The organism is Arthrobacter sp. SDTb3-6, from assembly GCF_013376095.1.
In the GTDB taxonomy this organism is placed as follows: Bacteria; Actinomycetota; Actinomycetes; order Actinomycetales; family Micrococcaceae; genus Specibacter.
In genome coordinates this window covers 1-55,052 of sequence record NZ_JAAMFN010000026.1, presented here as the reverse complement: position 1 = coordinate 55,052, position 55,052 = coordinate 1, and the positions used below count along the sequence as shown (strand labels likewise).

Here is a 55,052-nt window from a genome sequence, read left to right as displayed (position 1 = left end):
GACAGGGCGGGTCAGGGCGTCGCGGAAGCTGCCGCCTTCGCCGCGGCCGGGAGGGCCTCGAAGATGCGGTTCATGGCCGCGTCGTCGTGCGCCGCGGAAAGGAACCAGGCCTCGAACACGCTCGGCGGCAGGTACACGCCGGATTCCAGCATGGAGTGGAAGAACGGGGCGTACCGGAACACCTCCTGGCCCTGTGCGTCGTCGTAGTTGTGCACGCCGTGGGCGGAGGTGCCGAAGGCCAGGGAGAACAGGCTGCCGGCGCGCTGGACGGAGTGGTCAACGCCCTCGGCGGACAGTGCGGTGGAGACGGCGGCGGACAGTTCCAGCGAGCGGGCATCCACCGTGGCGTACACCTCGGCCGTCGCGGCGCCCAGCGTGGCCACGCCGGCGGCCATGGCCACCGGGTTCCCGGACAATGTCCCGGCCTGGTACACGGGCCCGAGGGGGGCCAGGTAGTCCATGACCTCCGCGCGGCCCCCGAGCGCCGCCGTCGGCAGCCCGCCGCCAATGACCTTGCCAAAGGTGAACAGGTCCGGCGTCCAGCCTTCCGCGGAGCCGGTTAGGCCCCAGTAGCCGGCCGCGCCAACGCGGAAGCCGGTCAGGACCTCGTCCAGGACCAGCAGCGCGCCGTGTTCGGCGGTGATGCGGGACAGCCCGGCGTTGAAGCCCTCGCCCGGGGTCACGACGCCCATGTTGGCCGGCGCGGCCTCGGTGATGACGGCGGCGATCCGGTCCCCGTGCGCGGCAAAGGCGGCCTCGACGGCAGCCAGGTCGTTGTAGGGCAGCACCAGGGTTTCGGCGGCCGTGGCGGCCGTGACCCCCGCGGAGCCGGGCAAGGCCAGGGTGGCCAGGCCGGAGCCGGCGGCGGCCAGCAGCGAGTCCAGGTGGCCGTGGTAGCAGCCGGCGAACTTGATGATGAGCTCCCGGCCCGTGAAGCCGCGGGCCAGGCGCACGGCGGTCATGGTCGCCTCGGTGCCGGTGGAGACCATGCGCAGGCGTTCGACGCCGGACACGCGTCCCTGCACCAGGGCGGCCAGTTCGCTTTCGGCCGGGGTGGAGGCGCCAAAGCTGAGGCCGTGGTCGACGGCGGCGTGCACGGCGGCAAGCACGGCCGGGTGAGAGTGGCCCAGCAGTGCCGGGCCCCAGGAGCAGACCAGGTCCACGTAGTCGCGGCCGTCGGCGTCGGTCAGGTAGGCGCCCTGGGCGTTGACCATGAAGCGCGGCGTGCCGCCCACGGAGCCGAACGCGCGCACGGGCGAGTTCACCCCGCCCGGCATGAGGGTCTTGGCGCGGTCGAAGAGTTCCTGTGAACTGGTCATCGGTAGGTCCTTGCTTGGGGAGGGAGGGGTCAGTTGCTGCGGAGCCAGCCGGCCAGCTCAGCCGCCCAGTAGGTCAGGATCATGGTGGCCCCGGCCCGCTTGATGCTGAGCACCGACTCCTCAATGGCGGCGCGGCGGTTGATCCACCCGTTCGCCGCGGCGGCCTCAATCATCGCGTATTCGCCGGAGATTTGGTATGCGGCCACGGGCACGGGGCTCATTTCGGCCACATCGGCCAGGATGTCCAGGTAGCTCATGGCCGGCTTCACCATGACGATGTCGGCGCCTTCGGCCAGGTCCAGCTCCACCTCGTGCAGGGCTTCGCGGCGGTTGCCGGCGTCCATTTGGTAGGTGTGGCGGTCGCCTTCGAGCTGCGAGTCAACGGCCTCGCGGAAGGGGCCGTAGAAGGCGGAGGCGTACTTCGCGGCGTAGGCGAGGACCGCAACGTCGGTGAAGCCGGCGGCGTCGAGGGCCTCCCGGATGACACCCACCTGGCCGTCCATCATGCCCGACGGCGCCACCACGTGTGCGCCGGCCTTGGCCTGCGCCACGGCCATCTGCGCGTAGATGGCCAGCGTGGCGTCGTTGTCCACCACGCCGTGGGCGTCCAGCACGCCGCAGTGGCCGTGGTCGGTGAATTCGTCCAGGCAGAGGTCGCTCATGACCACCAGGTCGTCGCCCACGGCGGCGCGGACGTCCGTGATGGCCTTGTTCAGCACGCCGTGGGGGTCCAGGGAGGCCGTGCCGGCGGCGTCGCGGACGGCGGGGATGCCGAACAGCATGATGCCGCCGAGCCCCAGCTCCACGGCCTCGCGGGCGGCGGCCACGAGCGATTCGGTGGTGTGCTGCACCACGCCGGGCATCGAGGTGATGGGTGCGGGTTCGCTGAGGTCCTCGCGGATGAAGGCCGGCAGGATCAGCTCGGCCGGCGCCAGCCGGCGCTCGGCGACCAGCCGGCGCATGGCCGTGGTGGTGCGGAGCCGGCGGGGGCGGTGGTGGGGGAAGCTCACTTGGTCTCTCCTGTGTTGCTGGGGTTGGATGATTCCGCGGCTGCGGCCAGGGCGGCCACGATCCCGTCGGGGGTTGGGCGCGCGGCCGTGGCGGCGACGCGCAGGCCGAGCCGCTCAGCCTCCGCCCGGGTGGGCTGGCCGATGGCGATGACCAGGCACCGCTGCGGCAGCGGTCCCATGGTGTGTGCCACCCTGCGGGCTGCGCTGCCCGAGGCCAGGACGACGGCGTTGAGCGCCCCTGCGCGCACCTCCCCCGCCGCCTGGGCCGGGGTGAGCAGCGGGTAGCCGCCGTGGCCGGCCCGTGGCCCCGGCCGGCCGGGATTGTCCAAATCGGGGGAACTGTGTTCCAGCGTCGCGGTCAGCCGCAGCTCCGGCGCGGCCGGATAGTCGACCGTCCGGTAGGCCGTGACCGCCTCCGCCTGCCAGCCCTTGGCGGCCAGGCCGTCGGCCAGGGTCGGCTCCGCCAGGTTCGACTGGGGCAGCAGCACGCGCGCCTTCGCGCCGTCGTCCGCCGTGGTGGCGGGCCACAACGCGACAAGCCCCGCGGCGGACTGCACGTCAACGGGTGCCAGGTCCGCCGTGATGCCCTCGGCCGCCAGGACGGCCACCGAGGTGGGGCCGATCGTGGCGACGCGCGTCCCGGCCGGAATGAGTCCGGCCAGGGTTGTCCCCGCGGATTCGCACCACTGCTTGAGCGCCCGCACCGTGGTGATGGAGCTGATGGCCAGCCAGCCGTACTCCCCCGCGGCGAGGCAGCGGAGGGCCGCGCCCAGGAGGCCGGGGTCGGCCATCTCAAAATCAATGACGGGGACCAAAACCGGTTCCGCACCGGCGGCCGCCAACGCATCGGCCAGCGCCCCGGCGCGGTCGGCGCTGCGGGTCACGGCAACGCGCAGGCCTGCCAGAGCCGCCGGGAACATGCCGGCCCCGTCCCCCGTCCGGTCCTGGTGCACCCCTGGGGCCTTGCCGGAAATCACTTGCCCGAGCCGGCCAGGTCTGCCAGGTCCGCGGCGCCGCCGGCCAGGAGTTCCTCGGCCAGTTCGATCCCCAGGAGCGTGGCGCCGACGTTGGTGAGGCCGTCGGTGGCCTTTTTCAGGCGCAGGGACCGCGTTCCGTCAAGGGAGCAGACCACTGCCTCCAGGTAGAGCATGGAACCCTTGCGGTGGGCCAGGGCTCCGACGGGTGCGGCGCAGCCGGCCTCGAGGCGGGCCAGCAGTGCCCTCTCGGCCGTGACGGACAGTCGCGTGTCGGCGTCGTCCACGGCGGCCAGCGCCCGGCCCAGTTCCCCGGCCGGGTCGGTGTCCGCGGTGCGGCATTCCAGCGCCAGGGCGCCCTGGCCGGGTGCCGGCAGCATGACGTCCGCTTCCAGGAACTCGGTGACGGCGTTGAGGCGGCCAATGCGCGAAAGGCCGGCGGCGGCCAGCACCACGGCGTCAAGGTCGCCGGTCCTGCCGGGCACCACGCCGGCGGGGGCGTTGCCGGGCAGCCCCGCCACCCGTCCCAGCCGGGTGTCGACGTTGCCGCGGATGTCCACGATGGACAGGTCGGGGCGGGCGGCGAGCAGCTGGGCGGCCCGGCGCGGGGAGCCGGTGCCCACGGTGGCGCCGGCCGGCAGCCCGGCCAGCCTCACGCCGTCGCGCGAGCACAGGGCGTCGCGGGAATCGGCGCGGACGGGCACGGCGGCCAGGGCCAGGCCCGGCACGGCGGCCGTGGGCAGGTCCTTGAGCGAGTGCACGGCCACGTCCACGCGGCCGTCCAGCACGGCCGCGCGCAGGGCGGCGGCAAACACGCCGGTGCCGCCCATCTGGGACAGCGGGCCGGTCAGGACATCGCCGTCGGTCCGGACGGTGACAATCTCGGCGGCAAAGCCGCCCACGGCCGTCAGGACGTCGGTGACCTGCCCGGTCTGGCCCAGGGCCAGCCTGCTTCCGCGGGTGCCGACCTTCACGGTGGCGGACCTTTCCGACGTGGCCATCAGGAACCCGCCCCGGCGGCGGACAGGCCAACGGTGCTGCCGGCCTCCGCAATGACCGGCTTCGTGCCGCGGAAGTTGGCGCAGCAGCCCGGGCGGCAGACGTCGTACCAGGGGCCCAGTTCCGTCATGGCCGGGCGGTCGGCAATGGTGTCCGCCGCGGTCCGTTCGCAGATCAGGTCCACGATGCCGCGGACAAACTTTTGGTGTGTCCCCGGGGTCGGTGCGCGGTCAAAGGCCAGGCCCAGTCCGGCACAGGTTTCGGCTGCTTCGGTGTCCAGGTCCCATAGGACTTCCATGTGGTCGCTGACAAAGCCGAGCGGGACCACTGCCACACCGCGGATGCCCTTTGCGGCCGCTTCAGCCAGGGCGTCGTTGATGTCCGGTTCCAGCCACGGCACGTGCGGGGCGCCGGACCGGGACTGGTACACGAGGGACCATTCCTGCTCCGGGGCAACGCGTTTCATGATGGTGTCCGCGACGGCCAGGTGCTGCGCCACATAGGCGGAGTTTTCGGCAAACCGGCGCGGTTCCCCGGAGGAACGTCCGGAGGCCTCGGCGTCGCGGGTGGGGATGGAGTGGGTGGAGAACATGACGCGCACGGGCGCGTCGGGCGTTCCGGCTGCGGCCAGCTCCGCCTTGACCTTGGCCAGCGAGGCGGCCGTCCCCTCAATGAAGGGTTCCACGAAGCCGGGGTGGTCAAAGTACTGGCGCACCTTGTCCACGGCCAGCTTGCCGTCCAGGCCGCTTTCCGTCAGGGCCACGCCAATGTCCTCACGGTATTGGCGGCAGCTGGAGTAGGAAGAATAGGCGCTGGTGGTGACCATCAGGAGCCGGCGGTGGCCGGCGTCGTACGCGTCCTGGAGGGTCTGCGGGATGTAGGGGGCCCAATTGCGGTTGCCCCACAGCACGGGCAGGTCAATGCCCCGGGCCGCCAGCTCCGCCTCCAGCGCGGCCTTCAGGGCGCGGTTTTGGGCGTTGATGGGGCTGATGCCGCCGTTCTTGCGGTAGTGGTGGCTGACCTCTTCCAGGCGTTCGTCCGGGATGCCGCGGCCGCGGGTGACGTTGCGCAGGAACGGGATGACGTCGTCCTGGCCCTCGGGCCCGCCGAAGGAGGCCAGCAGGATGGCGTCGTAGTCGGCCGGGGCCGGCCGGCCCGATTCCGTCACCGGGTTCACGGCGGTGGAGGCGGCCGCGGCCGCGGCCGCCTCCTGCTGTCCGGCACTCAACGCAGCACCTCGGCGACCTCGCCGGCGTTGATCCGGCGGCCGGTGTAGAAGGGAATTTCCTCGCGCACGTGCAGGCGGGCGTCGGTGGAGCGCAGGTGGCGCATCATGTCCACCAGGTCGGTGAGGTTGTCCGCCTCCAGGCCCAGCAGCCACTCCCAGTCGCCCAGGGCGAACGCGGAGACGGTGTTGGAGAGCACCTCGGGGAAGTCGCGGCCCAGCATGCCGTGGTCGCGGAGCATGCGGCTGCGGTCCTCGGCGGGCAGGATGTACCAGTCGTAGGAACGCACGAACGGGTAGACGCAGACCCAACCCTTGGGTGCGTTGGGCCCCATGTAGGACGGGGCGTGGGACTTGGCAAACTCCGCCTCGCGGTGCACGCCCATGGCGGACCAGGAAATCTCGCTGTCGGCAAACAGCTCCAGGCGGCGGATGCTGCGCACGGCCCGCTGCAGGCCCTCGGGCCTGGGTCCGACGAGCCAGACCATGATGTCGGCGTCGCTGCGCATGGCGGAGACGTCGTAGGCCCCGCGCAGCGTGATGTTTTCCACCGCCAGGGAGGCGGTGAATGCTTCAAATGCTGCCACCGCGTCGGCGCCGCCGGCGAAGGAGCCGGTGCGCTTGAAGACGGTCCACAGCGTGAACGGGGTGGCCTCGGCGTCAGCCGGCTCGGAAGTTTTAGTGACAGATTCGGCAGAAGTGTGGCTCATGGGTTCAAGTTTGCACCCAAGGGCATGGAAACAGGAAACCCAAGTTCTCTACAAGCTGTAGAAAGTGGGCAAGGTCACATGTCCCGGCCGTTGGCGGCAGCGGTCTCCGGAACGGCATCCGGCCCGGCATCCAGCACGGCGCGGACCTGCCGGCGCGTCCCGGCGACCACGGCCGCCAGCCCGTTGCCGGACATCCAGCCGCCCGTCAGCACGAGCCCGTGGTGCGCCTGCGCCAGGGCGTGGATCTGCGCCATCTTGGCCTGGTGCCCGACGGCGGCAAACGGCAGCGCGCCCTTCCAGCGGACAACGTCCGCGCCCAGGACGTCGTCGCCGGTGACGGGCACGCCGAGCAGCGTGCTGGCGTCGGCGAGCGCCGTGGCGACCAGTTCGCCGTCGTCCACGGGGCGGGCCGTGAGGCGGACGGCATCCGCGGCAGCCACGCCGGCGCGGCCATAGGAAAGCCTCAGGACGTGGGTGCCGGGCCCGGTGGCGTCCGCCAGCCACGGCCACTTGGCCGTGGCGTGGGTGAGCGCCTTGGCCTTGATGCCTTCGGCCTGCGGGGCCACCAGGATGCCGGTGCCGCGCGGCTTGGAGTCCAGCTCGGGCACGTCCACCACCAGGGTGACCAGGCGGATGTCCGGGCCGGGGGCGGGGGCGAACGGCAACAGCCCGGGCAGTTCGGGGGCCAGCAGCCGCACGGCGGTGGGGCCGTCGGTGGCGACCACCAGCAGGTCCACGGTTTCGCTCCCGGTGTCCGGACCCGCCGTCCAGTCAAGGGTCCAGCGGGACGGTGCGCCGGCGCCGTGCAGGGCGCCGGCGTGCCCGAACGGACCCCGCCTGCCGAGGGCTGCGGGCGTGCGGCGGATGGCGGTGACGGCGTGCCCGGAGTGCAGGGCCGCGCCCGTTGCCCGCAACCTGTCCACGAGCGCCGCGACCAGGGTGTGCATGCCGCCGGAGAGCCCGGCCACGGCGGATCCGGGCTTGCTGCCGGACTGGCCGGCTGCGGAGCGCTGCGCCGCCACGGCGGCCGCGAGCGAGCCGTGTTCGCGGATGCCGGCGCGCAGGCCGGGGGCCACCATGTCCACGTCCAGGAGTTCGGGATCGGCGGAATGCACGCCGGCCACCACGGGGGCCACGAGCCGCTCCAGGACGCGGCGGCCCATGCGCGCACGGACCAGTTCGGCCACGCTGCACAGGGCCTCGGTGGTGCCAACACTCGCGGGCATTTTCGCATCCAAAGCGGCGCGCAGGACGCCGGAGGCACCCAGCGCCTCGCGCACCTCGGGCGCCTGGAGGTCCGAGGGGATGCCCAGGATCCCGGTGCGCGGCAGCGGCACGGGGCCATCCGGCAGCCAGACCCAGGCACCCGCCGGGTCCGGGCGCACAATCCGCTCGGCGAGGCCCAGCTCCGCGGCGAGGTCCGCCACGGCGGTGCTGCGCGTGGCGAACGATTCCGCCCCGCTGTCCAGCTCCACCCCGGCCACCTCATGGACTCCCACACAGCCGCCCCAGGCGGGGGCGGCGTCGTACACGCCCACCTGCCAGCCGGCGGCCTGGAGGTCCATGGCGGCCAACAGGCCGGAGACGCCCCCGCCCACCACGGCCGCACGCCTGCCGGCTGTGGCGCGGCCGGCCCGCGGTGTGTGCTTGTTCTGCTCCATGGCTCTCCCTGGCCCTCCTTGCCGGTGTTACGGTTCGATCGAGTGGATCAATTCAACCACGCGGGTCAGCACGGCCGGATCGGTCTCCGGGGGGACCCCGTGGCCCAGGTTCAGCACGTGCGCGGGGGCGGATGCGCCCGCGGCAATGACGTCGCGGACGTGTGCCTCCAGCACCGGCCAGGGGGCGTTCAGCAGCGCCGGGTCAATGTTGCCCTGCAGCGGCACGCGCCCGCCCAGGCGGCGGTTGGCCTCGTCCAGCGGCAGCCGGTAATCCACGCCCATGACGTCCACGCCCACGTTGAGCATGGCGCCGAGCAGTTCCGAGGTGCCGGTGCCGAAGTGGATCAGCGGCACCTCCAGGTCCCGGACGTGGTCCAGGGCCCGGGCCGACGCCGGGGCCACGTGTTCGGTGTAGTCGTCCAGGCCCAGTGACCCGGCCCAGGAGTCGAAGAGCTGTGCGGCGCTGGCGCCCGCCTCGACCTGGGCGCGCAGGAACTTCCCGGACGCGTCGGCGGCCCAGTTCATCAAGGCTGCCCAGACCTCGGGGTCGGCGTGCATCATGGTGCGCGGGCCCAGGTGGTCGCGGGAGGGCCGGCCCTCCACCATGTAGGCGGCCACCGTGAACGGGGCCCCTGCGAAGCCGATGAGCGGGGTGCTGCCCAGTTCCTTGACGGTCAGCGCCACGGCCTCCCGGATCGGGTCCAGGGATTCATCGGTGAGCACCGGCAGCGCGGCAACGTCCGCGGCCGTGCGGATGGGATGGTCCAGCACGGGGCCCACGCCGGGCACGATGTCCACGCCGACGCCGGCCAGTTTCAGCGGGATGACGATGTCGGAGAAGAAGATGGCGGCGTCCACACCGTGGCGGCGCACGGGCTGGAGGGTGATTTCGGCGGCCATGGCCGGCTTGAGGCAGGATTCGAGCATGGTGGTCCCCACGCGCAGCTCACGGTATTCCGGCAGCGAGCGCCCGGCCTGGCGCATGAACCAGACGGGGCGGCGGCTCGGCTTGCCGCCGCGGTAGGCGGTGATCAACGGGGAGTTGGCGGTGCGGCCGTCCACCAGCGGGTGGCTCGGGCTCAGGGTGCTTTGGCTCAGGGTCATGGCACCACCCTACAGAGCAAAACTTCAAGGGGAACATGAGCGGACGGCCGCAGTAGGGAGGCCCGTCCCCCGGCCCGCGGTAAGGAGCATCACACGCCTTTGGTGACGGATTAGGCAAAGCTGTCCCTAAAGAGGGACGTTTAGGGTCTACCATTGAGGAATTGTGGTTCTCTTTTCCTTAGTTGCCTCGCACTCAAACCTTGACCTCGAAACCGTGGCCCGCCTCAGCGCCGGTGCGGCCGGGGTCAGTGCCGACGTCGTGGCCGGAGACAATGACGTGGTGGGCATGGTCACCCTTGCCACCTGCAACCGCTACGAGCTGTACGCCCAGGCCCGCACCGTGGACGACGTTGAATCCGCACGCGCCAGCATCGTTGCCGCCGTCAGCGCCCGCACGGGCCTGACCGAGCCGCAGGTCTCCAACGCCCTGGCCACCCAGCAGGGCCCGGCCGTCCCCCGCCACCTCTTCGCCGTCAGCACCGGCCTGGAATCTGCCGTGGTGGGCGAACGCGAAATTGCCGGGCAGGTGCGCCGCGCCCTGAGTTCCGCCCAGGAAGCCGGCGTCAGCACCCCGGCCCTGGTCCGCCTGTTCCAGGCCGCATCCAAGACCGCCAAGGACGTCGGCGCCCAGACCGCCCTTGGCCGGCGCGGCATGTCGATCGTCTCCGTGGCGCTGGACCTGGCCGCCGAACTGCAGGATGCCCCGTCCCTGGCCGGCAAGACGGCCGTGCTGTTTGGCACCGGCGCCTATGCCGGTGCGGCCATGGCCCAGCTGGTGCAGCGCGGCTGCACGGACGTCCGCGTCCACTCCGGCTCGGGCCGCGCCGAAACGTTCGTCGCCTCCCGCGGCGGAACGGCCCTCAGCGAGGAAACCCTGCCGGAGGCACTGGCCGCGGCACAGCTGCTGCTGGGCTGCAGCGGCTCGGACGGCCAGGTGGCCGCCGCCGACATCGCCCCGCTGCGCCACGCCGGCTCCCCCCAGTTGACGGTCATTGACCTGGCCCTGACGCACGACTTCGCCGCGGACATCGCCGATCTTCCCGGCGTGGACCTGCTGACCCTGGAAACCGTCCGGCAGGCCGCGCCCGCCGAGCAATCGGCCACGCTGGCGGAGGCCGCCACGCTGGTGGCCGACGCCGCCGCCAACTTTGAACAGGCCCAAAACGCCCGCTCCCTGGACCACGCCATCGTCGCCCTGCGCCGGCACACCATGGCCGTGCTGGACGACGAGATCGCCAAGGTCCGCCAGCAGCACGGCTGCACGGCCGCCACCGAAGAGGTGGAATTCGCCATGCGCCGCATGGTCAAGCAGCTTCTGCACGTCCCCACCGTGCGGGCCAAGGAGCTGGCCGCGGCCGGCGATGCCGAGAGCTACCTGGCCGCCCTGGACGCCCTGTACGGGCTGAAGGTGGAACCTGCCGCCCTGGGCGCCGCTGCCGACTCACGGCTGCGCGCCATGGACCCCGCCGTGCCGGACGCAGGCCGGGAAGCCACCGCCTAGACCAGCCCTCCCGGGCAGGCCGGCACCGGCGCCGCAGCGGCTGAATTACGCCCCGTGGCCCATGCCACGGTTCCAGGCGTCGATCCCGCCCTCAAGGTGCACGACGTCGCCATAGCCCGCCGCCTTCAGGCTCGCCAACGCCTGGGCCGAGCGGGCCCCCGACTTGCAGTGGAGCACCAGCGGCACGTTCCGCGGAATCTGCGCCAGCGCGGTGCCGTCCTTGATGCCGCCCACCGGGATGAGCACGGAGCCGGGGATCCGGGAGATTTCAAATTCCACCGGTTCACGTACGTCCACGAGCACAAAGTCCTCCGCGCCGCGCTCCCGGTTCGCCAGCCGGGCGGCGAGCTGGGTCACGGTGATGAGTCCGGCGTCGTGCGCGGGATCGGCGGGCGGGAGGATGCCGCAGAAGAAGTCGTAGTCGATCAGCCCGGTGATGGGCGCCGCATCCGGGTCCTTGGCAATGCGGATCTCGCGCCAGCGCGAGGACAGCGCGTCAAAGATCAGCAGCCGGCCCAGCAGGGTCTGCCCGATCCCCGTGATGAGCTTGACCGCCTCGGTGACCATCATGGCCCCGATGGACGCACACAGCATGCCGAAGACGCCGCCCTCGGCGCAGGACGGGACGGTGCCGGGGGCGGGCGGTTCGGGGTAGAGGTCGCGGTAGTTGGGGCCGTATTTGTCCCAAAAGACGCTGACCTGGCCGTCGAAGCGCAGGATGGAGCCCCACACATAGGGCTTGCCGAGCATGGCGGCCGCATCGTTGACCAGGTAGCGGGTGGAGAAGTTGTCCGCGCCGTCCAGGATCACGTCATAGCCGCTGAACAGGTCCAGGGCATTGGAGGAGTCGAGGCGGAGCTGGTGCAGCACCACCTTGACGCCGGGGTTGATGGCCGCGATGGAATCCCGGGCAGACTCCAGCTTCGTGCGGCCGATGTCCGCGACCCCGTGGATGACCTGCCGCTGGAGGTTGCTCAGTTCCACGGTGTCGTCGTCGATGACGCCCAGGGTGCCCACGCCCGCGGCCGCCAGGTAAAGCAGGGCCGGGGAACCCAGCCCGCCCGCGCCAATGACCAGCACCTTGGCGTTGCGCAGCCGCCGCTGGCCCTCCAGCCCGATCTCGGGGATGAGGGCATGGCGGGAATACCGTTCCAGTTCCTCGGCGTCCATCGGCGGGCCCGGCTCCACCAACGGTGGCAACGGCTGCTGGCGCTGGGCATTGGGGGCAGTGATCAGGGAAACCATGGTTAACAATTTAGTCCCGAACGGTGCCATGTGGGCTATTACCGGCCGGTACAATGGCCGTAGCCGCAGTCATGCAGCACCAATGGCCGGGGCTTGAAGAAAGGGACGCACCATGACAACCGAAGCCCGCGCAGGGGAAGGGGCTCCGCGGCGTGTCCACCTCGCCCGGCTGCCCCGCGACGAACGTCGAGCGCAACTGCTGCAAGCGGCCCTTGAAGTGTTTGTGAACAACGGTTACCACGGCGCTGCCATGGACGAGATTGCCGAGGCGGCAAAGGTCAGCAAGCCGGTGCTTTACCAGCACTTCCCCAGCAAGCGTGAGCTGTATGTGGCGCTGCTGGAAAACCACCTGGCCACGCTGAAGCAGATGCTGTTGGAGGCCTTGAATTCCACCACGGACAACAAGCTGCGCGTCCAGGCCACCATGAAAGCCTACTTCCAGTTTGTGGCCAACGACGACCAGGCCTACCGGCTGATCTTTGAATCAGACCTGGTCAACGACCACGACGTGGCCCTGCGGCTGGAGCAGTTCAATGCCGAGCTGGCAGACGCGCTGGCCGCCGTCATCGCCGAAGACACCCTGCTGGGTCAGCTGGAGGCCATTCTGCTGGGCCGCGCCCTGGCCGGCATGGCCCAGGTCAGCGCCCGCTATTGGCTGGAGGCAAACGGGGACCTGGACCTCGAGGTGGCCAGCGATCTTGTGTACCGTTTAGCTTGGCGCGGAATTAGCCGGTTCCCGAAGGAACCACAGGGCCCCGCCGCATAGAGTTGGCCGTACGTATATTTTTTGCACGCATGCATCGAGGAGACACCTGTGGAAATCAAGATCGGCATCCAAAACATCGCCCGTGAGATCGTCTTTGACTCCGAGCAGTCCGCGGACGAGGTCGCCGCACAGGTCTCCGAAGCCCTGGCCAAGGGAACCGAGCTGCGCCTGAAGGATGAAAAGGGCCGCATCGTCATTGTGCCCGGCAACGCCCTGGGCTACGTCGAGGTTGGCGCCGAAGAGGCCCGCCGGGTGGGTTTCGGCGCACTGTAGCCGGCCGGGCCCCGCACAACTGACACCGCCGTCGCACCGCTGACGGCCACCGGGAACGAGGAAGCATCATGGTTGCACTGGTCATTATTGCCCTGACGGCAGGCGGCTTTGGCGCCATCGCCTGGGGCGTGGATAAGTACCGTGCCACTTTCGGGGCGCTGCTTCCGGCCGGGGCCGCCGTGGTTGCGGCAGAGGTCATCTGGATGGTCACCATGGCCGTGGGCCTGGGCAACTCCGCCGCCACCGCGTGGATTCCGTGGATCCTGTCCATGGCCGTGGGCGGCGCGGTGGCCTGGGCCGTGGCCGGCTTCGTGGGCCGCACCCGCCATGCCCGCCAGCTGGAACGGGCCAACCAGATCCTGGCCATGCACTAGCGGCAGCTCCACGCAGGCCGGCGTCCGGCGCCGGCCCGCAGGCGGGTCAGGCGTCCCGGCCTTCTTCCGTGCAGATGCACAGCCGGTTGCCCTGCGCGTCGGTGGCGATGACAAAGGCGGGCGCGTTGGCATGGTCCAGTGTGGCGCCTGCCGCCTCCACGGCCGCAAGCACGCCCTGCGCCTCGCTGGCCGGCACATGGATGTCGAGGTGGAAGCGGTTGGGGTTGGGCGTTTCGGTCTGCTGGAACCACAGCGTGGGCAGCCGGCCCGACGGGTCCCGGAGGTCGTCCGGCTCCCCCTCCTTGAATCCCAGGGCGGACGCCCACACGGGCGCCACGGCCGCAAAGTCGGCAGTGTCCATGGCAATTTCAACGCGCCGCAGCAGCTCCGGATGCGCCACGGCCCCGGCCTGCCGCGCCGCCGCCGAGATGGCCTTTGCCAGGGACGCGTCCCGCACCGTCACCTTGGAACCGGCGTCGTGCGAGGTCAGCACCACGAACAAGGTGTCATAGCGCCAGTCCACATCGGGGTGGTGGTTGGCTTCCTGGGCCAGGGCGCCAATGGCGGCAAAGAGCTCGAGTGCCACTGCCGACGACGGGCACTTCAGCGCCGCCGCCAGCCCGCCCAGGCGGAACCTCCAGTCCGGCAGCACCGCCAGCTCCGCGTCAATCTGGTCCCTGGTCAAAACATCGTTCGCAGCCATGGCAGGCTCCTTCAGTTTTTGTTTTAGAGGTCCGGGCGGCCCTCCATGGCCGACGACGCCAAGGCATGGGCCCGCTTGGGGATGCGCCCCGCCCGTGAGGCCAGTCTGCCACCGATCACCGCGTGTTTGAAGGCCTCGGCCATGCGGACCGGGTCCTGCGCACGGGTCACGGCGGTGGCCAGCAGGACGGCGTCGCAGCCCAGCTCCATGGCCAGGGCGGCGTCGGACGCGGTGCCGATTCCGGCGTCGAGCACCACGGGCACGCCGGCCCGGGAGACGATCAGTTCGATGTTGTGCGGGTTCAGGATGCCCAGCCCGGTGCCGATGGGGGCGCCCAGCGGCATGACGGCGGCGGCGCCAAGCTGTTCCAGGCGCAGCGCCACCACCGGGTCGTCGTTGGTGTAGGCGAAGACCTTGAAACCGCGGTTGACCAGCTGTTCGGTGGCGTCGACGAGTTCGACGGCGTCGGGCAGCAGGGTGTTCTCGTCGGCGATGACTTCCAGCTTCACCCAGTCGGTTTCCAGCGCCTCGCGTGCCAGCTCGGCCGTCATGACTGCCTCGCGGGCGGTGAAGCAGCCGGCCGTGTTGGGCAGCACGCGGATGTTGTTTTCCAGCAGCAGCTCGAAGAGGTTGGTGCCGGCACCGCCGCCCCCGCTGCCGGGGGCGTACCGGCGCATGGCCACCGTGGTCAGCTCGGTGCCGGAGGCCACGAGTGCCGCTCCCAGGCCGTCCAGGCTGGGCGCCCCGCCGGTGCCCATGATCAGCCGCGAGCCGAGCGGGACGCCCGCCACGGTGAACGGGTCGGTTTCCGTCAGGATTTCAGTCATGGTGCTTCGCTTTCTTCCAAAAGGGTATGTTTGCCGGCGCCCGTGCCGGGCGGGGTGCCGGGCCGGCGCCCGGCCTGAGGCCGTGCCTAGCCGCCCTGGACGGCCGTGACGATCTCGACGTCGTCGTCGGCAACCACCGCGGTCGCCGACCACTGGCTGCGCGGCACAATGTCCGCGTTGCGGGCCACGGCCACGCCCAGCCGGCCGCCGTCGGCCGGCTGCCCGGTGGGCAGGATGGCCCGCCCCGTGACGGCGGCGACGAGATCGGCGACGGTGGTGCCGGCGGCCAGCGGCGCGGCGGCGCCGTTGAGTTGGATGATGCTCATGGTGTCTCCTGTGGGGTGGGGCCGGATGGGCGAATCGCGGGTGAAAACCGGTCGGGGCGGAAGCGTTCCCACGCGAGGTCGGTGATGTCACCCAGCAGCTGGCGGACGGTGTGTGCGGCGATGGCCGTCAGCAGGACGCCGTGCCGGAAGAAGCCGGTGGCAATGATGAGCCCGGGAATGTCGCGCCCGGCGCCGTCGGCAACCCGGCCCAGCAGCGGGGCGTTGTCCGGGGTGCCGGGGCGGGCCCGCGCCGTGGTTTCCAGCAGTTCCAGTTCGGCGACGGCGGGCACCAGCACCTGGGCGTCGCGCAGCAGCTGGTGCACTCCCCCGGCGCTGACGGCCGCCGAGCCGTCCTCGCGGCTCGTGGCGCCGATGACCACCGTGTTGTCGTTGCGCGGCACAAGGTAGACCGGCAGCCCCCGCACCAGTCCGCGGATGGTGGCGGTGGCCAGCGGCTGCAGGTGGGCGGGCACGCGCAGGCGCAGGATGTCCCCGTAGACGGGCCGGACGGGCAGCTCCAGGCCCTCCGGCAGGCCCTGCAGCAAGGGCGCGCCAAGCCCGTTGGCCACCACCACCTCGCCGGCGTGCACCTCGCGGCCGTCCTCCAACCGCACGCCGGTGACCCGCGAGCGGGAATCCTGCGGGTCCTGGTGCAGCAGGGCGACGGCGTTGCGCCGGATGCTGGTCTGCTCCTCGCGCAGCCGCCCCCGCTCCGCCGCCACCACGTTGAGCTGGACACGGATGGCCGTGGCCACGCCGCGCGGATCCACCTGGTGGTCCTGGGCAATGCGGTAGGCACAGGAAATGTGCGGCCCCACCAGCGGCTCCGCGGCGCGGGCCTGGCGGATGCCCAGCTGCTCCACGTCCAGCCCGTGCGCGAGCTGGACCTCCCGGAGGTCGGCCAGCGCGGCGCGGTCCGCGGCGTCGGCACCCAGGACCAGGGTCGGCGTCGTGCGGAATCCGGTGTCGGCATGGCCGGCGGCCACCAGCGGGGCGACGAATTCCGGCCAGCGGGCCGCGGAGGCGAGCGTCAGTTCGAGCAGGCCCTCCTCCTGGTAATGCAGTTCGCTGACGGGGGCCAGCATGCCGGCGGCAGCAAAGGTGGCGCCGGTCGCGGGCGAGGGGTCGATGACGGTGACGTTGCGGCCGCTGCGCTGGGCTTCCCAGGCGATCCCCAGGCCCACGATCCCGCCGCCGATGACGGCCACGTCGGTGGTGATGGCCTCGGACACGGCTTTTGAATCGGGCGTGTGCGCCATGGCTGTGACTCCTTCCCTACGCCGGTATGGGCCGGATCAGGTTCCGCGCCCGTGGGCGCCTTTCGGTCGGCACAGGTGTGTGCCCTCTCAGCCGGCTTGCCCGGCTCCCGCGGTACTGAACTAGTCTATGAGACATGAGCCTGCCTTCCGCCATCCATGACGCCACGCCCCCAGCCCCCGCTCCCCCGATCGCCGACGCACGCCTGTACGTGTGCACCGATTCCCGCCGGGAACGCGGCGACTTTGCGGAATTCCTGCGTGCCGCCTACGCCGGCGGGGTGGACATCATCCAGCTGCGCGACAAGTCGCTCGAGGCTGCCGAGGAGCTGGAACTGCTCGCCGTGCTGCGCGGTGTGGCGGAGGAATGTGGCAGGCTGTGGGCCGTGAACGACCGCGCCGACATCGCGCGGCTGTCCGGGGCGCCGGTGTTCCATGTGGGCCAAAAGGACCTGCCCCTGCCTGCCGCGCGCTCCCTGGTGGGGCCCTCCGTGGCCATCGGGCTCTCCAGCCACGACCCCGCCCAGGCCACGGCCGCCGCAGCGAATCCCGAGGCCGGCTACTTCTGCGTCGGGCCGCTGTGGGCCACGCCCACCAAGCCGGGCCGGTCCGCCGTCGGGCTGGGACTGGTGGAGCACGCCGCCTCGCTGGGGACCGCCAAGCCGTGGTTTGCCATCGGCGGCGTGGACCTGACAAATGTGGACGCCGTGGTGGCGGCCGGCGCCTCCCGGATTGTGGTGGTCCGCGCCGTCACGGACGCCGACGATCCGACAGCGGCCGCCCAAGAACTGCTCTCCCGGCTGCCCGCGCTGGGGTAGCCCTTCCCCTGGCCACACCGACGGCGTGCCATCCCGGCGGGGGCGGGTGAAATTACACACGCCGCCGCCTGCATGGCACGCCCCGGGCGCAGGCGCCGGCGAAACCGTCGAGTGGCGGCGCGCACAGGCCTAGCCCGCCGGCTCCATCTTCGCGGACACCTTCCGCAGCAGGGCTGCCAGCAGTTCCCGCTCCCCTGCGTCGAGCCCTGCCAGCGCTTCCCTGTCCAGGTCAAGCAGATGCGGAAATTCGCGGTCCACCAGTTCGGTTCCGAGCGCCGTCAATTGCATGAGGACAACCCGCCCGTCGCGTTCCCACGGCAGCCGCTCCACGAGCCCGCGCCGGGCCAGCCGGTCCACGTTTTTGGTGGTTGAGGCGCCGCTGAGCATCGTTGCCGCCGTCACCTCGCTCGCCCGCAGGGGCCGTTCGCTGCGCGCAAGGGCGCACAGGACGTCGAACTCGGCCCGCGAAACCGCAGCGGCGGCAAGGCCGCGTTCCACCCGGTGCGAGGCCTGGGCGCCGATGCGGGAGATGCGCCCCATGACCTCGATGCTGGAGACGTCCAGCCCCGGGCGCGACCTTTCCCACCCGGCGCGCGCACGGTCCACAAAGTCGCCTGCCGCATTCGTTTCCATTCCCCCAGTCTAGAGAGGATGCTCACACAGTTCACATCTATTTTACTAGTAAAATATCTTGTAGCATGGAACCATGTCCGCCCTGACCCGTGTCCGCCACTCCCGCGCCGCCCTGGCCCATTCCCTTGCCCCGGCCACCTGGCGGGCATCGTTTGCCGTCCGCCCGGCCGACGCCATCTTCGCCCCGGCCATCAAGGTCGGCGTCGCCGCCTCCCTGGTGCTCGTGGGCGGCGGGCTGATGGGACACGAACAGCTGGCGGGCATGGCGTCCCTGGGCGCGCTCTGCTCCGCCTTTGGGCGGTACCAGCCGTACCCGCGCCTGGCACGCGTCCTGGTCCTGGTCGCGGCCGCCCTCCTCCTGGCGGCGGGGGCGGGCGCAGTCCTGGGCGGGGCGGGCGTGCCGATCTGGCTCCAGATCGCCGTGCTGTCCCTCATCGCCGGCGCCGCGGCGCACCTGTTCTCCGCCTGTGGCATCACCGGCCCCGGCGCCGTGATCCTGGTCTTTGCCGCCTCGGCCGGGACCGGATTTACTCACACGATGGGCACCGTCCCCCAGGTGCTGGGCGCCGTCGCCGTGGGGGCCGTGGCGGGCTGGGTGGTGGCCATGGCACCCGTGCTCGTTGTGCCGATGGGCCCGGCACGGCTGGCCGTGGCCCGGGCCATCGCCGCGGCCGTCCGCCTGGGAACGGCCGACGCCGGTCCCCACCAGGGCCCCGCAGCCGCCGCCTTGCGCCGGGCCCGGGAGGCGGTGGCCCTCAGTGCCGGACCGTTGCGCGCCGGCAGCCGGCGTTCGCGCGCCCTGCAGCGCGAGGCGGCGGTGCTGAACCAGCTGCTGGATGAGACCTCCGCGGCCGAGGCCCTGCATGGTGCTGCGCGGACTGCCGCACTGCAGCGCCTGTCCCGGCACGAGGCCATGTTGCGTAAAAACAGGGGCGTGCCGGAGCTTGCAGGGCCAAAGCTGCCGGCACCGGACTCCGGCTGGATGCCGGCGCTGCAGGGCTTGCTGGCGCAGGCTCGCACGGGCCTGCGGTCACGGGCCAGCGGCAGCCAGGCGCTGCGCATGGCCGCCGCCTCTTCACTGTCCGGCTGGGCCGCCGTCGGGCTGGGACTGGAACATCCGCTGTGGGCCTCGATGGGCGCCGTGGCGGCCTTGCAGGGGTTGAACTACGGCACCACGGTCCAGCGCAGCATCCAGCGGCTGCTGGGAAACGTGGCCGGCGCGGTGGTGGCCATGGTCCTGCTGTCCTTCGCGTTGGGGTTCTGGCCGTCCGTGGGCTTGGTGGTGGCGTTCCAGGTGATGGCCGAGCTGCTGGTGCTGAAGAGTTACACGCTGACCACCATTGTCATAACGCCGATGGCGCTGATCATGACGGGACTCGGCTCGCACCTGGGCCCGGATGCGGCGTTCAGCCGGGTTGCGGACACCCTGGTGGGCGTGGTGGTCGGGGTGCTGGTCGCTGCCGCCAGCATCTCCCTCTCAGACCGGGGACACCTGAAGTCCGGCAGCTCAGCCGGGCCGGCACCGGGGTTTCAGGAGAGGCACAGGCAGAACGGGTGCCCGGCCGGGTCCAGGAAGACGCGGAACGTGGTGCCGGGCTGGAATCCGGCCTTCGTGCCGCCCAGTCCCAGCACCGCGGACTCGCCGGCGTCGAGGTCCTCCACCACCAGGTCCAGGTGCATCTGCTGCGGCGGGTCCTGTCCGGGCCACGCGGGCGCCCGGTAGCCGGCCACCTGTTGGAAGCAAATGCAGTTGCTGCCGTCCTCGGGCCGGATCTCCACCCATTCCGGCTGGACCGTGGCCTGCCAGCCGAGCAGTGAACCATAGAAGTGCGCCAGGGCGCCCGCGTCGGGGCAGTCGATGACCAGCCCGGGATTCCGTGCAATTGCCATGCCAGCAGGCTACCCCTGCGGCTCCAGTTCCATAACCCCCGAGAGCAGCTCAAAGCTGCGGATCCAGGCGGCACGGTCGGTGACCTGGGTGGCCACAATGAGCTCGTCCGCGCCGGCCTTCGCGGCAAAGCCTTCCAGGTACTCGCGGGCCACGGCGGGGGTGCCGACCGCCGAATAGCGCATCATGTTCAGCACCTGTTGGCCCGCCGGGGAGTCCAGCAGCAGGTCCATTTCCGCGTCCGTGAAGGTCTGGCCGCGGCCCACCATGGAGGCCACCCGGCGCCGCTTGGCGGTGAGGAACAGGGCGTCGGCCTCCTCCTGTGTGTCCGCCACGATCGCGTTGACGCCGGCGATGACGTAGGGCTCGGGCAGCGCGGCGGACGGCTGGAAGTCGCGCCGGTAGATCCGCACCGCGTCCTCCAGGGCCTGCGGGGCAAAATGCGAGGCAAAGGAGTAGGGCAGGCCCAGCGCGGCGGCGAGCCTGGCCCCGAACAGTGAGGACCCGAGGATGTACAGGGGGACGTTGGTGTCCTTCCCCGGGTAGGCGTTCACGCCGGGGATGCGGGTTTGGCCGGCGAAGTACGCCTGGAGTTCCTGCACGTCCTGCGGGAAGGTGTCAGCGGCCGAGGGGTCCCGGCGCAGCGCCCGCATGGTGTTCTGGTCGCTGCCGGGTGCGCGCCCCAGGCCCAGGTCGATGCGCCCCGGGTGCAGGGTTTCCAGCGTGCCGAACTGCTCGGCGATCTGCAGCGGCGAGTGGTTGGGCAGCATGATCCCGCCGGCGCCGAGGCGGATCGATTTGGTGTGCGCGGCCACGTGGGCAATCAGCACGCTGGTGGCCGAGGAGCCGATCGAGGGCATGTTGTGGTGCTCGGCAAACCAGATCCGCGTGTACCCCCATTCCTCGGCCCTTTGTGCCAGTTCCACGGAGGCCGAAAAACTTGCGGCAACGCCGTCGTCGCCAATGTGGGCGAGGTCAAGGATGGACAGGGGCAGGGTCATGGGTTTTGCCTTTCAGGTGGTCTCCCTTGCGGCAACCGCGCCGGGGACGGGTATATTTCCGGGCACCGGAAGCGGTGGCTCCGGGGGCTCAGGTGGCGCCGGGCATCAGGCGGCAGCGGGGACGCTGAGCCGTTCCAGGGCGGCGAGCGCTGCGGCCCGGCCGGCCCGGTTGGCACCCAGGGTCGAGGCCGAGGCGCCGTACCCCACCAGCAGCAGCCGCGGTTCGCGCGCCACCTTGACCCCGTCCATGACGATGCCGCCGCCGGGTTCCCGCAGCTTCAGCGGGGCCAGGTGGTCCAGGGCGGCGCGGAAGCCGGTGGCCCAGAGTATGGTGTCGGCCTGGAAGCCGGAGCCGTCTTCAAACTCGGCGCCCATGGGGGTGAGCCGCTGCAACGGGCCGCGGGAGACCAGTGTTCCGGCGGCAATCCCGTTTTGGTACTGCTGTGTTAATGGCAGTCCGGTCACGCCCACCACGCTCAGCGGCGGCAGCCCGGCGGCCGTGCGCTCGTTGACGCGCCGTTCCACGTCCCGGCCCCAGTCCGGGTCGAACCCGCGGGTGGTGAATTCCGGCGGGCGGCGCGTGGACCACGCGGTTTCCACGCCTTCCGCGGACAGCTGCAGCAGGAACTGCACCGCGGAGGTGCCCCCGCCCACCACCAGGACACGGTGCCCGGCAAAGTCCGCAGCGGACTGGAAGTCATGGGTGTGCAGCTGGCGGCCGGTGAATGTTTCCTGGCCGGGATAGTGCGGCCAGTGCGGCTTGTCCCAGGTGCCCGTGGCGTTGATGACCAGGCGCGTCACGTACCGGCCGCGGTCGGTTTCCACCGTCAGGGGGGCGCCGGGCACGGTCCCGGGAACGCCGTCGTCGTCCGTGTCCTGGTGGCGGACGGCCAGGACGTTGACGGGCCGGTGCACGGGCAGCTCAAAGGTCTTTTCGTAGCGGGCGTAGTAGCGTTCCACGGCGGCGGAAGCCGGTTCACCGGGATCGGCCGGACCAAGCTTCATGCCGGGCAGGTCGTGGACGGCGTGCGCGGCACCGAGGGTGAGGGACGGCCAGCGGTGGCGCCAGGCCCCGCCGGGACCGCTGTTGGCGTCGAGGACCACAAAATCGCGCTCCGGAATGAGCCCGTGACGGGCCAGGTAATAGGCGGCGGAAAGGCCCGCCTGTCCGGCACCGATGATCACCACGTCCAGCATTCTTCTCCTCTGAAGTCGTTAATGGTGGGAACGGGCGCGCTGCAGCGGCTATTCCGGTTGTGAGCGAACGCACGTCCTGCGGGAGGGCGCACGACGAGGCGCCAAGGGACCGGGTAAAGGGCGACGGCGGTCGGCCTTACGTCCTGACTCCCACGACGAGTTCGGGGGCTTCCTCGCCCGGTTCCCCGAACTCCTCGAAAATGCGGTTGGCCATGGGTTGCAGCAGCAGGCGTCCAAGCTGGCGGACGATGGTTGTCACTGTTTGCTCGGTGACGCTGCGGCCCGTTGAGGCCAGTCCCGACTCGCGCAGGGCGCGCACCTGGTTGGCCGTCAGCACCGCCAATTGGCTCAGCACGTCACCGGGCCGCCCCTGGCCGGTAAGCAGGGCACGGCGCAGGTAGTCCAGGACCACCGGGTTGCTCCCCAGCATCTGTGCCACGGCGGCGTCCCGGCGGCCGACAACCTCGTGCGGGGTGCCAGTCACCGGGGTCGAGGCAAGGGTTTCGGCGAAAAGATTGACGATGGCCTCGTCCACGGCCTCCCGCAGCCGGTCCTTGGTCCCGTAGTGGTGGGCTACGAGCCCGACGGTCACTTCGGCTTCGGCAGCGATCATCCGCATCGAGGTGCCGCCCTCGCCGTACTGGGCGAACAAGCGGAGGGCTGCATTGCGAATTCGCGCCTTGGACGTGAGGTCGCCGGCTGACCAGGGCGCCAGAGGTGCCGCCGTTTTTTGCCCCCCGGCGTTCTCCACGCCGCCGCCCCTTCCGTTCATCCCGCCATACTAACCTACAAACTATTGAATATACGTTTTGGATACTGTACAACTGTACAAATTACGGCAGAGACGCCACCACGAGGAGAGCCCATGTCCAGCCCGCTTGCCGGCGTTGTCATAGTCACCCTTGCAATCAACCTTCCCGGACCCGTGGCTGCGTCCAGGCTGGCGATGCTGGGTGCCAAGGTCATCAAGGTTGAGCCGCCGCAGGGCGATCCGCTCCAAGGCGCTGCCCCGTCGTGGTATTCCGAACTCGTCACGGGCCAGGAAGTCATCCGGCTCGACCTGAAGGACCCGGCGGGACGGTCCGGGTTCCTGGCCACGCTGGCCCAGGCCGACGTGCTGCTCACGGCCATGCGCCCCTCGGCCTTCGCCCGGCTCCGGCTCCTCGCGGACCTCCAGTTCCACAACACCGCCCTCGTCGAGATCGTCGGGCACGACGGCCCCCTGGCCGAGCAGCCCGGCCATGACCTCACCTACCAGGCCGCTCACGGCACACTTCTTCCCCCGGCCCTGCCGCTCGTGCCGGTCGCAGACCTTTTGGGCGCCGAGCGGGCCGTGTCCGCCACCTTCGCGGCCCTGCGCCAACGGGACCACGGCGCCCGGAACGTCCACGAGCGGGTGTCCCTGGATGACGCGGCCCACTCCGCGGCCGCCGGTGTCCGGCACGGCCTCACGTCCCCCGGGTCCGTCCTTGGCGGCGCAACGCCGTCGTACGGCATCTACGAAACTGCCGACGGGTACATCGCCGTCGCCGCACTCGAGCCGCACTTTGTCAACCGGCTCTCCGCACTGGTGGGACGGACGCGCGACGAACTGGCGCACGGGTTCGCGGCCCGCACCACGGAGTATTGGACGGCCCTTGGCCTGGCGCACGACCTGCCCCTGGCCGCCGTGGCCCGTCCCGGCGTCGGCACCCCCGATGCCCGCCAAGGCGTTGCCGCAGCCACCGGGCGGCACACATCGCACTTCACCGGACACTAGGAGCGCCACCGTGATCATGGACAACCACCGTTCCCCCTGGCTGACGGAGGAACTTGACGACCTCAGGGACCTGGCCCGCACGTTCCTGGACCAGAATTCCCGCCCGCACCATGCCCGGTGGGCCCAACAGCACTGCGTGGACAGGGACTTCTGGCGGCAGGCCGGCGCGGCAGGCCTTTTGTGCATCAGCATCCCCGAGGAATACGGCGGAGGCGGCGGCACCTTCGCCCACGAGGCCGTCATCATCGAAGAGCAGGCACGCATCGCCGACTCCGCCTGGGCCAACGTCGTCCACAGTGCCATTGTCGCCCACTACATCGCCGCCTTCGGCACGGAAGCACAGAAACAGCGCTGGCTCCCCGGCATGGCGGACGGCAGCCTTGTCGGCGCCATCGCCATGACCGAACCCTCGACAGGTTCGGACCTCCAAAGTGTCCGCACCCAGGCCAGGCGCGACGGCGACGCGTACGTGGTCAACGGCTCCAAGACCTTCATCTCCAACGCCACCCACTGCGACCTGCTGATCATCGTCGCCCGGACGGGTGCGGACAAGGGCGGCAAGGGATTGTCACTCATTGTCGCCGAGACCGCCGGCCTTGCCGGATTCGAACGCGGCCGCATCCTGGAGAAGATCGGCATGCACGGGCAGGACACCCGCGAACTCTCCTTCGTTGACATGAGGGTTCCGGCCGAAAACGTCCTGGGCGGCATCGAGGGCCGGGGCTTCATCCAACTCATGCAGCAGCTGCCCCAGGAACGCCTGGCCATCGCAGTGGCCTCTGCCGCGGAGTCGGAGTACGCGGTTCGCGAGGCAACGGCGTATGCGAAGGACAGGGACGCCTTTGGCCAAAAGCTGATGTCCTTCCAAAACACCCGGTTCGTGCTCGCGGAGTCGGCAGCAGACAGCCTCGCGGCCCGCACGCTCGTCGACCACTGCATTGCCCTGCACGTCGCCGGCGCCCTCGATGCGCCTACGGCCTCGCTCGCAAAATTCTGGTGCACCGATGTGCAAAGCAAGGTCACCGACCGGTGCCTGCAGGTCTTTGGCGGATACGGCTACATGACCGAGTACCCCATTGCCCGCCGCTACGCCGCCGCACGCGTCCAAAAAATTTACGGCGGCACGAACGAGATCATGAAGGAACTGGTGGCCCGCTCCCTGTGACACCGAAGCAAGCAGGCCCATGTAGGGCTGCTGGGGCCGCGGCGGCGCCTGTGCTTGGATGGGAGCATGTCCACCTTGATCGTGCTGCGCGGCAATTCCGGCTCCGGCAAGAGCACGGTGGCCCGCGCGCTGCAGCACGAACTGGGTGCGGTGTGGATTGAACAGGACTACTTCCGCCGCGGCATCCTCGGCGAAACGGGCAACTACTCGCTTTTGAGCGTGGAACTCATTGAACACGCGGCCCAGCTGGCACTGCGGCACGGGCGGGATGTCATCATGGACGGCATGTTCAACGCCTCGGCGTACAGCGCGACGTTCATCCGGCTGCGCAACGGGCATGCCGGGCCCAGCCTGTTCTACGCCTGGGACCTCACGCTTGAGGAGACGCTGCGCCGCCACCAGACCCGGCCGCACAAGCTGGCGGACTTTGGCGAAAAGCAGATGCGGGGCTGGTACCACGGCTGGAACGCACTGGAGGGCGTGGCCGAACGACCGATCCTGGCCGGGGACAGCGTGGCGGATGCCGTCCGCCGGATCGTGGCCGATGTCCGGGCCGCGCAGCACCCGTAACTGCGCAGCATGGCTCAGGCCGTCAGGCCCAGCCGGCTCATGCGCTTTGAGTGCCCGCGCGTCAGCTGGGCCAGGATGGTTCCCACCTCCGAGGCGGCCTCCTCCTGCCTGCCGTCCGGGCCCAGGCCCACCAGGAAACTGTGCCGTGCGCCGATCTGCTGCGCCTGGGTCAGCGCCTCACCCACCAGCCGCCGGCCCCACAACGCCAGGCGTGAGGACAGCCGGGGGTCCTCGGCGAGCATCTTGTGCAGCAGCTCTTCCAGCAGCTCCGTCTGGGCCTTGCTGGTGCGCACCCGGGCAATGATGCCGCGCGTTTCGCCGTCCAGCCGTTCGGCAATGGCTGCATAAAAGTCCTCGGTGATGGCATCCACCACGTAGGCCTTCATGAGCGATTCATGCCAGTCGGCAGGCCGCGTCCGCTCGTGGAAGGAGTCAATCGTGCGCTGGAACGGCAGCATGGCCAGCTCCGGGTCCATGCCCATCGCGTGCAGCCTGGCGCACACCATCTCGTAGTGCCCAAACTCGGCCACCGCCATCTTGCCCAGCACGGCGCGGTCATTGAGCGTTGGCGAGTAGCGGGCGTCGGAGGACAGCCGCTCAAACCCGGAAAGCTCCCCGTAGGCAATGCCGCCGAGCAGGTCCACCACAAATTTGTCGTACCGTGCGCTCAGCTCTCCGGCGGAAATGGGCTCTTCGGCTGCGGGGGGCGGAGTACTCATAGGCTCCAGCGTAGCCGGGCCGCGCCGCCCTTGCGTAGCGGGGCGAATCGTTTACGCTGATTGCGTGCCGTACTCTCACATTGGCGTCAAAGGCAGCGCCGCGCAGCAGGCACTGGCCGAGGCCCTGGCAGCCCTGTCGGTGGAGTTTGACCTGCCCGACGGATTTGGCCCGGACGTGCTGGCGGAAGTGGAGACGGTCATTGCCGGCCACACGCTCCCGGAGCCGGACCTGACCGCCCTGCCCTTCATCACCATCGACCCGCCCGGCTCCCTGGACCTTGACCAGGCCATGTACCTGGAGCGCAAGGGCTCCGGCTACGTGGTCCACTACGCCATCGCCGACGTCCCCTCCTTCGTCCCCGCGGGCGGGGCGCTCGACACGGAAACCCGCCGCCGCGGCCAGACCTTCTACACCCCCGGCAACCGCATCCCCCTGCACCCCGTCCCGCTCAGCGAAGGTGCCGCCAGCCTGTTCGCCAACAATCCCCGTTCCGCCTTCGTCTGGGAGATTGAACTGGCCGCCGACGGTTCGCAGCTTTCGGCCCGCGTCCGCCGCGCCACCGTCCGGAGCATCGCCAAGCTGGGCTATGCCGAGGCCCAGGACATGCTCGACGCCGGCACCGCCCCGGCCGACTATGCCGGCACCCTGGAGCTGCTGCGGGAGATCGGGACGAAGCGGATCGGGCTGGAACGCGCCCGCGGCGGCGCCAGCCTGAACGTCCCGGCCCAGGAAGTGGAGTTTGTGGACGGCCGCTACGTCCTGCAGTTCCGGCCCGCCCTGCCGCTGGAAGACTGGAACGCACAGATTTCCCTCTTGACCGGCATGGCCGCCGCCCAGGTGATGCTCGAGGGCAAGGTGGGCATCCTGCGCACCATGCCGGCCCCTGACGACGGCGCCGTGGCCGCCTACCGGATGCAGACCGTGGCCTTGGGCAAGCCCTGGGAGGAGGGCATGGAGTACGGGGCCTACCTGCGCACCCTGGACACCTCGGACCCCAGGCAGCTGGCCCTCATGCACGCCGCGGCCACGCTGTTCCGCGGCGCCGGCTACACACCCTTTAACGGTGAGGTGCCCGAGGAGGTGGTCCAGGCCGCCGTCGCCGCCCCGTACGCCCACGCCACCGCGCCGCTGCGCCGTCTGGTGGACCGGTTTGTGCTGGCCATCTGCGCGGCCCTGTGTTCCGGCTCCGAGGCGCCGGACTGGGCGGTCCAGGCCCTGGACGGGCTTCCGGAGATCATGTCCGCGTCCAACCAGCTCGCCAGCAAGGTGGACAAGGCCGCGATCGACACGGTGGAGGCGGCGCTGCTCAGCCACAGGGTCGGGACGGAATTTGACGCCGTCGTCCTGGCCGGCCCGCGGCAGAACGGCCACACCACCAAGGCCGGTGCCGCCCGCAGCACCATCCAGATCGCGGACCCGGCCGTCACCGGGTACTGCGAAGGCGCGCTGGAACCGGGCACCGTGGTGCGGGTGAAGCTCGTGACGGCGGACATCGCCAGGCGGACCATCCAGTTTGTCCCCGCAGCCCCCCGCAAGGACGGCAGCTAGACGGGGATGCCGCGCACCGACACCCCCGTTAAATGACGGCCCGCGGAGGGGAATTGGGTGTGACCGGCTAGACTTGGGGCGTAGACATGGATGCCCGGTCGTTGATTGATGTTTTTGATTCAACAAGCCCGCCCCTACGCGAGTCTTTCTTTTGGTCCGCCCCGCCCGCCGCCTTGGCGGAGGGAGGCCACGTTTTTGTAAGCCCGCGATCGGCTTCCCCCCGTTTGTGCGCCCCGCCAGGTTCCGTACGGCAATGACAAGCCGGCGTTGAGCCGCCACCGGGTGCGCACCTGTATAGACGAATTGAACGGTACGAATTTGAGCATTGAAGCAGATTCCCTCCTGCAGGCAGAAGACAGCAGCGAGAAGGTCGAAATTGACGGCAGCCTGACCAGCAACGAGCCTCCCCGCCAGGAAGAGAAGGCCACCTTCGCCAGCTTCGGCGTGCACGCGGACATCGTGCTGTCGCTGAACGAGGCCGGCATCACCCATCCCTTCCCGATCCAGGCCATGACCCTGCCCATCGCACTCGGCGGGCACGACATCATCGGCCAGGCCAAGACCGGTACCGGCAAGACGCTCGGCTTCGGCATCCCCGCGCTGCAGCGCGTGGTGGGCCCGAAGGACGACGGCTATGACAAGCTGCCCGTGCCCGGCGCCCCGCAGGCCCTGGTCATCGTGCCGACGCGCGAACTGGCCGTCCAGGTCGCCGGCGACCTCACCACGGCCTCCAAGCACCGCGGCGTGCGCATCGCCACGATTTACGGCGGCCGTGCCTACGAGCCCCAGATCGAGTCCCTGCAAAAGGGCGTTGAAGTGGTGGTCGGCACCCCCGGCCGCCTGATTGACCTGCTGCGCCAGCGCCACCTGAACCTGAAGAACGTCAAGATCGTCATCCTCGACGAGGCCGACGAGATGCTGGACCTGGGCTTCCTGCCCGACGTCGAGACCCTGATCGCCGGCACCCCGGCCGTGCGCCAGACCATGCTGTTCTCCGCCACCATGCCCGGCCCCGTCGTCGCCATGGCCCGGCGGTACATGACGCAGCCCACGCACATCCGTGCCGCCGACCCCGACGACGAGGGCCTGACCAAGCGCGACATCCGCCAGGTCATCTACCGCACGCACAACCTGGACAAGATCGAGGTCCTGGCCCGCATCCTGCAGTCGCGCGGCCGCGGCCGCTCCATCATCTTCACCAAGACCAAGCGCACCGCCGCCAAGGTCTCCGAGGAACTCGTGGACCGCGGCTTTGCCGCCGCCGCCATCCACGGCGACCTCGGCCAGGGCGCCCGCGAGCAGGCCCTGCGCGCCTTCCGCAACAACAAGGTCGACGTGCTGGTGGCCACCGACGTCGCCGCCCGCGGCATCGACGTGGACGACGTGACGCACGTGGTCAACTACCAGTGCGTCGAGGACGAGAAGATCTACCTGCACCGCGTGGGCCGCACGGGCCGCGCCGGCAACAAGGGCACGGCCGTCACGTTCGTGGACTGGGACGACATGCCCCGGTGGGCGCTGATCAACAAGGCCCTGGGCCTGAACGTGCCCGAACCCGTCGAGACCTACTCCTCCTCCCCGCACCTCTACACCGACCTGGACATCCCGGAAGGCACCAAGGGCCGCCTGCCGCGCAACCAGCGCACCCACGCCGGGATCGGGGCCGAAGTCCTGGAGGACCTGGGCGAGACCGGCAAGCGCCACACCCCGAAGCAGGACAGCCGTGAGGGTGGCCGGGGCGGCAACCGCGGCGGAAACCGAAGCGGCGCCCGCCACGGCGAGAAGCACGCCGGCGAGCGGAACGACGGCGGGCGCAACCGCCGTCGGGCCTCCTCTGGCGAGCGGGACGAGGCCCGGGACAACGGGCCGGCCGAGACCGCCGGCGAGGGCACGGCGGCCCGTCCGCGGCGTACGCGCACCCGCACCCGCCGCCGCAATGGCGAGGTCGTGGGCAAGCCCGACGCCGGCGAATAGCCAACATCAGATGACGACGACTGCCTGGCAGCCGGACGGGGCGGGGCCGAACCTGGTGGTCCATGCGGACAACGCCGAGTTCCTCCCCACCCTCCCGGATGGTTCCTTCACCCTGATTTATGTGGACCCGCCCTTCAACACCGGAAGGGTGCAGAGCCGGCAGCAGACCACCATGGTGCGCAATTCCGGCGGCGGCGGCGACCGCATCGGCTTTGGCGGGCGCAGCTACGACACCGTCAAGGGCGCGCTGCACAGCTATGACGACGCCTTCACGGACTACTGGCAGTTTCTGGAGCCGCGGCTGGTGGAGGCCTGGCGGCTGCTCGCCGAGGACGGCACCCTGTACCTGCACCTCGATTACCGGGAGGTCCACTACGCCAAGGTCATGCTGGATGCGATCTTTGGCCGGGAATGCTTCCTGAACGAGATCATCTGGGCCTATGACTATGGTGCGCGGGCCAAAAGCCGCTGGCCCACCAAGCACGACAACATCCTGGTGTATGTCAAGGACCCGAAGAAGTACCACTTCGACAACGCCGAGGTGGACCGCGAACCGTACATGGCCCCCGGCCTGGTCACGCCGGAAAAGCGTGAGCGCGGCAAGCTGCCCACGGATGTCTGGTGGCACACCATCGTCTCGCCCACGGGCAAGGAGAAGACCGGCTACCCGACGCAGAAGCCCGAGGGGCTGCTGCGCCGGGCCGTGGCGGCCTCCTCCCGGGAGGGCGACTGGGTGCTGGACTTCTTCGCCGGTTCCGGCACGCTCGGCGCCGTTGCGGCGAAGCTGGGGCGCCGTTTTGTGTGCGTTGACGCCAACCCCCAGGCGATTGCCGTCATGACGGCACGGCTGGGCCACGTCGCGACGGTGCTGGAACCATGACGGTGCCGGGACCTTAAGGCCGCCTGCCGCTGGGTGCCCGGGAGGGCCCTAAACCAGGGGCCGGCCCTGACGCCGCGCCGTCAGGATTTCCTGGATGAAGGCCTTGCCCAGGACCCAAAGGACCACGGCAACGATCACGGGCCACACCCGCATGTACAGTGTCAGGAACACAACGTCCATGGATTCGTCCTACGCTTTCTCGTCAAGTGCCAGCGCGGCGGTGGCCGGGGGCAAACGGTGCTGCGGCAATGATCGCCGCCACTGCCACGGTCTTGGCCACCTTCAGCCCGAGGAAGCCGAACGCCATCAGGCCAAGGACCACGCCGATTCCAATGACGGCCAGGATGGCCACGGCGATTCCGGCGGCGCCGCCCAGCGGCAGCCAGCCGAAGCGGACGGGGATGAACACGGCCGGGGCCGCCAACACCGAGTCGGTGAAGGCCCTGTTGGTGACCTTCTCCCAGTAGAAGCTGGCGATGACGGGGAACACGAGCGCACCCCAGAGGGCGCCGACAAACACCAGCAGGTCAAGGATGTTCAGCTTCCCGCTGGCAAAGTACAGGCCGGCGCCGGTGGCAACCACCATGGTGATGCGCCCGATGAACAGCATGGTCTTCGGGTTCCCCTGGCCCTTCCTGGCAATGTTCTGCCCATGGATGTCGGCCATGACGATGGCGGACAGCGCCGACAGGTCCGAGTCTGCTGTCGAGGACAGGGCCCCGATGATCATGATCAGGAAGATGCCCAGCAGCACCGGGCCCGGGTACGTCGCGGCCATTTGCGGGATCAGGTTGTTCTTGTCCCCGCCCAGCGGCACAATGCCGGTGTACGGCGCCATCACGCCGAGCATGCCGATGCCGATGATGGTGGCGCCATAGCCCCCGGTTGCCGTCACGAAGGTCTTCTTGATCAGGTCCCCACGCACGGCAACCAGGCGCTGGGCAACGCTCTGGTTGCCAATGGCGTAGGCCAGCACCGCGGCAATGCACGGCGCCCAGCATGGCAAACACCTGCGCGGCATCCGTCAGCACGGAGGCACGGAAACCGGACCACGGGGAGTACAGCAGGATGCCGCCGGCAATGAAGTTGGAGGTGATGCTGATGAGGGAGCCGGCGATGTTGGAGCCGGCCAGCATGAGCTGGCTGGGTTTTCCGTGCCGGGCGTACAGGGCCTCGGCCAGGGTGTGGGCCTTGGGCGCCACGGAGCGGATCCGCTTGCCAAAGGGGTGGATGAACAAAATCATCAACGCGCCCCACAGGCCGTAGTGGATCGGCCCGGAAATGCCGTAGGCATAGCCGGAGGTGGCCGAGGCGTACATCGACGACGCCCAAATCCACGTGGCGGTCATGCTGCCGGCGGAAATTCCAAAGCCGACCTTGTTTCCGGCGGTCATGTAGTAGTCGGCGTTTTCATTCCTTTTCCCAATAAACAGGGTCAGCAAGAGGGTTCCGCCATAAAAAGCGACCAGCCGCCCTCCCGCCGGGCGCCCGAATGGACCGAGCGGGCAGGTAATGATGGCACAACCATGGCTGCACCGGCCGTGGTCAGGGCAGGTACGCCTGCGAACCCTTCGCGGCGTCAACGATCCGTTCGAGCATCTCCGGCGCCGTGGTGTTTTCGCCGAGCAGGTTCGGTTTCCCGGTGCCGTGGTAGTCCGAGGAACCGGTCACGATCAGCCCTTCCCGGCGCGCCAGCTTGCGCAGCCAGACGCGGTTTTCCGGCGGGTTGTCCCGGTGGTCGACCTCCAGGCCGAGCAGTCCGGCGTCGATCATGTCATGGAATGTTTCCGGCTCCACCACCCGCCCCCGGGCGGACGCGAGCGGGTGGGCAAACACGGGCACCCCGCCGGCGGCCCGCACCAATTCCACGGCCAGCACCGGGTCCGGTGCGTAGTGGCTGACAAAGTAGCGCGAATGTGAGGTAAGGATGTTGGCAAAGGCCTCGTTGCGGTCGGCCACGATCCCGGCCGCCACCAGGGCGTCGGCAATGTGCGGCCGGCCGACCGTGGCGCCGGGGGCCACGTGCGCGCTGACGTCGTCCCAGTTCAGCGGGTAGTCCTCGGCCAGGCGCTCCACCATGCGTTCGGCGCGGGACAGGCGGGCGTCCTTGGCCTTGGTGATTTCCTCCAGCAGCCCGGGGTCGGCCGGGTCGTGCAGGTAGCACAGCAGGTGGACGCTGATCCCGCGGGACGTCTTGCAGGACACCTCCATGCCCGGGACCAGCCCGATCCCCTGCCCGCGGGCCGCCGCCAACGCCTCGGCCCAGCCGGCGGTGGAGTCGTGGTCGGTCAGGGCAAGGACGTCCAGCCCCGCCGCAGCGGCCGCGGACACGAGTCCCGCGGGGGCCTGTGTGCCGTCGGAAACGTTTGAATGCGCGTGCAGATCGATCCTCACTCCCCCAGCCTACGTCCCGGCCGGGCCAGGCACCGCGCTCCCTGCCTTTGTCCGCGCGCAGCCCCGGTGAGAGACTGGGGGGATGAACCAGACGGAACAGCCCACCCAGCATCCTGAATCCATCCAGCAGCCGCTCGAGGAACGCGTGAACAACCGTTCGCACCGCCCCGACTCGGACGCATTCCGCGCCTTCATGGCCGCCAATTGGGCTCCCGCGTCCACGCAGCTGCCCGCCCGGGCCGAGGTCGCGGACCATGCCGCGCGCCGCCGTCGTGCCATTTCCGAACAGTTCAAGGGCGAGCGCCTGGTCATCCCGGCCGGCGCCCTGAAGGTCCGCTCCAACGACTGCGACTACCGCTTCCGGCCGCACTCCGCGTTTGCCCACCTGACGGGCCTGGGCGTCGACCACGAGCCGGACGCCGTGCTGGTCCTGGAACCCGTTGCCGACGGCGAGGGGGACGACGGCGGCCACCACCACGCGACGCTGTACTTCCGGCCGCTGGCCGGCCGGGACACGAAGCAGTTCTACGCCGACTCCCGCAGCGGCGAGTTCTGGATCGGCCCGCGGCCCACACTGGCCGAGTTCAGGGCGCTGCTGGGCCTGGACACCGTGGACATTTCCGAGCTGGAGGTGGCCATCACCAAGAACGTGGGCGAACCCAGCGTGGGCGGCGTGTCCGTCCGGCTGGTGCGCAAGGTTGACGAGAACATCGACGCCCTGGTGGACACGGCCCGCTACAACACCGCCGTCGACCCGGAGAACATGGACTTTCCCGCGCTGGACGAACTCGATGCGAAACTGGCCGAGGCCCTGTCCGAGCTGCGCCTCCTCAAGGACGGGTGGGAAATTGAGCAGATGAAGATCGCCATTGCCGCCACGGCCGCCGGCTTCGAGGAGATCGTCAAGGCCCTGCCGCGCGCCGTGACCCACCGCCGCGGCGAACGCGTGGTGGAAGGGGCGTTCTTCGCCCGCGCGCGCGAGGACGGCAACGAGCTTGGCTACGACACCATCGCCGCCGGCGGGAACAATGCCACCATCCTGCACTGGACGCACAACACCGGCACCGTGAACGACGGCGAAATGCTGCTGGTGGACGCCGGCGTCGAGGCGGATTCACTGTACACGGCGGACGTCACGCGCACCATCCCGGTCAACGGCCGGTACTCCGAGGTCCAGCGCCGGATCTACCAGGCGGTGCTTGACGCGGCGGACGCTGCGTTCGCCGTCGCCGTCCCGGGCCGCCGGTTCCGCGAGGTGCACAACGCCGCCATGGAGGTGCTGGCCGCGCGCCTGGAGGAATGGGGCCTGCTGCCCGTCGCGGCCGCCGTCGCGCTGTCGCCGGAGGGCCAGCAGCACCGCCGCTGGATGCCGCACGGCACGAGCCACCACCTGGGCCTTGACGTGCACGACTGCGCGCAGGCCCGTGCCGAGCTGTACCTGGACGGCATCATCACCGAGGGCATGGTCTTCACCATCGAACCGGGCCTGTACTTCAAGGCCGAGGACCTGGGCATCCCGGCCGAGTACCGCGGCAACGGCGTGCGGATCGAGGACGACATCCTCATCACCGCCGGCGGACCCGTCAACCTCAGCGCGGCACTCCCCCGCACCCCGGACGACGTCGAAGCCTGGATGGCCCGCCTCTCCGCCTAGCACTCCGCCGCCCCTCCCAACTGGGTCGCACTTGTTACCGTTTTCGCCCGATTTTTCGGGGATTTTTGGTAACAAGTGCGACCCAGTTGCGGTTTAACGTTACGGGCCATTCGGTAAAACTCTTGCGGTGTGCAACACTTTGGAAGTGAAACATCCTTTGCCCGATCCCGGGCCCACCGCAGTCCCACCCAACACCTCCATGCACGATCGCGGGGTGCACGCCCTTGAAATGCTGGCCCGCGACGTTGTCGGCATGACCCTGCACAGCCTGAACGAGCTCGAAGGTCCGCTCACCGGGCCACAGTTCCGGCTGCTCCTGACCCTGGACACGCTGGGCACGGTGCAGTCCTCCCGCGCCGCCGCCGCCATGGGGGTGGCGCCGTCGTCCGTGTCCCGGCTGGCTGAGCGGCTGGCCGCGTCCGGGCACATCGAACGCGGCTCGGACACCCACCACCGCAGCGTGGTGACCCTGGAGCTGAGCGCGCTTGGCAAGGCGGTGGTGGAGCGCGTGACCGGGTGGCGCAAGCAGCAGCTGGCACGCATGGTGGGGGCGGTCCCCGCGGACCGCCAGGCCGGCGTGGTGGACGCCCTGGAACTGCTCTACACCTCGGTGGCCAACGCCGACGACGACGCCCTCGCCGACGCGATGGCCTGGAACCGGGTGGCCCTGTGAGCGCCGGGATCGGCGCCCTGGCACCCGGCGGGCGCACGGGAATGCGGCGGAAGCTGGAGCTGGGTGACTTCACGCTTACCCCGCGCGTGCTGGTGATCACGGCCTGGGCCCTGCTGGTGGGCGCCGCCGGCGCCGCCGCCGCATTCGTGCTGCTGAAGCTGATCGGCCTTGTCACCAACATGGTCTTTTACCAGCGCCTGGCCACGGACCTCGTGGCCCCGGGGGCACACCATCCCTGGTGGCTGGTCCTGTTCGCCCCGACGGTGGGCGGCCTTGTCATCGGCGTGATGGCCCGGTTTGGCTCGGAGAAGATCCGCGGGCACGGCATGCCCGAGGCCATCGAGGCCATCCTTACCCAGGGCAGCGTGGTGGCCCCGAAGGTGGCCCTGCTGAAACCAATCTCCGCGGCCATCAGCATCGGCACGGGCGGCCCGTTCGGTGCCGAGGGCCCCATCATCATGACCGGCGGCGCCCTGGGCTCCATCCTGGCGCAGGGGCTGAAGTTCAGCGCCGACGAACGGAAGGCGCTCATGGTGGCCGGCGCCGCGGCCGGCATGGCAGCGACGTTCAACTCGCCGCTGGCAGCCGTGCTGCTGGCTGTGGAACTGCTGCTCTTCGAGTGGCGCCCGCGCAGCTTCATCCCGGTGGTGGCCGCCGTCGCCGTCGCCATTTACGGCCGCGGCCTGCTCCTGGGCACGGCCCCGATCTTTCCGGTCACGGTCCCCGCGGACCTGCACTACCCGATTTCCGTGAACGCGCTGGCCGTGGTTGGCGGCGTGGTGGGCGGCCTGTTGGCCGTGGTGGCCACCTGGCTGGTGTACCGCGCGGAGGATGCGTTCCACAAGCTGCCTGTCCACTGGATGTGGTGGCCGGCGATCGGCGGGCTGGTCATCGGCGCCGGCGGGCTGATCGAGCCCCGCGCGCTGGGCGTCGGTTACGACGTGATCGACCAGTTGCTCACGGGCCGGGCGACCATGGGCCTGATCGTGGGGATCCTGGTGGTCAAGACGCTGATCTGGTCCCTGTCCCTCGGTTCCGGGACCTCCGGCGGCGTGCTGGCACCGATCTTCATGATCGGCGGCGCGCTGGGCGCCCTCGAGGGTCTGTTCTTCCCCCACGTCTTCCCCGGGTTCTGGGCGATGGTCGGCCTGGCCGCGGTCGTGGGCGGTGTCATGCGCGCGCCCCTGACCGGCGTCATCTTCACCGTGGAGCTGACCCACGTCTACAGCGCCATCCTTCCACTGCTGATCGCGGCCACGGCGGCCCACGCGCTGTCCAGTCTGGTGCTCAAGCGCTCCGTGCTGACCGAGAAAATCGCACGGCGAGGGCTCCACCTGACCCGCGAGTATTCCACCGACCCGCTGGAAACTTTCTTCGCCCGCCAGGTGATGGCGCCCCTGGACCCGGGCCGGCCGGCCCCCGCCCCCGGGGACAGCCTGGTGGTCGACGACGGCGCCACCACCCGGCACGTGGCCTACCTCCTCGCGGAGGACGGGCGGGGCAGTGCCCTGGTGGTCCGGACCGGGGCCGACGGCGCCGTGGAACCGGTGGGCACCATCACGGCATCCGACCTGCTCAAGGCACGCCTCCACGACCTTAACGAAGAACACGTCCGGGTCCGGATTTTTGCAGCCGGCGAGGGCGCCCTCCCCTGACCGGCGCCGCGGCACTGCGCAGAATGCCGATGGGGACTTTTGGGCCTGGATCATCCAGGCCCACAAGTCCCCATCGGCGTCTTCGGCCGCCCCGTCCTGCCTGGTCGGGGCAGGTGGGCGGGACCGGCGTCGGGCACGAAAGGTGAAAGGGCTACTGCCCCGACGCGCCCTCTTCGGGCTTCTCGGGGGCCCGCTGCGGCGGGTTGTCCACGCGGATGCCGTACTGGGGGCGGCCGTCCGGGAGGTCGGGGAACTGCCCGCGGCGCGGCCCGCTCAGGGGTGCCTGGCCCGGACGGTCGTGGCTTTCCTCGGCCTCGGGCGAGTCGGGGACGGGCTGCTTGGGCGTGCCGTAGGGGTCGTGCCAGCCTTCGGGGCGCGCCGGCGGCTGCGCGGGGGGCTGGACCGGCGGCCGGTAGCCCTGCCCCTGGAAGGGGCGGGGCGCGGCGGATTTCATGGGCAGCTGGGCGAGAATGCGGCGCGCGTCCATGGCCAGGTCCGGGGAAACAATGACGTCGTAGTTGCTGGCCAGCACCTGGTTCGTGGAGGTGAAGTCACGCTTGCCGCGCTGGGCGGCGTAGCCGATGATGGCGAACAGCATCCAGAACGCGGCGCCCATCAGTACCGCCGTCATGACGTTCAGGTAGGGCCCGCCCGCACCGGCATTGCCGTCGAAGAAGGAAAGAAGGACCCCGATGAACAGGCCAAACCAGGCACCGGTCATGGCACCGGACAGGGCCACGCGCGGATAGCTGAGCTTGCCGGTGACGCGTTCCACCATCTTCAGGTCGTTGCCCACAATCGAGACGTGCTGGACCGGGAATTTCTCGTCCGCCAGGTAGTCGACCGCCTTTTGGGCGTCCAAATATGAGGTGTAGGAACCGATCGTCTCCCCGGTGGGAAGAACGCGGGCCTCATCCATTGGTCGGGTACGTCCAAAGAGGTTTGCCATACAACCATTCTTCACCATCTACCTGCACATTGGCTGGAGTATCGCTGGCAGTGAAATGCGCCCACACTGCCGGGCGCGCCAAGGTTACGTCAATTCCACGCGTGGGAAGTAGCCTGTAGGTGTGAGCACTCAACCCACGCGCATCTTTGTGGCGCGACTCCTCGGCCTGGACGTCTTTGACCCGTTGGGCGACCGTCTGGGCAAATTGCGCGATGTGGTGGTGCTGGGCCTCGGCCAGCCGCACACGGCCCCGCACGCCGTCGGCATCGTGGTTGAAGTCCCGGGCAAGAAACGCGTGTTCGTGCCGATGACCCGCCTGACGTCCATGGACCAGTCCCAGATCATCTGCACCGGCCTGGTCAACCTGCGCCGCTTTGAACAGCGCGGCGCCGAACAGCTGGTGGTGGGCGGGATCTTCGACCGCAAGGTGTCCCTGGTGGACGGCAGCGGCGACGCCGTCATTGAAGACATTGCCATGGACCAACAGCGCAACGGCGACTGGGTGGTCACGAAGCTGTTTGTGCGCCGGGGCGGCTCGACCTCCCGGCTGCGCGGCCTGAGGCGCGGGCACACCCTGCTCATCGACTGGGCGGACGCCCACCCCGACGACGCCCTGGAGCCGCAGGGCGCCACGCACTTTGTGGCCACCCATGAAGACCTCAAGGCGGCAGACTTCGCCGACGCCCTGCAGGAAATGAGCGACAAACGCCGCGTCGAGGTGGCCAGCGAGCTGCAGGACGAACGGCTCGCTGACGTCATGTCCGAACTGCCGGAGGAAGACCAGGTCACCCTGCTCTCCGCCCTCGACAACGAACGCGCCGCGGACGTCCTGGAAGAGATGGACCCCGACGACGCCGCCGACCTCCTGGCCGACCTCCCCCAGGCCAAGGCGGAGGAACTGCTGCTGCTGATGGAACCGGACGAGGCCAAGGACGTCCGGCGCCTGCTGCAGTACGAGGAGGGCACGGCCGGCGCGCTCATGACGTCGGTGCCGGTGATCCTTCCCCCTGAGGCCACGGTTGCCGAGGCGCTGGCGCACGTGCGCAGCGAAGACCTCTCCCCGGCGCTGGCCTCCGCCATCTTCATCTGCCGCCCGCCGCTGGAGACGCCCACGGGCCGTTTCCTGGGCGTGGTGCACATCCAGCAGCTGCTGCGCAGCGCCCCGCCGGAACAGTTGGGCACGCTCGTGGACAAGAACCTGGAGCCCGTTTCCGACCAGGACAACATCAGCGTGGTCAGCCACACCATGGCCTCCTACAACCTCAACTCCCTGCCGGTGGTCAGCAAGGAGGGCCGGCTGGTGGGCGCCGTGACCGTGGACGACCTGCTGGACCACCTGCTCCCCGAGGACTGGCGCACGCACGACGACAGCGCCGCGATCAGAAAGCTGGGAGGCCGCATTGGCTGAAAAGCACCACGCCAAGGGCGGCGGCCTCGACACGCCCCTGGAGCTGCGGTCCCGGCTCCTGCCCAACCTCGCCGGCGACCCGGACCTCTTCGGCCGCTTTGCCGAACGCTTTGCCCGCTACATGGGCACGGCGAATTTCCTGCTGTACATGACCATCGTGGTGGTGGTGTGGATTGCGCTGAATGTCGTGGGGCTGTTTGGCCTCAAGTGGGACCCGTACCCGTTCATCCTGCTCAACCTGTTTTTCTCCACCCAGGCCTCCTATGCGGCACCGCTGATCCTGCTGGCCCAGAACCGCCAGGATGACCGGGACCGCGTCCAGATCGAGCAGGACCGCACCCGCAACGAGCGCAACCTGGCGGACACCGAGTACCTGACCCGGGAGGTGGCCGCGTTGCGCATCTCCCTGCGCGAGGTCGCCACCCGCGACTTCGTCCGCTCCGAGCTGCGCAGCCTCCTGGAGGAACTGATCAGCTTCTCCGACGACGACGCGGAGCCGGCCCGCGAGCCCCGCGTCTTCCGAAATCCCGCCACCCAGGCCATCAAGACCGTCCCCGCCAAGCGCACCACCAACAACTAAGGCCGCCACCGCATGTCCGCCCCGTCCCCCGAATCCCTCCAGGCCGCCCTCGCCACGGTCATCGACCCAGAGCTGCGCCGGCCCATCACGGAGCTGGGCATGGTCGAATCGGTGGCAGCGGACGACGGCGGCCGGGTACGCGCCGTCGTCCGGCTCACCGTTGCGGGGTGCCCGCTGCGCGGGACCATCACCCGGGACGCGGCCGCCGCCTTGATGGCGGTGGACGGTGTCACGGGCGTGGACGTGGACCTGACGGTCATGACCGCCGAACAGCGTGCCGGGCTGAAGGAAATGCTCCAGGGCACCAACCCCAAGCGCGGCATCCCGTTCAACGAGGAGTCGTCGCTGACGCGGGTCTATGCCGTGGCCAGCGGGAAGGGCGGGGTCGGCAAGTCCTCGGTGACGGTCAACCTGGCCTGCGCCCTGGCCGCCAAGGGGCTGCGCGTGGGCATCGTGGATGCGGACATTTACGGCTTCTCCGTGCCGGCGCTCATGGGCATCACGCAGGCACCCACTCGGGTGGACGAAATGATCCTGCCTCCCGTCGCGCACGACGTCAAGGTCATTTCCATCGGCATGTTCGTCACCGGCAACCAGCCCGTCGCCTGGCGCGGGCCCATGCTGCACCGGGCGCTGGAGCAGTTCCTGACCGACGTTTATTTTGGTGACCTCGACGTCCTGTTCCTTGACCTGCCGCCCGGCACCGGGGACGTGGCAATCTCCGTGGCACAACTGCTGCCCAGGGCGGAGATCCTGGTGGTGACGACCCCGCAGGCAGCCGCCGCGGACGTCGCCGAGCGGGCCGGGGCGATCGCCGTGCAGACAGGCCAAAAAGTGGCCGGCGTGGTTGAGAACATGTCATTTTTGACACTCCCCGACGGCAGCACCATGGAACTGTTCGGCTCCGGCGGCGGCGAGGTGCTGGCCACGCGGCTCAGCCAGACCGTCAACGCCACGGTGGAGCTGCTGGGCCAGATTCCGCTGGATGTTGCGCTGCGGGAAGGCGGGGACATCGGCACGCCGATCGTGCTGGCCAACCCGGAATCACCGTCCGCCGCGGCACTGCTGGACATTGCCGGCAAACTGGCCATCCGACCCCGCGGCCTGTCCGGCCTGCACCTGGGCGTCACCCCGCGCTAACCCCAACCCCCGGTTGCAACCGGGGGTGTTTTCCCCGGCCCTCCCGCGCAACCGGGGCCGTTTTTTGGAACGCCCGGTTGCAACCGGGGGTGTTTTCCCCGGCCCTCCAGCAGTTCCGGTTCCATGCCCCAGCCTGCGACGGGACGCCCCGGAAACGATTGCGCCACATGGCCGGTTCAGCGCTCCAGCCCCTGCGCTCCCTCAGCTTCCATCAGGAACTACGCCGGCGCTCGACCGCCAATGCCCCCGCCACAGGGGAATCAAACAGGTCCGCCACGGCACCACGTCGGGAGCGCTGTCCGGCAGGTGGCAGGTGAAACACCACCTCACGCAGCACGGCCCACGAAATGCCCCACGGGTGCGGGAGCGTTGGAAAAAAGACCCCCGATCGTGCGGGAGGGGCGGGGAAAAGACCCCCGGTTGCAACCGAGCGTCGGTGGGGTCAGGTGGCTTCCAGGTCGAAGGGGGCCCGCTGGCCTTCGGCCAGGCGCTCCACCACCCGGGCGGGCGCGGATGCTTCCACGGGCTTTTCGTCGCTGTCCTTGCCCATCATCGAGGCAATGGCGGCACCGGGGGCCGCCTTGAATGAATTGAAGGCATCAATGTCGTCGTCGTCCAGGAGCGCCTCGCGGATGATGCGCCGGGGATCGTACTGGCGGGGGTCCAGCTTCTTCCAGTCAATCTCGTCGATGTCCAGCCCGGACTCTTCCTTGATGGTTTCACGCGCGCCGGAAGCCATCCTGCGGACCTCGCGGATGAGGTTCTTCAGTTTCTCCACATACCCGGGAAGACGCTTAGGCCCGATCACTAGGACTGCCACAATGACAATCAGGAGCAGCTCGGGGGTATTGATACCAAACACGTTAGGAAGATTACCCTCTCCGGACTAAAAGCAACGATTCCGAACACCCCGTGGCCCGGGCGCCGTTCGGCCTGCGCCCGGGACGGCGCCTAGTGGACACCGGCGATCCGGGGCAGCTTCAGCAGCGGCTTCTTCGGCTGCCGGACATCCCGCCCCCGTCCCGGCGCCAAATCCGCCAGCGACTCGCGCAGCATGGCCCGCCCCCGGTGGATGCGGGAACGGACGGTGCCCAGCTTGATGTCCAGGGCGTGGGCCACCTCGTCGTAGGAGAGGCCTTCCATGTCGCACAGCACGACGGCGGCGCGGAAGTCCGGCGGCAGCGCCTCCAGCGCGGCGGCGATGTCCACGTCGAGGTTGTTGAATTCAAAGGTGCGTTCGGGCCCCGGGTCGGAGCCGGCCAACCGCGACTCGGCATCGTCGGCCAGGGGGTCGAAGCGGATCCGCTGCTTGCGGCGCGCCTGGTCCAGGAACAGGTTGGTGGTGATGCGGTGCAGCCAGCCGTCCAGGGTGCCGGGCTTGAACTTTGACAGTGAACGGAACGCCCGGACAAACACCTCCTGGGTGAGGTCCTCGGCGTCGAACTTGTTGCCGGTCAGGCGGTAGGCGAGGCGGAACACCTTGGCCGAGTGGTTGGTGACCACTTCGTCCCACGACGGTGGGGTCCACTGCGGGTCGGCAGCAGAAACGGCGGGGCTGGGGGCGGAACCCATGTCTGCACCTCTATTCTTGCGGCTTGTGTAAACCTCCCCGGCGAATTGCCACCGGGTTACCATATTGTGCCAAAAGAATCTGGCTATTTGCTGTGCAAAAGGGAAATTCAGCCCACGGCGCAGGCAGTAGGCTAGAGGAATCCACCGCAACAGTTTAGGAAAACAGCACCCATGAGCGCCGACAAGTCCACCAGTTGGTCCTACGCGGAGGGCCTCCCCGTGGAAGACGACGTCCTGCGCCGCGCCCGCGAACGCTCGCATGAGCTGGGCTTGTTTCCCGTCACCCACGGCGTGGCAGCGGCACTGACGGTCCTGGCCGCGACATCCAAGGCGCAGACGGCCGTGGAGGTCGGCACGGGCGCCGGGGTTTCCGGCGTCTCACTGCTGCGCGGGCTGGGGCCCCGTGCCGTGCTGACCACGATCGACCCCGACGTCGACCACCTCAAGGCCGCCCGCGAGGCGTTCATCGAATCCGGCTCCCCCGCCAACCGGACGCGCACCATCTCGGGCCGCGGCCAGGATGTGCTGCCCCGGCTGACCGACGCCGCGTACGACCTGGTCTTCATCGACGCCGACAAGCCCAGCTTCCCCAACTACGTCGAGCAGGCCATCCGGCTGCTGAAGTCCGGCGGGCTGCTGGTGGTCAACGACGCCCTGGACAAGGACCGCGTCTCCGACCCCGCCATCCGCGAAAGCAACACCGTGGTGCTGCGCAAGGTCGGCAAGATGGTCCGCGAGCACGACGGGCTGGTCTCGGCAATGTTGCCCACCGGCGACGGGCTGCTGCTCGCCGTCAAACGCTAGGCACCCGGGACCGGCGCCCCCATTAAACGCCAAGCGGGGCAGCTTGGCCGCCCCGCAGGTAAATCGTTGGTGGTTGACACCGTTATTCGGTCACGCCCACCAGGCACTCCTTGAGGCTGCTGGCCTCGTCTGCGTTCATTTCCACCACAAGGCGTCCGCCGCCTTCCAGCGGGAGCCGCAGGATCAGGCTTCGCCCTTCCTTGGTCACTTCCATCGGACCGTCGCCGGTTCTGGGTTTCATGGCCGCCATCAGGACTTCCCCTTTTCATAGTTCGAACCCACAGGCCTGCGGGGCATTCCCCACATGCAGGTTCGTGTTGTATCGCTCACAACCCATTATTCCGTATTTCCGGTGCCGGGTCCTAATCGGCGGTCCCCCGGGCGGCGCGCAAAAGCCATGGTTCGTCACGGCGGCCAGGCCTGCCCGCTGCTGACGGCCGAATACTGCCACAGCCACACAACCCACACAAGTTGCAGCGCCGTGAACATCACCACCACGGCCCAGCGGTACGCCCTGGCGCGGGAAATGAACGCGGCGGCGAGCGCCAGGGGGAACAGCGGAAGCATCATCCGGAACGAGCTGGACTGCGGGTCCAGGACTGCCAGCAGATAGGCCAGGTACACGGCACACCACACACGCAGCTCGGTGCCGAGGCGCCGCACGGCCTGCGAGTTAAGGTACAGGGCGGCCAGCGCCACGAAAAGGACCGGCAGCAGCGGACCCCAGAACGGGCCCGCCAGCTGGATACCTGCGTCGAACCAGGGCTTGAACAGCACCAGGTGGGTGCCACGCCACGCCGTTTCGGTGTCCGTGTAGGCGCTGGGCTCCCCCGTTGCCCACCACGCGGCCAGCATCCAGGCGAAAGCCATGAACGTGCTGACCGCCAGCAGCACCACGCCGGCGGCCGCTTCGCGCGGCGGGAACGGGTCCCGGCGCCGCCGCACCCAGCGCAGGGCCAGGTGGGCGCCGACGACGGCGGCAAACGGCACCCCTGCCGGCCGCGCCAGGCACAGCAGCACCACCACGGGCACGGCCGCACGGTAGCGGCGCCCGGTGAGCATCAGAAGGGCGGCGGCGAGCAGGAAGGTGCCCAGCGACTCCGCATAGGCCACCTGCAGAACAGGCGACGCCGGGAACACGGCAAAGAACCCCACGCCCCACAGGGACGTGGCCGGCGCGGCAACGCGGCGGAACAGCCGGTAGATGACCAAGGCCGCGGCGAACCCGGCGGCGGTGGCCACCAGCGGGCCCGCCACCACCCACGGCAGCGCGGTCACGGCATTGAGCCCGCGCACCAGCAGGGGGAACAGGGGGTAGAAGGCCCATTGGTTGGGCTGGGCCGTGCCGTCCGGGTTGCGCGGGATGCCGGACGGGTACCCGCCGTCGAAGATGCGCTCGTACCAGCCGGCGTCCCAGCGGTCGATGAAGGTGAGGTAGTCCGGACGGGCACCGGACCAGGGCGATTCCGCGGCGTGGTATCCGGCCCCGGCCAGGATGCCGAAGGAGACCAGCCTGGCTGCGCCGTACAGCAGGGAAACCTTCACCCACCACGGCGCCCGGCGCAGGGGTGCCAGCCACCGGCGCAGCGCGGCGTGGATCAGCCCGTTGACCGTGGAACCGCCCCGCCCCTGCACCAGCGCCCGGCCGGCACCTGCCGTCACGGCCGCGTCAGGGCTTCGGCCACCCAACAGCCGGGCTGGTGGTCGTTGGCCAGGCCCACGGCCTGCATCATGGCGTAGGCGGTGGTGGGCCCCACGAAGGCAAAGCCCAATTTTTTCAGGGCCTTGGCCAGCGCCGCCGATTCGGCCGTTTTCGCCGGAACCGGCCCGCCCGCCGGCCGCGGGGCCGGGGCGTGCGCCTGCAGCAGCGAGCCGAGGGTGGTGCCGTCCGGCAGCGCCAAAATGGCCTGCGCATTGCCGATGGTGGCCTTGATCTTCATCAGGTTGCGCACAATGCCCGCGTCGGCCATGAGCCGCTCGATGTCCGCCGGCCCGAACCCCGCCACGGCCGCCGGTTCAAAGTTGGCAAAGGCTGCCCGGAAGGCGCCACGCTTGCGCAGGATGGTGATCCAGCTCAGGCCCGACTGGAAGGCCTCCAGGCTGAGCCGTTCAAAAAGCTCGCGCTCCCCGGCGACCGGCCGGCCCCACTCCTCGTCGTGGTAGCTCTGGTACAGCTCGTCGGATTCGATGCCGGCCCAGGCGCAGCGCGCCTTCCCGTCCGTCCCCACCACCACGTTGGCCATGCTCAGGATTCCTTTCCAGGCTCGACGCCGGACGCGTCCCCCGGGGCGGCCCTGCCGCCGTCGGCGGGTGCCCCGGAAGGGGCATCGGCGGGGTTCCCGCCGTCGGCGGCGTCGTGCTGTACGGCGGGCACGGCCGCCTCCAGCTCGGCGATCCGCGCGTCCCTTGCGGCCAGTTCGTCCCGCAGCCGGTCCAGGACCTCGTCCACCTGGTCCATGCGGTAGCCGCGCAGGCCAAGGCCAAAGCGGACGTGGTCCACGTCGGCGGGGGCCGGGACGGCGGGCAGCAGCACCGGCGGCAGGCCGGACACGGGCGCTTCCAGCCCGTCCGCGTAGATGTCACCGGCCGGCCGCTTGAGCCCCACCACATACACGGCCACCGCTGCGGCGAGCATGACGGCGAGGAAGATCAGGAAATAGCTCACCCCTCCATGGTGCCAGATCAGCAGTGCCAGATCAGCAGTGCCGGGACAGCAGTGCCGGCTCAGCCCGCGGCGACCTTCGTGCCGGCGTCGCCGGCCATGACCAGGGCCACGGCCTGCTCGGGGGTGTCGGCCAGCTGGATGATGTCCATGTCGCCCGGGGAAACCAGGCCCTCGGCCACCATGGTGTCGCGGATCCAGTCCAGCAGCGGCGACCAGAAGGCCGTGTCCACCAGGACGATCGGGAACTGGGTGACCTTGTTGGTCTGCACCAGGACCATGGCTTCAAAGAGCTCATCCAGGGTGCCGAGGCCGCCGGGCAGGACCACGAACCCCTGCGCGTACTTGACGAACATGGTCTTGCGGGCGAAAAAGTAGCGGAAGTCCACGCCCAGCCCCACCCACTGGTTCATCCCCTGCTCGAAGGGCAGCTCGATCCCCAGCCCGATGGACAGCCCGCCGGCCTCGCTGGCACCGCGGTTGGCCGCCTCCATGGAGCCGGGTCCGCCGCCGGTGATCACGGCAACGCCGGCTTCCACCAGGAGACGGCCCACTTCCACGCCGGTCTGGTAGTGGCGATGGTCGGGCTTGGTGCGGGCGGAGCCAAACACGCTGATGGCCGGTCCGATGTCCGCCAGGGAGTCGAAGCCCTGGACGAATTCGCTTTGGATCCGCATGACCCGCCACGGGTCGGTGTGCGTGAAGTCGCCGCTGGGCGGGGTGGCCAGCAGCCTCGAATCCGCCGTGGACCCTGCGGGCGCGCCTTTCGTCCAGGCGCCGAAGCGCTTCTTCAGGGGACGGGAGGGCCTGCTGGATCCGGTGGGTGCACTCATGCCATAAGGCTACGTGAAACCGGCGCCCGCGCAGGCAGGAAAAGTGTGAGGCAGGTATCAAACGCGTTACGATCAGCGCCGAACCGTGGAAAAGTTTTACCTGCGCGCGGAATCTTGGATAGATTCACTTCATGACTAATCCCGTACAGGCACCTGCCCTCGTGGAGCTTAAGGCCGTCAACAAGCACTACGGCCCGCTCCACGTCCTGCAGGACATCAACTTGCAGGTCACCAAGGGAGAGGTCGTGGTGGTCATTGGGCCTTCCGGCTCGGGAAAATCCACGCTCTGCCGCACCATCAACCGCCTCGAGACCATCGACGACGGTTCCATCACCATTGAAGGTGAGGAACTGCCGAAGGAGGGCAAGGCCTTGGCCGCGTTGCGCGCCGACGTCGGCATGGTCTTCCAGTCCTTCAACCTGTTTGCGCACAAGACGATCCTGGAAAACGTGACCCTGGGCCCCATCAAGGTCAAGGGCGTTTCCAAGGCCGACGCCGAGAAGCAGGCCCTTGCGCTGTTGGAGCGCGTTGGCGTGGGCCACCAGGCGGCCAAGCTGCCCGCCCAGCTTTCCGGCGGGCAGCAGCAGCGCGTGGCCATTGCGCGTGCCTTGGCCATGAAGCCCAAGGTGATGCTCTTTGACGAGCCCACCAGCGCCCTGGACCCGGAAATGATCAACGAGGTCCTGGACGTCATGGTGGAACTGGCCCGGGAAGGCATGACCATGGTGGTGGTCACCCACGAGATGGGGTTTGCGCGCAAGGCCGCGGACCGGGTCGTGTTCATGGCCGACGGCCAAATCGTGGAGGAAGCGACACCCGACGAATTCTTCACCAACCCGCAGAGCTCCCGTGCCAAGGACTTCCTCTCCAAGATCCTGACCAACGGCTGAGCCCCCTCCCCCTTGGGTAGTTCCACCACACTCAATATTCCACTCGCACCAGCGGCCCGACGGCCGTTTATGAAAGGAACCCCATGAAGAACTTCTTCATTCGAAAAAGCCTCAGCGTTGCGGCGATTGCCGCAGCTGCGGCCCTGGCCCTCTCCGCCTGTGGCGGCGGCGGCGCCGGCGGCAGCAGCAGTGACGCCGCAGCCGGCCCCAACTTTGACGTCGCCAAGACCGTCGCCCTGACCGGCAGCCCCACGTATGACAAGATCAAGTCTGCCGGCAGCATCCGCATCGGCGTCAAGGAAGACCAGCCGGGCCTGGGCTACCTGGATGCCGCAACGGGCGAGCGCAGCGGCTTCGACATTGAGATTGCCACCTGGATGGCGGCCTCGCTCGGCATCCCCAAGGACAAGATCCAGTTCAAGGCCATTCCCTCCGCCAACCGTGAGTCGGCCCTGGCCAACGGCGACGTGGACCTCTACGTGGGCACCTACTCCATCACGGACAAGCGCAAGAAGCTGGTCGACTTTGCCGGCCCCTACTTCATCACGGGCCAGGGCCTGCTGGTGACGAAGGACAACACGTCCATCAAGAGCGAGAAGGACCTGGACGGGAAGAAGGTGTGCTCCGCCACCGGTTCCACGCCCATCCAGAACATCCGCCAGAACTTCCCCAAGGCCATCCCGGTGGAGTTTGACATCTATTCCAAGTGTGTCGATGCGCTCAAGAGCGGCAGCGTTGACGCCGTCACCACGGACCAGGCGATCCTGCTCGGCTTTGCCTCATCACAGGACGGCCTGAAAGTCGTGGGCAAGCCCTTCACGGTTGAGAAGTACGGCGTCGGCCTGCCGCTGGGCGACACCGCGATGCGCACCTTCCTGGACAAGACGCTGACCGACGGCGGCGCGACGTGGACGAAGATCTACGACGACACCCTGGGCAAGTCCGGCACCAAGGTTGAGCAGCCGAAGGTTGAGCAGTCCTAACCGTCCTTGTCCCGGTGGCGGCGCCCCGGCAGGGCCTTGACGGCCGTGCCGGGGAGCCGCCACCGTCCCTTTTCCTTTCGACAATTCACTGAAAGCGATCCCGCACCGTGAATGTAATTATTGACAACAGCGACCTCTTCCTGACGGGGTTCAAGAACACCGGGATCCTCTTTGCCATCTCGGCGTTTTTTGCCCTGATCCTGGGCACCGTTGTGGCCGGCATGAGGGTTTCCCCCGCGCCTGCGATGCGCGCTGCCGGCACGTTTTACGTCAACGTGGTCCGCAATACGCCGCTGACGCTGATCCTGGCCTTCTTTGCGCTCGGCTACCCGAAGCTGGACCTGCCGGAAATCAGCTTCATGAACGCCGCCATCATCGGCCTCTCCCTCTATACGGCAACATACGTGTCCGAGGCCATCCGCTCGGGCATCAACACCGTCTCGGTGGGCCAGTCCGAGGCGGCCCGCGCCATCGGCCTGCCGTTCATGCAGACCCTGACCCTGATCGTGCTGCCGCAGGCCTTCCGCTCGGTTGTCCCGCCCCTTTTCAGCGTGTTCATCGCCCTGCTGAAAAACACAACCGTGGCCGCCGGTTTTTCCGTGCTTGAGGCCGGCGCCATCCGCGCCTACCTCAGTGAACGCGGCGAGCCGCTGCTGCCGGGCCTGCTGTGGGTGGCCCTGATCTTTGTGGTGCTGGTGCTGGGCATCCTGACACCGCTGCAACGCTACCTCGAGAAGAAGTGGAGGGTGGCCCGATGAGTTCGGTGCTCTTTGACGTGCCCGGCCCCAAGGCCCGCACCCGCAATTCCTACCTCAACATCGCCACCGTCATCGTGGTGGTCGGCATCATTGCCTTCATCCTGTTCCGGTTCTACGAGTCCGGCCAGTTCACGGCCAAGAAGTGGGAAATCTTCACCTTCCCCCGGGTCCAGGAGCAATTCCTCAACGCCATCGGGGCAACCCTGGTTGCGTTTGCCTGGGCCGCGGTCGGCAGCCTGGTCCTGGGCATCGTGCTCGCCTTTGGCCGCCTGGCGGACTCCTCGTGGGTCCGGCTCCCGGCGTACTGGTTCACCGAGCTGTTCCGCGCCATACCCGTCCTGATCCTGATGATGATCATGTACTACGGCCTGCCGTCCGCCGGCGTCAAGGGCATCACGCCGTTCATCGCCGTCGTGGTGGGGCTGATCCTGTACAACGGCTCGGTCCTGGCCGAGGTGTTCCGCGCCGGCATCGAATCGCTGCCCAAGGGCCAGCGCGAGGCGGGGCTCGCCGTCGGCCTGTCCAAGGGACAGGTGCAGTGGATCATCCTGCTGCCGCAGGCTGTCCGTTCCATGCTGCCGGTGATCATCTCGCAGCTGGTGGTCATCCTCAAGGACACCGCGCTCGGCTTCCTGATCACGTACAACGAGGTCCTGTACTACGCGAACTTCCTGGGCTCCCAGGGCCAGTACGGCTCCCCCGTGGTCCCGGCGCTCATGGTCACGGCCGTCGTCTACGTGGGCCTGTGCCTGATCCTGTCCGGCATTGCCAAACTGGTCGAATCCAAGATGTCCTCACGCGTCAGGGTCGTCAAGACCAAGGTCGGCATGGCCGGCTGACACCCCGCTCCACGCCCCAAACCCCAAGTAGGTCGCAGTAGTTGCAGAATTCGGCACCGGGAAACCGGTTGCCACCGCAACAACTGCGACCTACTTTGTGCATGCCGGCCTTCTATCCCAGCCAGCGGGCGAGTGCGGCCAGGCAGGCGCGGATGTCGGCGGCGGCGACGTGTTCGTTGTCGCTGTGGGCCAGGAGTGGATCGCCCGGGCCAAAGTTGACGGCCGGGATGCCGATCTCGCCCAGCCGCGCCACATCGGTCCAGCCGTATTTGGGCAGCGGTTCGCGGCCCACGGCCGCCACAAACGACGCCGCCGCGGGCGCATTGAGCCCCGGCCGGGCGCCGGCGGAGGAGTCAGTGCGCACCAGCTCAAAGCCGGAGAGCAGCTCGCGCACGTGGGCCTCCGCCTCATCCGGGGTCTTGTCCGGGGCGAAGCGGTAGTTGATTTCGACCACGCAGGCATCCGGGATCACGTTGCCGGCCGTGCCGCCGTGGATCTTCACGGCGTTCATGGACTCCCGGTAGTCCAGTCCGTCCACGGTGACCGTGGCGGGCTCGTAGGCGGCCAGCCGGGACAGGATGGGCGCCGCTGCGTGGATGGCGTTCTCCCCCATCCAGGCCCGCGCCGAATGTGCGGCCAGCCCGTGCGTGGTGGCCTCGAAACGGATGGTGCCGTTGCAGCCGCCCTCCACCGTGCCGTTGGTGGGTTCCAGCAGGATGCCGAAGTCGGCGTCGAGCAGTTCGCGGTTCTCGCGGACCAGCCGTCCCAGCCCGCTCTTGGCCGCCGCCACTTCCTCGTGGTCGTAAAAGATGAAGGTGATGTCCTTGCTGGGTTCCCGCACGGCCGCCGCCAGGGCCAGCTGGACTGCAACGCCGCCCTTCATGTCCGTGGCGCCACGGCCGTACAACACCTCCCCGTCCCAGGAACTGGGCACGGTGCCGCGCGAACCGGGCACGGTGGGCAACGGGACCGTGTCGATGTGCCCGGCCAGGATGACGCGCTCGGCACGCCCCAGCGACGTCCGGGCAACAACGGCGTCGCCGTTGCGGACCACCTCAAGGTGCGGCAGGGCGCGCAGGGCAGCCTCCACGGCATCCGCGAGCGCACCCTCATTGCCGGAGACGCTTTCAATGTCCATGACGGCGGCCGTCAGGGCGGCCACGTCGCCGGACAGGTCAAGGACAGGGTGGGCGTCGGCCACCTGCGCAGCGGCGGACAGCTCGGAAAGGGCGGGTTCGTCGTCGTAATTCACAGGCCCAGTTTAGCCGGGCCGCGGGAAGGCAAAAGTTTTCGCTCCGGCCGCCGCGGCCTAAGAAGCGGCGCCCGCCCCGGGCCCCTGAGCCATCGGTCAGGTCGCTGACCGGAGGCCGCGGTGATGCCGCTGGGCCGTGCCGGTGTGGGCACCCCGCCGACGACGCATGTTCCGGCACAGTGCGACGGCGGCCACGCACGCCACCAGCTCCGCGACGACGGAGACCACCCCGAGGGGTTCGAGCCAGTTGCCGACGTCGTCGCCGATGAGGGGCAGCCCTGCCGTACGTGAGATGACGTAGGCGGTGACGGCCAGGGCCTCCACCGCGGTGGTGAGGATGCAGGCCTCCGGGGTGCCACGGAAGGCAACGACGCCGGCCAGCGTAAAGCTGGCCGCCGCCAGCAACACGAAAAGGACGCCGATGTAGGGCGCTTCGTGAAGGTGGCCCGGTATGACGGGAATGTGGGCGGCGCCCACCACGACCAGTGCGGCCACGAGCACGGTCCGCAGCGGATTCCCGTGGGACGCGCCCGCCAGCCCCCGTTGGTTCACGGCGGACAAGGGATTCAAGTGTTCAGTCCTTGCTGACATGCGAAGCTCCGATCAGTAGTGGTGCAAGGTATTCAGTGCCACCGGCAGGGCGGGTGTGTCCCCCGGCCCCCGTTGGGGCCGATAACGGGAATGCGTTGCCCGCGCGGTGGCGGGGCCGGCTAGTGTTCGCTCCAGCAGGCCAGGATGGTGGTGGCCATCTGGTAGGCGAATCCTGCCCGTGTCACCTGGTTGGCGCCAACCGTGGCGGTCAATTTCGTGGCGTCCACGTCAAGGGTGAAGTTGTCCTTGGCGAAGACGACGGTGCCTGCCGCAGACTGGTAGCCGGGAAGCCCCAGGTTTGACAGGCCCTTGATGGGTGCGGCGTCCAGCGGGCCGGCCAGCGCCTTGGCGCCGGCAGCGGCCGCCGGGGCTGACGGGAACACCTGGACCGTCATGGCGAACTTTCCTTCCGGCAGTGCGTAGCTGCACGTGTACCTGCCGCCGTCCCATGTGTCGGTTGTCCGGGGCACGGCGGCAAGTCCCAGGATCTTGGTGACATTTGACCTGGCTTCCGTGGAGCACACCATGGCAGCGGCGCCCGGAGGCGTCCCGGCGGCCACAGCGGCGGCCGGCGTGGCGGAGCCCTGGTCCGGGTCCGGCCGGGAGGCAGGTCCCTGCGATGCCGCGGGTTTCAGGCCCACCGGTGCCGGCGTCCCGGCAGCGCAACCGCCCAGCAGGGCGCTGCCCAGCGCCATCCCGGCAAGGAGCGCGATTCTTGTTTTCATGGTGGTTCCCTCCCGGGGTGGGGGCCTTGGTGTTGCGCGGCTGCGGCCCTTGGTGTTGCGTGGATGGTCAGCGGACGGTCAGCACGCCGCGCATGCTGCCGGCCTTGCCCCCGCAGTGGAACGGGTAGCTTCCGGGCCTCCCGGGCGCCTTGAAGCCCACCATGGCACCGGCAGGGACCGTGACGCTGAAGCTGTGGCCGTCGTCTGAAGTGAAGGTATAGGCGGACGGGTCCATGTTCATGACGGTGACCATGGATCCTGGCAGGACCGGCGTCGCGTCCCGGAAGGCGCCGGAGTCAATGTGGATCATCCCGGCCATCGCATTTCCGGAGCCGTTCATGGCCGGGGCTGCGCCAACGGATACGGGTGCGGTGGCCGGTGGAACAACCCCGGGTCCGGTGCCGGTGGCCGCCGCCGTGCCGCAGCCGGCCAGGCCCAGCAGGGCTGCCAGGACACTGGCGGCGATGAGGTTTGTTTGCTTGCCCATGATTTTCCGATCCCCTGAATTGTTTTCCCGCCCGGCCGGGGCCGTGCGGATGGTGTGCCTTGCCGCTGCTGTCCCGTGCTGTGTGGCGGTTATGCCTTGTGGCTGGATACCAGGTGGCCGTAGACGACGGTGTTCTCGGTCCAAACACCTGTGGCGGCGTCGTAGCCGCCGCAGGTGATGAGCCGGATTTCGGCGCGGTTCGTGTTGCCGTAGACGGCCAGCGTGGGAAACGTGGCCTTCTTGACCTCCGCGAGCTTGTCGACCTGGAAAACAGCCACGGTGTGGTCCGCCCGGGTCACCGTGAACTGTTCCCCGTGTTTCATTTCGTGCAGCCGGAAGAACAGGCCCTGGGGTGACGCGAGGTTGTTGACGTGCCCCAGGATGACTGCCGGGCCGAGCTGGCCCGGCGTGGGCGAGTACTTGTACCAGCCCCCGGGATCGCCGGGTTGCCCGCCGGGAACGTCCATGCTCCCATCGGCCGCCTGCCCCAGCGGGACCAGCGCCGTGTGGATGTCCACCGCGGGCACGTCCAGGCGGACCGGAACGGACGCGTCCAGGAGGGGACCGGTGGTGGCCGGCTGCCTTGCGGCCGACGCCGTGGCGGACACGCCCGTGGCTGCCCGGGAAACGGCGGACGGCGCCGACGCAACCATGGTGGCTGCCGGCGCCGCGGCCGGTGCCCCTTGCGGGGCGCAGGCCGCGGTGCCAAAAAGAAGGCCCGTGAGCAGGACCCCGGCCGCCGCGGAGGCAGTGCGGCGCCCGCGGCGGCTGGTGTGCTTGTTCATGGACAATCAGGCCCCCGTCAGTTCGACGCCGTCTTCTTGCGGCGCAGGGCAACAAACGCCCCTGCCGCCACGACCAGCGCGCCGGCCCCGGCCATCAAGCCAAGGTCCGGTGAGGTGCTTGCGCCGGTTTGGGCCGCGGTCTGCACCAGGCCCGTGCCGGGGGCCCCGCCGGGCATGGCGGCCATCTGGGATGCAACAACGGTGCCGCACAAGGCGGGGGACGTCGCGGCAAGCGGCAGGCTGGGAACCAGGTCGCTCTTTTCCTTTTGGGCCGCGGCCGGAAGCGTTGCCGGGTCCAGCCCGTGGACCACCACCACGCCTGTCCCTGCCTTGAGCGCGGCAATGGTGGCGGCATTCATGGTGAAGGTGCGCTGGTAGTTGTAGGAGGCGCCCATGCCGGCCACCTTCAGGTCCAGGGCGGCCTTGTCGCTGGTGTCGCCGCTGCTGGAGAGGGTGGTGCCGATCTTGCCGTAGGAGGCGCCGCCCTCGGTGGTGCTGATGACACCGTCCTTGTTGGTGTCTGCAGCGGCGGTGGGGCAGGTGCCCATCCCGTCGATGTGGATGTGCTGCACGTGCGGGTAGGGTGCGCCGTTGAACGTGGCGGCGAGCCCGCTGACATTCTCGGTGACGGTGGCCTGGTCCCCGGTCAGGGAAATCATCACGGTGCCACTGGCATGGCTGCCGTTGACGGCTCCGAGGTTGGCCTGGTAGGTGGTGGTGCCGCCGTCGGCGGCCATGGCCCCGGCACCGGACATTGTCAATGCTGCAAGGGCCAGTGCCGGTGCAACCAGGAAAGCGGATTTCTTATACATCGTAAAAGTTCTCCTCATCTCAGTGACGGCCCCTCATCGGGCGCGTCAGCTGTGATTCGGAGCACACCGGAAGTTGGATTGGAATGATGGGAACTTTATTTCAGCCGCCCTGGCACTGACGGCCGCACGGTCCGCAAATGGGCGTCTGTAGGGGCCCGGGGAAATTCCTTTCCCCCTTTT

The 55,052-nt window shown here is 69.2% G+C and carries 57 protein-coding genes, 2 pseudogenes and 1 riboswitch; of the genes and pseudogenes, 23 read left to right on the top strand and 36 right to left on the bottom strand.

The features are described from left to right. Positions 1–11: 11 nt before the first annotated feature. The 8 genes from hemL to hemE all read right to left on the bottom strand — a co-directional run bounded on the left by hemL (position 12) and on the right by hemE (position 9,002). Positions 12–1,319, bottom strand: a complete 1,308-nt coding sequence (gene hemL / locus G6035_RS13305) for a glutamate-1-semialdehyde 2,1-aminomutase (protein ID WP_176617578.1) — start codon at positions 1,317–1,319, stop codon at positions 12–14. Between the two features lie 29 nt (positions 1,320–1,348). Further along, a complete protein-coding gene (gene hemB / locus G6035_RS13300) occupies positions 1,349–2,329 on the bottom strand; it encodes a porphobilinogen synthase (RefSeq protein WP_176617577.1) in 981 nt (326 codons plus the stop codon). Then, positions 2,326–3,282, bottom strand: a complete 957-nt coding sequence (locus G6035_RS13295) for a uroporphyrinogen-III synthase (protein WP_371131009.1) — start codon at positions 3,280–3,282, stop codon at positions 2,326–2,328. Before G6035_RS13295 ends, hemB begins: the two co-directional genes overlap by 4 nt. 20 nt (positions 3,283–3,302) lie before the next feature. Then, positions 3,303–4,304 carry a hydroxymethylbilane synthase gene (hemC, locus tag G6035_RS13290; RefSeq protein ID WP_176617576.1) on the bottom strand — a complete coding sequence of 334 codons (1,002 nt, stop codon included), beginning with the start codon at positions 4,302–4,304 and terminating at the stop codon, positions 3,303–3,305. Next, positions 4,304–5,530, bottom strand: a complete 1,227-nt coding sequence (locus G6035_RS13285; RefSeq protein ID WP_218063197.1) for a ferrochelatase — start codon at positions 5,528–5,530, stop codon at positions 4,304–4,306. Before G6035_RS13285 ends, hemC begins: the two co-directional genes overlap by 1 nt. Then, a complete protein-coding gene (hemQ, locus tag G6035_RS13280; protein ID WP_176617575.1) occupies positions 5,527–6,237 on the bottom strand; it encodes a hydrogen peroxide-dependent heme synthase in 711 nt (236 codons plus the stop codon). The genes G6035_RS13285 and hemQ overlap by 4 nt, the downstream gene beginning before the upstream one ends. Positions 6,238–6,311: 74 nt before the next feature. Beyond that, positions 6,312–7,898 carry a protoporphyrinogen oxidase gene (hemG, locus tag G6035_RS13275; protein WP_176617574.1) on the bottom strand — a complete coding sequence of 529 codons (1,587 nt, stop codon included), beginning with the start codon at positions 7,896–7,898 and terminating at the stop codon, positions 6,312–6,314. A 27-nt stretch (positions 7,899–7,925) separates the two neighbouring features. Beyond that, positions 7,926–9,002 carry a uroporphyrinogen decarboxylase gene (hemE, locus tag G6035_RS13270; protein WP_176617573.1) on the bottom strand — a complete coding sequence of 359 codons (1,077 nt, stop codon included), beginning with the start codon at positions 9,000–9,002 and terminating at the stop codon, positions 7,926–7,928. 163 nt (positions 9,003–9,165) lie between these two features. Between hemE and G6035_RS13265 the strand changes: the two genes are divergently transcribed. Beyond that, positions 9,166–10,503, top strand: coding sequence for a glutamyl-tRNA reductase (locus tag G6035_RS13265; protein ID WP_176617572.1), 1,338 nt, complete (start codon positions 9,166–9,168; stop codon positions 10,501–10,503). A gap of 45 nt (positions 10,504–10,548) precedes the next feature. Here the strand turns inward: G6035_RS13265 and moeB are convergent, their stop codons facing one another. Then, positions 10,549–11,748 (bottom strand): molybdopterin-synthase adenylyltransferase MoeB, encoded by a 1,200-nt coding sequence (moeB, locus tag G6035_RS13260; RefSeq protein WP_176617571.1) that lies wholly within the window; start codon positions 11,746–11,748, stop codon positions 10,549–10,551. A 112-nt stretch (positions 11,749–11,860) separates the two neighbouring features. Between moeB and G6035_RS13255 the strand changes: the two genes are divergently transcribed. From G6035_RS13255 to G6035_RS13245, 3 genes are all read left to right on the top strand, one after another. After that, positions 11,861–12,514: a TetR/AcrR family transcriptional regulator gene (locus tag G6035_RS13255; RefSeq protein WP_176617570.1), complete on the top strand. Its 654-nt coding sequence runs from the start codon at positions 11,861–11,863 to the stop codon at positions 12,512–12,514. 48 nt (positions 12,515–12,562) lie between these two features. Beyond that, complete coding sequence (locus G6035_RS13250) at positions 12,563–12,787, top strand: DUF3107 domain-containing protein (protein ID WP_176617569.1); 225 nt, start codon at positions 12,563–12,565, stop codon at positions 12,785–12,787. Positions 12,788–12,855: 68 nt separating this feature from the next. After that, positions 12,856–13,161: a hypothetical protein gene (locus tag G6035_RS13245; RefSeq protein ID WP_176617568.1), complete on the top strand. Its 306-nt coding sequence runs from the start codon at positions 12,856–12,858 to the stop codon at positions 13,159–13,161. Between the two features lie 46 nt (positions 13,162–13,207). On the opposite strand, the gene G6035_RS13240 is transcribed toward G6035_RS13245, so the two are convergent. The 4 genes from G6035_RS13240 to thiO form a co-directional block, all read right to left on the bottom strand. Continuing rightward, positions 13,208–13,864 carry a 4a-hydroxytetrahydrobiopterin dehydratase gene (locus G6035_RS13240; protein ID WP_176617567.1) on the bottom strand — a complete coding sequence of 219 codons (657 nt, stop codon included), beginning with the start codon at positions 13,862–13,864 and terminating at the stop codon, positions 13,208–13,210. Positions 13,865–13,887: 23 nt separating this feature from the next. Next, entirely contained in the window at positions 13,888–14,691 is an 804-nt protein-coding gene (locus tag G6035_RS13235) for a thiazole synthase (RefSeq protein ID WP_176617566.1), read from the bottom strand. 86 nt (positions 14,692–14,777) lie between these two features. Continuing rightward, entirely contained in the window at positions 14,778–15,017 is a 240-nt protein-coding gene (gene thiS, locus G6035_RS13230) for a sulfur carrier protein ThiS (RefSeq protein ID WP_176617565.1), read from the bottom strand. Continuing rightward, on the bottom strand, positions 15,014–16,276 hold the full coding sequence (gene thiO, locus G6035_RS13225; protein ID WP_176617564.1) for a glycine oxidase ThiO: 1,263 nt from the start codon (positions 16,274–16,276) through the stop codon (positions 15,014–15,016). Before thiO ends, thiS begins: the two co-directional genes overlap by 4 nt. Next, a riboswitch (TPP riboswitch) is annotated at positions 16,273–16,396 on the bottom strand. (Overlaps the previous gene by 4 nt.) 14 nt (positions 16,397–16,410) lie before the next feature. Between thiO and thiE the strand changes: the two genes are divergently transcribed. Then, on the top strand, positions 16,411–17,091 hold the full coding sequence (thiE, locus tag G6035_RS13220; protein ID WP_176617563.1) for a thiamine phosphate synthase: 681 nt from the start codon (positions 16,411–16,413) through the stop codon (positions 17,089–17,091). Between the two features lie 129 nt (positions 17,092–17,220). Here thiE and G6035_RS13215 read toward each other — a convergent pair whose 3' ends face one another. Continuing rightward, entirely contained in the window at positions 17,221–17,724 is a 504-nt protein-coding gene (locus tag G6035_RS13215; protein ID WP_176617562.1) for a MarR family winged helix-turn-helix transcriptional regulator, read from the bottom strand. 73 nt (positions 17,725–17,797) lie between these two features. On the opposite strand from G6035_RS13215, the pseudogene G6035_RS20635 reads away from it, so the two are divergent. After that, positions 17,798–19,168 (top strand): annotated as a pseudogene (locus G6035_RS20635) (FUSC family protein); the annotation flags it as partial. Between the two features lie 86 nt (positions 19,169–19,254). Here the strand turns inward: G6035_RS20635 and G6035_RS13205 are convergent. The 4 genes from G6035_RS13205 to G6035_RS13190 all read right to left on the bottom strand — a co-directional run bounded on the left by G6035_RS13205 (position 19,255) and on the right by G6035_RS13190 (position 22,582). After that, positions 19,255–19,614, bottom strand: coding sequence for a VOC family protein (locus tag G6035_RS13205; RefSeq protein WP_176617561.1), 360 nt, complete (start codon positions 19,612–19,614; stop codon positions 19,255–19,257). A gap of 9 nt (positions 19,615–19,623) precedes the next feature. Then, positions 19,624–20,613 (bottom strand): LLM class flavin-dependent oxidoreductase, encoded by a 990-nt coding sequence (locus G6035_RS13200; protein WP_176617560.1) that lies wholly within the window; start codon positions 20,611–20,613, stop codon positions 19,624–19,626. A gap of 105 nt (positions 20,614–20,718) precedes the next feature. Then, positions 20,719–21,810 (bottom strand): FAD-dependent oxidoreductase, encoded by a 1,092-nt coding sequence (locus G6035_RS13195; protein WP_176617559.1) that lies wholly within the window; start codon positions 21,808–21,810, stop codon positions 20,719–20,721. Between the two features lie 136 nt (positions 21,811–21,946). Next, positions 21,947–22,582, bottom strand: coding sequence for a TetR/AcrR family transcriptional regulator (locus G6035_RS13190; RefSeq protein WP_218063195.1), 636 nt, complete (start codon positions 22,580–22,582; stop codon positions 21,947–21,949). A 93-nt stretch (positions 22,583–22,675) separates the two neighbouring features. Between G6035_RS13190 and G6035_RS13185 the strand changes: the two genes are divergently transcribed. From G6035_RS13185 to G6035_RS13175, 3 genes are all read left to right on the top strand, one after another. Further along, on the top strand, positions 22,676–23,569 hold the full coding sequence (locus tag G6035_RS13185) for a CoA transferase (protein WP_176617558.1): 894 nt from the start codon (positions 22,676–22,678) through the stop codon (positions 23,567–23,569). Positions 23,570–23,579: 10 nt separating this feature from the next. Continuing rightward, on the top strand, positions 23,580–24,734 hold the full coding sequence (locus G6035_RS13180) for an acyl-CoA dehydrogenase family protein (RefSeq protein ID WP_371131008.1): 1,155 nt from the start codon (positions 23,580–23,582) through the stop codon (positions 24,732–24,734). A gap of 66 nt (positions 24,735–24,800) precedes the next feature. Continuing rightward, the gene (locus G6035_RS13175) at positions 24,801–25,304 is read left to right on the top strand and encodes an AAA family ATPase (protein ID WP_176617557.1); all 504 of its coding nucleotides are present in this window, start codon (positions 24,801–24,803) and stop codon (positions 25,302–25,304) included. Between the two features lie 14 nt (positions 25,305–25,318). Here G6035_RS13175 and G6035_RS13170 read toward each other — a convergent pair whose 3' ends face one another. Beyond that, positions 25,319–26,023 (bottom strand): ferritin-like fold-containing protein, encoded by a 705-nt coding sequence (locus tag G6035_RS13170; protein WP_176617556.1) that lies wholly within the window; start codon positions 26,021–26,023, stop codon positions 25,319–25,321. A 64-nt stretch (positions 26,024–26,087) separates the two neighbouring features. On the opposite strand from G6035_RS13170, the gene G6035_RS13165 reads away from it, so the two are divergent. The 3 genes from G6035_RS13165 (at position 26,088) to G6035_RS13155 (ending at position 30,426) form a co-directional block, all read left to right on the top strand. Beyond that, positions 26,088–27,572, top strand: a complete 1,485-nt coding sequence (locus G6035_RS13165) for an RNB domain-containing ribonuclease (protein WP_256884009.1) — start codon at positions 26,088–26,090, stop codon at positions 27,570–27,572. A gap of 375 nt (positions 27,573–27,947) precedes the next feature. After that, entirely contained in the window at positions 27,948–29,546 is a 1,599-nt protein-coding gene (locus G6035_RS13160; protein ID WP_371131012.1) for a DEAD/DEAH box helicase, read from the top strand. 10 nt (positions 29,547–29,556) lie between these two features. Then, complete coding sequence (locus G6035_RS13155; protein ID WP_176617553.1) at positions 29,557–30,426, top strand: site-specific DNA-methyltransferase; 870 nt, start codon at positions 29,557–29,559, stop codon at positions 30,424–30,426. A gap of 48 nt (positions 30,427–30,474) precedes the next feature. On the opposite strand, the gene G6035_RS19770 is transcribed toward G6035_RS13155, so the two are convergent. The 3 genes and pseudogenes from G6035_RS19770 to G6035_RS13145 form a co-directional block, all read right to left on the bottom strand. Continuing rightward, positions 30,475–30,606, bottom strand: a complete 132-nt coding sequence (locus tag G6035_RS19770; protein WP_218063194.1) for a putative transporter small subunit — start codon at positions 30,604–30,606, stop codon at positions 30,475–30,477. A 43-nt stretch (positions 30,607–30,649) separates the two neighbouring features. Further along, positions 30,650–31,940 (bottom strand): annotated as a pseudogene (locus G6035_RS13150) (sodium:proline symporter); the annotation flags it as partial. Between the two features lie 31 nt (positions 31,941–31,971). Then, positions 31,972–32,820, bottom strand: coding sequence for a PHP domain-containing protein (locus tag G6035_RS13145; RefSeq protein WP_176617552.1), 849 nt, complete (start codon positions 32,818–32,820; stop codon positions 31,972–31,974). An 82-nt stretch (positions 32,821–32,902) separates the two neighbouring features. Here G6035_RS13145 and G6035_RS13140 point away from each other — a divergent pair, with 82 nt between their 5' ends. The 3 genes from G6035_RS13140 (at position 32,903) to G6035_RS13130 (ending at position 36,802) form a co-directional block, all read left to right on the top strand. After that, on the top strand, positions 32,903–34,474 hold the full coding sequence (locus G6035_RS13140) for an aminopeptidase P family protein (RefSeq protein WP_176617551.1): 1,572 nt from the start codon (positions 32,903–32,905) through the stop codon (positions 34,472–34,474). 145 nt (positions 34,475–34,619) lie between these two features. Next, the gene (locus G6035_RS13135; protein WP_176617550.1) at positions 34,620–35,147 is read left to right on the top strand and encodes a MarR family winged helix-turn-helix transcriptional regulator; all 528 of its coding nucleotides are present in this window, start codon (positions 34,620–34,622) and stop codon (positions 35,145–35,147) included. Then, positions 35,144–36,802 carry a chloride channel protein gene (locus tag G6035_RS13130; protein ID WP_218063193.1) on the top strand — a complete coding sequence of 553 codons (1,659 nt, stop codon included), beginning with the start codon at positions 35,144–35,146 and terminating at the stop codon, positions 36,800–36,802. Before G6035_RS13135 ends, G6035_RS13130 begins: the two co-directional genes overlap by 4 nt. A gap of 151 nt (positions 36,803–36,953) precedes the next feature. On the opposite strand, the gene G6035_RS13125 is transcribed toward G6035_RS13130, so the two are convergent. Beyond that, positions 36,954–37,751, bottom strand: a complete 798-nt coding sequence (locus tag G6035_RS13125; RefSeq protein WP_176617549.1) for a general stress protein — start codon at positions 37,749–37,751, stop codon at positions 36,954–36,956. Positions 37,752–37,872: 121 nt separating this feature from the next. On the opposite strand from G6035_RS13125, the gene G6035_RS13120 reads away from it, so the two are divergent. Genes G6035_RS13120 through G6035_RS13110 form a run of 3 tightly spaced genes read left to right on the top strand, consistent with a single transcriptional unit; the run spans position 37,873 to position 40,879 of the window. Next, the gene (locus G6035_RS13120) at positions 37,873–39,159 is read left to right on the top strand and encodes a magnesium transporter MgtE N-terminal domain-containing protein (RefSeq protein ID WP_176617548.1); all 1,287 of its coding nucleotides are present in this window, start codon (positions 37,873–37,875) and stop codon (positions 39,157–39,159) included. After that, positions 39,152–39,739: a DUF1003 domain-containing protein gene (locus G6035_RS13115; protein ID WP_176617547.1), complete on the top strand. Its 588-nt coding sequence runs from the start codon at positions 39,152–39,154 to the stop codon at positions 39,737–39,739. Before G6035_RS13120 ends, G6035_RS13115 begins: the two co-directional genes overlap by 8 nt. A gap of 12 nt (positions 39,740–39,751) precedes the next feature. Continuing rightward, the gene (locus G6035_RS13110; RefSeq protein ID WP_176617546.1) at positions 39,752–40,879 is read left to right on the top strand and encodes an Mrp/NBP35 family ATP-binding protein; all 1,128 of its coding nucleotides are present in this window, start codon (positions 39,752–39,754) and stop codon (positions 40,877–40,879) included. A gap of 442 nt (positions 40,880–41,321) precedes the next feature. Here G6035_RS13110 and G6035_RS13105 read toward each other — a convergent pair whose 3' ends face one another. Beyond that, the gene (locus G6035_RS13105) at positions 41,322–41,741 is read right to left on the bottom strand and encodes a twin-arginine translocase TatA/TatE family subunit (protein WP_176617545.1); all 420 of its coding nucleotides are present in this window, start codon (positions 41,739–41,741) and stop codon (positions 41,322–41,324) included. 89 nt (positions 41,742–41,830) lie between these two features. Continuing rightward, the gene (gene sigE, locus G6035_RS13100; protein ID WP_176617544.1) at positions 41,831–42,451 is read right to left on the bottom strand and encodes an RNA polymerase sigma factor SigE; all 621 of its coding nucleotides are present in this window, start codon (positions 42,449–42,451) and stop codon (positions 41,831–41,833) included. A 171-nt stretch (positions 42,452–42,622) separates the two neighbouring features. On the opposite strand from sigE, the gene G6035_RS13095 reads away from it, so the two are divergent. Next, positions 42,623–43,255 carry an O-methyltransferase gene (locus G6035_RS13095; protein WP_176617543.1) on the top strand — a complete coding sequence of 211 codons (633 nt, stop codon included), beginning with the start codon at positions 42,623–42,625 and terminating at the stop codon, positions 43,253–43,255. A gap of 82 nt (positions 43,256–43,337) precedes the next feature. Here the strand turns inward: G6035_RS13095 and G6035_RS13090 are convergent, their stop codons facing one another. The 5 genes from G6035_RS13090 to G6035_RS13070 all read right to left on the bottom strand — a co-directional run bounded on the left by G6035_RS13090 (position 43,338) and on the right by G6035_RS13070 (position 46,750). Further along, positions 43,338–43,505 carry a DUF3117 domain-containing protein gene (locus tag G6035_RS13090; RefSeq protein ID WP_082369385.1) on the bottom strand — a complete coding sequence of 56 codons (168 nt, stop codon included), beginning with the start codon at positions 43,503–43,505 and terminating at the stop codon, positions 43,338–43,340. A gap of 155 nt (positions 43,506–43,660) precedes the next feature. Continuing rightward, positions 43,661–44,917, bottom strand: coding sequence for a hypothetical protein (locus G6035_RS13085; RefSeq protein WP_371131007.1), 1,257 nt, complete (start codon positions 44,915–44,917; stop codon positions 43,661–43,663). Beyond that, entirely contained in the window at positions 44,914–45,498 is a 585-nt protein-coding gene (locus tag G6035_RS13080; protein ID WP_176617542.1) for a DNA-3-methyladenine glycosylase I, read from the bottom strand. Before G6035_RS13080 ends, G6035_RS13085 begins: the two co-directional genes overlap by 4 nt. A gap of 2 nt (positions 45,499–45,500) precedes the next feature. Then, entirely contained in the window at positions 45,501–45,920 is a 420-nt protein-coding gene (locus G6035_RS13075) for a DivIVA domain-containing protein (RefSeq protein WP_176617541.1), read from the bottom strand. A 59-nt stretch (positions 45,921–45,979) separates the two neighbouring features. Next, positions 45,980–46,750: a TIGR00730 family Rossman fold protein gene (locus tag G6035_RS13070; RefSeq protein ID WP_176617540.1), complete on the bottom strand. Its 771-nt coding sequence runs from the start codon at positions 46,748–46,750 to the stop codon at positions 45,980–45,982. A 131-nt stretch (positions 46,751–46,881) separates the two neighbouring features. On the opposite strand from G6035_RS13070, the gene G6035_RS13065 reads away from it, so the two are divergent. The 4 genes from G6035_RS13065 (at position 46,882) to G6035_RS13050 (ending at position 50,220) form a co-directional block, all read left to right on the top strand. After that, positions 46,882–47,640 (top strand): amino acid ABC transporter ATP-binding protein, encoded by a 759-nt coding sequence (locus G6035_RS13065; RefSeq protein ID WP_176617539.1) that lies wholly within the window; start codon positions 46,882–46,884, stop codon positions 47,638–47,640. Between the two features lie 83 nt (positions 47,641–47,723). Further along, entirely contained in the window at positions 47,724–48,623 is a 900-nt protein-coding gene (locus G6035_RS13060) for a glutamate ABC transporter substrate-binding protein (protein ID WP_176617538.1), read from the top strand. Between the two features lie 107 nt (positions 48,624–48,730). Then, positions 48,731–49,381 (top strand): amino acid ABC transporter permease, encoded by a 651-nt coding sequence (locus G6035_RS13055; RefSeq protein WP_176617537.1) that lies wholly within the window; start codon positions 48,731–48,733, stop codon positions 49,379–49,381. After that, positions 49,378–50,220, top strand: coding sequence for an amino acid ABC transporter permease (locus G6035_RS13050; protein WP_176617536.1), 843 nt, complete (start codon positions 49,378–49,380; stop codon positions 50,218–50,220). Before G6035_RS13055 ends, G6035_RS13050 begins: the two co-directional genes overlap by 4 nt. 112 nt (positions 50,221–50,332) lie before the next feature. Here G6035_RS13050 and dapE read toward each other — a convergent pair whose 3' ends face one another. The 6 genes from dapE to G6035_RS13020 all read right to left on the bottom strand — a co-directional run bounded on the left by dapE (position 50,333) and on the right by G6035_RS13020 (position 54,872). Further along, positions 50,333–51,421 (bottom strand): succinyl-diaminopimelate desuccinylase, encoded by a 1,089-nt coding sequence (gene dapE, locus G6035_RS13045; protein WP_371131011.1) that lies wholly within the window; start codon positions 51,419–51,421, stop codon positions 50,333–50,335. 147 nt (positions 51,422–51,568) lie between these two features. Then, a complete protein-coding gene (locus tag G6035_RS13040) occupies positions 51,569–52,042 on the bottom strand; it encodes a hypothetical protein (RefSeq protein ID WP_176617535.1) in 474 nt (157 codons plus the stop codon). Positions 52,043–52,182: 140 nt separating this feature from the next. Beyond that, on the bottom strand, positions 52,183–52,788 hold the full coding sequence (locus G6035_RS13035; RefSeq protein WP_176617534.1) for a hypothetical protein: 606 nt from the start codon (positions 52,786–52,788) through the stop codon (positions 52,183–52,185). A gap of 67 nt (positions 52,789–52,855) precedes the next feature. Continuing rightward, entirely contained in the window at positions 52,856–53,275 is a 420-nt protein-coding gene (locus tag G6035_RS19765) for a hypothetical protein (RefSeq protein ID WP_218063192.1), read from the bottom strand. An 89-nt stretch (positions 53,276–53,364) separates the two neighbouring features. Beyond that, entirely contained in the window at positions 53,365–54,060 is a 696-nt protein-coding gene (locus G6035_RS13025; RefSeq protein ID WP_176617533.1) for a sortase domain-bontaining protein, read from the bottom strand. 17 nt (positions 54,061–54,077) lie between these two features. Further along, entirely contained in the window at positions 54,078–54,872 is a 795-nt protein-coding gene (locus G6035_RS13020; RefSeq protein WP_176617532.1) for an LPXTG cell wall anchor domain-containing protein, read from the bottom strand. Between the last annotated feature and the right edge of the window lie 180 nt (positions 54,873–55,052).

What these genes read in the sequence shown, in the direction of transcription:
- hemL (WP_176617578.1), bottom strand. Translation starts at nt 1,319, where the DNA reads ATGACCAGTTCACAGGAACTCTTCGACCGCGCCAAGACCCTCATGCCG.
- hemC (WP_176617576.1), bottom strand. Translation starts at nt 4,304, where the DNA reads ATGGCCACGTCGGAAAGGTCCGCCACCGTGAAGGTCGGCACCCGCGGA.
- hemQ (WP_176617575.1), bottom strand. Translation starts at nt 6,237, where the DNA reads ATGAGCCACACTTCTGCCGAATCTGTCACTAAAACTTCCGAGCCGGCT.
- hemG (WP_176617574.1), bottom strand. Translation starts at nt 7,898, where the DNA reads ATGGAGCAGAACAAGCACACACCGCGGGCCGGCCGCGCCACAGCCGGC.
- hemE (WP_176617573.1), bottom strand. Translation starts at nt 9,002, where the DNA reads ATGACCCTGAGCCAAAGCACCCTGAGCCCGAGCCACCCGCTGGTGGAC.
- moeB (WP_176617571.1), bottom strand. Translation starts at nt 11,748, where the DNA reads ATGGTTTCCCTGATCACTGCCCCCAATGCCCAGCGCCAGCAGCCGTTG.
- G6035_RS13255 (WP_176617570.1), top strand. Translation starts at nt 11,861, where the DNA reads ATGACAACCGAAGCCCGCGCAGGGGAAGGGGCTCCGCGGCGTGTCCAC.
- G6035_RS13245 (WP_176617568.1), top strand. Translation starts at nt 12,856, where the DNA reads ATGGTTGCACTGGTCATTATTGCCCTGACGGCAGGCGGCTTTGGCGCC.
- G6035_RS13240 (WP_176617567.1), bottom strand. Translation starts at nt 13,864, where the DNA reads ATGGCTGCGAACGATGTTTTGACCAGGGACCAGATTGACGCGGAGCTG.
- G6035_RS13235 (WP_176617566.1), bottom strand. Translation starts at nt 14,691, where the DNA reads ATGACTGAAATCCTGACGGAAACCGACCCGTTCACCGTGGCGGGCGTC.
- thiS (WP_176617565.1), bottom strand. Translation starts at nt 15,017, where the DNA reads ATGAGCATCATCCAACTCAACGGCGCCGCCGCGCCGCTGGCCGCCGGC.
- thiO (WP_176617564.1), bottom strand. Translation starts at nt 16,276, where the DNA reads ATGGCGCACACGCCCGATTCAAAAGCCGTGTCCGAGGCCATCACCACC.
- thiE (WP_176617563.1), top strand. Translation starts at nt 16,411, where the DNA reads ATGAGCCTGCCTTCCGCCATCCATGACGCCACGCCCCCAGCCCCCGCT.
- G6035_RS13215 (WP_176617562.1), bottom strand. Translation starts at nt 17,724, where the DNA reads ATGGAAACGAATGCGGCAGGCGACTTTGTGGACCGTGCGCGCGCCGGG.
- G6035_RS13205 (WP_176617561.1), bottom strand. Translation starts at nt 19,614, where the DNA reads ATGGCAATTGCACGGAATCCCGGGCTGGTCATCGACTGCCCCGACGCG.
- G6035_RS13200 (WP_176617560.1), bottom strand. Translation starts at nt 20,613, where the DNA reads ATGACCCTGCCCCTGTCCATCCTTGACCTCGCCCACATTGGCGACGAC.
- G6035_RS13195 (WP_176617559.1), bottom strand. Translation starts at nt 21,810, where the DNA reads ATGCTGGACGTGGTGATCATCGGTGCCGGACAGGCGGGCCTTTCCGCC.
- G6035_RS13190 (WP_218063195.1), bottom strand. Translation starts at nt 22,582, where the DNA reads ATGAACGGAAGGGGCGGCGGCGTGGAGAACGCCGGGGGGCAAAAAACG.
- G6035_RS13185 (WP_176617558.1), top strand. Translation starts at nt 22,676, where the DNA reads ATGTCCAGCCCGCTTGCCGGCGTTGTCATAGTCACCCTTGCAATCAAC.
- G6035_RS13175 (WP_176617557.1), top strand. Translation starts at nt 24,801, where the DNA reads ATGTCCACCTTGATCGTGCTGCGCGGCAATTCCGGCTCCGGCAAGAGC.
- G6035_RS13170 (WP_176617556.1), bottom strand. Translation starts at nt 26,023, where the DNA reads ATGAGTACTCCGCCCCCCGCAGCCGAAGAGCCCATTTCCGCCGGAGAG.
- G6035_RS13155 (WP_176617553.1), top strand. Translation starts at nt 29,557, where the DNA reads ATGACGACGACTGCCTGGCAGCCGGACGGGGCGGGGCCGAACCTGGTG.
- G6035_RS19770 (WP_218063194.1), bottom strand. Translation starts at nt 30,606, where the DNA reads ATGGACGTTGTGTTCCTGACACTGTACATGCGGGTGTGGCCCGTGATC.
- G6035_RS13140 (WP_176617551.1), top strand. Translation starts at nt 32,903, where the DNA reads ATGAACCAGACGGAACAGCCCACCCAGCATCCTGAATCCATCCAGCAG.
- G6035_RS13125 (WP_176617549.1), bottom strand. Translation starts at nt 37,751, where the DNA reads ATGGCAAACCTCTTTGGACGTACCCGACCAATGGATGAGGCCCGCGTT.
- G6035_RS13110 (WP_176617546.1), top strand. Translation starts at nt 39,752, where the DNA reads ATGTCCGCCCCGTCCCCCGAATCCCTCCAGGCCGCCCTCGCCACGGTC.
- sigE (WP_176617544.1), bottom strand. Translation starts at nt 42,451, where the DNA reads ATGGGTTCCGCCCCCAGCCCCGCCGTTTCTGCTGCCGACCCGCAGTGG.
- G6035_RS13095 (WP_176617543.1), top strand. Translation starts at nt 42,623, where the DNA reads ATGAGCGCCGACAAGTCCACCAGTTGGTCCTACGCGGAGGGCCTCCCC.
- G6035_RS13090 (WP_082369385.1), bottom strand. Translation starts at nt 43,505, where the DNA reads ATGGCGGCCATGAAACCCAGAACCGGCGACGGTCCGATGGAAGTGACC.
- G6035_RS13080 (WP_176617542.1), bottom strand. Translation starts at nt 45,498, where the DNA reads ATGGCCAACGTGGTGGTGGGGACGGACGGGAAGGCGCGCTGCGCCTGG.
- G6035_RS13070 (WP_176617540.1), bottom strand. Translation starts at nt 46,750, where the DNA reads ATGAGTGCACCCACCGGATCCAGCAGGCCCTCCCGTCCCCTGAAGAAG.
- G6035_RS13065 (WP_176617539.1), top strand. Translation starts at nt 46,882, where the DNA reads ATGACTAATCCCGTACAGGCACCTGCCCTCGTGGAGCTTAAGGCCGTC.
- G6035_RS13060 (WP_176617538.1), top strand. Translation starts at nt 47,724, where the DNA reads ATGAAGAACTTCTTCATTCGAAAAAGCCTCAGCGTTGCGGCGATTGCC.
- G6035_RS13050 (WP_176617536.1), top strand. Translation starts at nt 49,378, where the DNA reads ATGAGTTCGGTGCTCTTTGACGTGCCCGGCCCCAAGGCCCGCACCCGC.
- G6035_RS13035 (WP_176617534.1), bottom strand. Translation starts at nt 52,788, where the DNA reads ATGAAAACAAGAATCGCGCTCCTTGCCGGGATGGCGCTGGGCAGCGCC.
- G6035_RS19765 (WP_218063192.1), bottom strand. Translation starts at nt 53,275, where the DNA reads ATGGGCAAGCAAACAAACCTCATCGCCGCCAGTGTCCTGGCAGCCCTG.
- G6035_RS13025 (WP_176617533.1), bottom strand. Translation starts at nt 54,060, where the DNA reads ATGAACAAGCACACCAGCCGCCGCGGGCGCCGCACTGCCTCCGCGGCG.
- G6035_RS13020 (WP_176617532.1), bottom strand. Translation starts at nt 54,872, where the DNA reads ATGTATAAGAAATCCGCTTTCCTGGTTGCACCGGCACTGGCCCTTGCA.